This window comes from Enterobacter sp. EC_64 (genome assembly GCF_019584165.1).
GTDB classification, from domain to species: domain Bacteria; phylum Pseudomonadota; class Gammaproteobacteria; order Enterobacterales; family Enterobacteriaceae; genus Enterobacter; species Enterobacter roggenkampii.
This window is the reverse complement of sequence record NZ_VDAS01000023.1, coordinates 1-55,036: the sequence shown is the minus strand read 5'-3', so window position 1 is coordinate 55,036 and position 55,036 is coordinate 1. Positions and strand designations below refer to the sequence as shown.

At 56.5% G+C, this 55,036-nt stretch carries 59 protein-coding genes and 1 pseudogene (1 of these 60 cut by a window edge); 31 read left to right on the top strand and 29 right to left on the bottom strand.

From position 1 onward, the window contains the following. The 4 genes in view from hflD to rluE are tightly spaced (at most 40 nt apart) and all read right to left on the bottom strand, a layout consistent with a single transcriptional unit that may run on beyond the window. A protein-coding gene (gene hflD / locus FHC52_RS17400; RefSeq protein ID WP_008500756.1) for a high frequency lysogenization protein HflD crosses the window boundary here: on the bottom strand, positions 1–336 show its 5' portion. 294 nt of this gene lie to the left of the window's left edge; 336 of the gene's 630 nt are visible here — the first part of the coding sequence; its start codon is at positions 334–336; its stop codon lies off the left edge, out of view. 28 nt (positions 337–364) lie between these two features. Continuing rightward, a complete protein-coding gene (gene mnmA, locus FHC52_RS17395) occupies positions 365–1,477 on the bottom strand; it encodes a tRNA 2-thiouridine(34) synthase MnmA (RefSeq protein WP_021241033.1) in 1,113 nt (370 codons plus the stop codon). A 40-nt stretch (positions 1,478–1,517) separates the two neighbouring features. Next, a complete protein-coding gene (locus FHC52_RS17390) occupies positions 1,518–1,991 on the bottom strand; it encodes an NUDIX hydrolase (protein ID WP_126288003.1) in 474 nt (157 codons plus the stop codon). A gap of 9 nt (positions 1,992–2,000) precedes the next feature. After that, positions 2,001–2,654, bottom strand: a complete 654-nt coding sequence (gene rluE, locus FHC52_RS17385; RefSeq protein WP_008500753.1) for a 23S rRNA pseudouridine(2457) synthase RluE — start codon at positions 2,652–2,654, stop codon at positions 2,001–2,003. Between the two features lie 117 nt (positions 2,655–2,771). On the opposite strand from rluE, the gene icd reads away from it, so the two are divergent. From icd to FHC52_RS17370, 3 genes are all read left to right on the top strand, one after another. After that, positions 2,772–4,022 carry an NADP-dependent isocitrate dehydrogenase gene (gene icd, locus FHC52_RS17380; protein ID WP_023292761.1) on the top strand — a complete coding sequence of 417 codons (1,251 nt, stop codon included), beginning with the start codon at positions 2,772–2,774 and terminating at the stop codon, positions 4,020–4,022. Between the two features lie 77 nt (positions 4,023–4,099). Beyond that, positions 4,100–4,447, top strand: coding sequence for a DUF1304 domain-containing protein (locus FHC52_RS17375; protein WP_047748259.1), 348 nt, complete (start codon positions 4,100–4,102; stop codon positions 4,445–4,447). Positions 4,448–4,521: 74 nt separating this feature from the next. Next, complete coding sequence (locus FHC52_RS17370) at positions 4,522–4,767, top strand: DUF2543 family protein (RefSeq protein ID WP_126288005.1); 246 nt, start codon at positions 4,522–4,524, stop codon at positions 4,765–4,767. Between the two features lie 290 nt (positions 4,768–5,057). On the opposite strand, the gene FHC52_RS17365 is transcribed toward FHC52_RS17370, so the two are convergent. Then, entirely contained in the window at positions 5,058–6,557 is a 1,500-nt protein-coding gene (locus FHC52_RS17365) for a cyclic diguanylate phosphodiesterase (protein ID WP_126288007.1), read from the bottom strand. 236 nt (positions 6,558–6,793) lie between these two features. Here FHC52_RS17365 and FHC52_RS17360 point away from each other — a divergent pair, with 236 nt between their 5' ends. The 3 genes from FHC52_RS17360 to FHC52_RS17350 all read left to right on the top strand — a co-directional run bounded on the left by FHC52_RS17360 (position 6,794) and on the right by FHC52_RS17350 (position 10,497). Further along, positions 6,794–8,314 carry an EAL domain-containing protein gene (locus FHC52_RS17360; protein ID WP_126288009.1) on the top strand — a complete coding sequence of 507 codons (1,521 nt, stop codon included), beginning with the start codon at positions 6,794–6,796 and terminating at the stop codon, positions 8,312–8,314. A 165-nt stretch (positions 8,315–8,479) separates the two neighbouring features. Continuing rightward, on the top strand, positions 8,480–9,964 hold the full coding sequence (locus FHC52_RS17355) for a diguanylate cyclase (RefSeq protein WP_374758943.1): 1,485 nt from the start codon (positions 8,480–8,482) through the stop codon (positions 9,962–9,964). Positions 9,965–10,248: 284 nt separating this feature from the next. Next, positions 10,249–10,497, top strand: coding sequence for a GlsB/YeaQ/YmgE family stress response membrane protein (locus tag FHC52_RS17350; protein ID WP_008500746.1), 249 nt, complete (start codon positions 10,249–10,251; stop codon positions 10,495–10,497). Positions 10,498–10,626: 129 nt separating this feature from the next. On the opposite strand, the gene FHC52_RS17345 is transcribed toward FHC52_RS17350, so the two are convergent. Together FHC52_RS17345 and FHC52_RS17340 are read right to left on the bottom strand one after the other, a co-directional pair. Then, positions 10,627–10,725, bottom strand: a complete 99-nt coding sequence (locus FHC52_RS17345; protein ID WP_014883431.1) for a YoaK family small membrane protein — start codon at positions 10,723–10,725, stop codon at positions 10,627–10,629. Between the two features lie 45 nt (positions 10,726–10,770). After that, the gene (locus tag FHC52_RS17340) at positions 10,771–11,799 is read right to left on the bottom strand and encodes a sensor domain-containing diguanylate cyclase (RefSeq protein ID WP_032675998.1); all 1,029 of its coding nucleotides are present in this window, start codon (positions 11,797–11,799) and stop codon (positions 10,771–10,773) included. Between the two features lie 309 nt (positions 11,800–12,108). On the opposite strand from FHC52_RS17340, the gene FHC52_RS17335 reads away from it, so the two are divergent. Continuing rightward, positions 12,109–12,363 (top strand): DUF333 domain-containing protein, encoded by a 255-nt coding sequence (locus FHC52_RS17335; RefSeq protein ID WP_220420159.1) that lies wholly within the window; start codon positions 12,109–12,111, stop codon positions 12,361–12,363. Between the two features lie 80 nt (positions 12,364–12,443). Beyond that, positions 12,444–12,749, top strand: coding sequence for a hypothetical protein (locus FHC52_RS17330; protein WP_021241042.1), 306 nt, complete (start codon positions 12,444–12,446; stop codon positions 12,747–12,749). On the opposite strand, the gene FHC52_RS17325 is transcribed toward FHC52_RS17330, so the two are convergent. Continuing rightward, on the bottom strand, positions 12,750–13,094 hold the full coding sequence (locus FHC52_RS17325; RefSeq protein WP_023292705.1) for a DUF488 domain-containing protein: 345 nt from the start codon (positions 13,092–13,094) through the stop codon (positions 12,750–12,752). A gap of 101 nt (positions 13,095–13,195) precedes the next feature. Between FHC52_RS17325 and FHC52_RS17320 the strand changes: the two genes are divergently transcribed. Further along, positions 13,196–13,903, top strand: a complete 708-nt coding sequence (locus FHC52_RS17320; protein WP_023292704.1) for a CTP synthase — start codon at positions 13,196–13,198, stop codon at positions 13,901–13,903. Between the two features lie 31 nt (positions 13,904–13,934). Here the strand turns inward: FHC52_RS17320 and FHC52_RS17315 are convergent, their stop codons facing one another. Then, a complete protein-coding gene (locus FHC52_RS17315) occupies positions 13,935–15,122 on the bottom strand; it encodes a CynX/NimT family MFS transporter (RefSeq protein WP_021241045.1) in 1,188 nt (395 codons plus the stop codon). Positions 15,123–15,221: 99 nt separating this feature from the next. On the opposite strand from FHC52_RS17315, the gene FHC52_RS17310 reads away from it, so the two are divergent. Next, positions 15,222–16,013: a helix-turn-helix domain-containing protein gene (locus FHC52_RS17310; protein ID WP_008500738.1), complete on the top strand. Its 792-nt coding sequence runs from the start codon at positions 15,222–15,224 to the stop codon at positions 16,011–16,013. Here the strand turns inward: FHC52_RS17310 and FHC52_RS17305 are convergent. Then, a complete protein-coding gene (locus tag FHC52_RS17305) occupies positions 15,997–16,443 on the bottom strand; it encodes a DUF441 domain-containing protein (protein WP_008500737.1) in 447 nt (148 codons plus the stop codon). The two genes, FHC52_RS17310 and FHC52_RS17305, sit on opposite strands and share 17 nt — an antisense overlap. A gap of 144 nt (positions 16,444–16,587) precedes the next feature. Here FHC52_RS17305 and yoaI point away from each other — a divergent pair, with 144 nt between their 5' ends. Then, complete coding sequence (gene yoaI, locus FHC52_RS17300; RefSeq protein ID WP_220420158.1) at positions 16,588–16,692, top strand: small membrane protein YoaI; 105 nt, start codon at positions 16,588–16,590, stop codon at positions 16,690–16,692. A 20-nt stretch (positions 16,693–16,712) separates the two neighbouring features. Here yoaI and FHC52_RS17295 read toward each other — a convergent pair whose 3' ends face one another. From FHC52_RS17295 to yeaG, 3 genes are all read right to left on the bottom strand, one after another. After that, positions 16,713–17,213 (bottom strand): YbaK/prolyl-tRNA synthetase associated domain-containing protein, encoded by a 501-nt coding sequence (locus tag FHC52_RS17295; RefSeq protein WP_008500735.1) that lies wholly within the window; start codon positions 17,211–17,213, stop codon positions 16,713–16,715. Between the two features lie 99 nt (positions 17,214–17,312). Then, positions 17,313–18,596 (bottom strand): YeaH/YhbH family protein, encoded by a 1,284-nt coding sequence (locus FHC52_RS17290; RefSeq protein ID WP_220420157.1) that lies wholly within the window; start codon positions 18,594–18,596, stop codon positions 17,313–17,315. Positions 18,597–18,670: 74 nt separating this feature from the next. Then, positions 18,671–20,605 (bottom strand): protein kinase YeaG, encoded by a 1,935-nt coding sequence (gene yeaG, locus FHC52_RS17285; protein WP_008500713.1) that lies wholly within the window; start codon positions 20,603–20,605, stop codon positions 18,671–18,673. 431 nt (positions 20,606–21,036) lie between these two features. Between yeaG and FHC52_RS17280 the strand changes: the two genes are divergently transcribed. Beyond that, the gene (locus FHC52_RS17280; RefSeq protein ID WP_021241048.1) at positions 21,037–21,783 is read left to right on the top strand and encodes a MipA/OmpV family protein; all 747 of its coding nucleotides are present in this window, start codon (positions 21,037–21,039) and stop codon (positions 21,781–21,783) included. Positions 21,784–21,861: 78 nt separating this feature from the next. Here the strand turns inward: FHC52_RS17280 and FHC52_RS17275 are convergent, their stop codons facing one another. Both FHC52_RS17275 and gapA read right to left on the bottom strand, forming a co-directional pair. After that, positions 21,862–22,746: a D-hexose-6-phosphate mutarotase gene (locus tag FHC52_RS17275; protein WP_059360927.1), complete on the bottom strand. Its 885-nt coding sequence runs from the start codon at positions 22,744–22,746 to the stop codon at positions 21,862–21,864. 72 nt (positions 22,747–22,818) lie between these two features. Next, positions 22,819–23,814, bottom strand: coding sequence for a glyceraldehyde-3-phosphate dehydrogenase (gene gapA, locus FHC52_RS17270; protein WP_006809136.1), 996 nt, complete (start codon positions 23,812–23,814; stop codon positions 22,819–22,821). 341 nt (positions 23,815–24,155) lie between these two features. Between gapA and msrB the strand changes: the two genes are divergently transcribed. Beyond that, on the top strand, positions 24,156–24,569 hold the full coding sequence (gene msrB / locus FHC52_RS17265) for a peptide-methionine (R)-S-oxide reductase MsrB (RefSeq protein ID WP_008500710.1): 414 nt from the start codon (positions 24,156–24,158) through the stop codon (positions 24,567–24,569). Between the two features lie 41 nt (positions 24,570–24,610). Continuing rightward, on the top strand, positions 24,611–24,883 hold the full coding sequence (locus FHC52_RS17260) for a YeaC family protein (RefSeq protein ID WP_021241050.1): 273 nt from the start codon (positions 24,611–24,613) through the stop codon (positions 24,881–24,883). A 50-nt stretch (positions 24,884–24,933) separates the two neighbouring features. On the opposite strand, the gene FHC52_RS17255 is transcribed toward FHC52_RS17260, so the two are convergent. The 4 genes from FHC52_RS17255 to sppA form a co-directional block, all read right to left on the bottom strand. Then, on the bottom strand, positions 24,934–26,187 hold the full coding sequence (locus FHC52_RS17255; RefSeq protein WP_220420156.1) for a glycoside hydrolase family 18 protein: 1,254 nt from the start codon (positions 26,185–26,187) through the stop codon (positions 24,934–24,936). Positions 26,188–26,408: 221 nt separating this feature from the next. Then, entirely contained in the window at positions 26,409–27,050 is a 642-nt protein-coding gene (pncA, locus tag FHC52_RS17250; RefSeq protein WP_021241052.1) for a bifunctional nicotinamidase/pyrazinamidase, read from the bottom strand. Between the two features lie 9 nt (positions 27,051–27,059). Then, positions 27,060–28,076 (bottom strand): asparaginase, encoded by a 1,017-nt coding sequence (ansA, locus tag FHC52_RS17245; RefSeq protein WP_008500705.1) that lies wholly within the window; start codon positions 28,074–28,076, stop codon positions 27,060–27,062. 63 nt (positions 28,077–28,139) lie between these two features. Further along, positions 28,140–29,996, bottom strand: a complete 1,857-nt coding sequence (gene sppA / locus FHC52_RS17240; RefSeq protein WP_126288013.1) for a signal peptide peptidase SppA — start codon at positions 29,994–29,996, stop codon at positions 28,140–28,142. 167 nt (positions 29,997–30,163) lie between these two features. On the opposite strand from sppA, the gene FHC52_RS17235 reads away from it, so the two are divergent. The 3 genes from FHC52_RS17235 (at position 30,164) to FHC52_RS17225 (ending at position 33,793) form a co-directional block, all read left to right on the top strand. After that, positions 30,164–30,715 (top strand): NAD(P)H nitroreductase, encoded by a 552-nt coding sequence (locus tag FHC52_RS17235; protein ID WP_008500703.1) that lies wholly within the window; start codon positions 30,164–30,166, stop codon positions 30,713–30,715. A gap of 116 nt (positions 30,716–30,831) precedes the next feature. Next, complete coding sequence (selD, locus tag FHC52_RS17230) at positions 30,832–31,875, top strand: selenide, water dikinase SelD (RefSeq protein WP_023292697.1); 1,044 nt, start codon at positions 30,832–30,834, stop codon at positions 31,873–31,875. Positions 31,876–31,879: 4 nt separating this feature from the next. Then, a complete protein-coding gene (locus FHC52_RS17225; RefSeq protein ID WP_126288015.1) occupies positions 31,880–33,793 on the top strand; it encodes a DNA topoisomerase III in 1,914 nt (637 codons plus the stop codon). Between the two features lie 116 nt (positions 33,794–33,909). Here FHC52_RS17225 and gdhA read toward each other — a convergent pair whose 3' ends face one another. After that, the gene (gene gdhA / locus FHC52_RS17220) at positions 33,910–35,253 is read right to left on the bottom strand and encodes an NADP-specific glutamate dehydrogenase (RefSeq protein ID WP_008500700.1); all 1,344 of its coding nucleotides are present in this window, start codon (positions 35,251–35,253) and stop codon (positions 33,910–33,912) included. 229 nt (positions 35,254–35,482) lie between these two features. On the opposite strand from gdhA, the gene FHC52_RS17215 reads away from it, so the two are divergent. Then, positions 35,483–35,755 carry a YnjH family protein gene (locus FHC52_RS17215; protein WP_008500699.1) on the top strand — a complete coding sequence of 91 codons (273 nt, stop codon included), beginning with the start codon at positions 35,483–35,485 and terminating at the stop codon, positions 35,753–35,755. Here FHC52_RS17215 and FHC52_RS17210 read toward each other — a convergent pair. Then, positions 35,715–36,131, bottom strand: coding sequence for a pyrimidine (deoxy)nucleoside triphosphate diphosphatase (locus tag FHC52_RS17210; protein WP_023292696.1), 417 nt, complete (start codon positions 36,129–36,131; stop codon positions 35,715–35,717). The two genes, FHC52_RS17215 and FHC52_RS17210, sit on opposite strands and share 41 nt — an antisense overlap. Before the next feature lie 75 nt (positions 36,132–36,206). Between FHC52_RS17210 and FHC52_RS17205 the strand changes: the two genes are divergently transcribed. Together FHC52_RS17205 and FHC52_RS17200 are read left to right on the top strand one after the other, a co-directional pair. Further along, entirely contained in the window at positions 36,207–36,776 is a 570-nt protein-coding gene (locus FHC52_RS17205; RefSeq protein WP_023292695.1) for a carboxymuconolactone decarboxylase family protein, read from the top strand. Beyond that, positions 36,769–37,386 (top strand): CDP-alcohol phosphatidyltransferase family protein, encoded by a 618-nt coding sequence (locus FHC52_RS17200; RefSeq protein ID WP_220420155.1) that lies wholly within the window; start codon positions 36,769–36,771, stop codon positions 37,384–37,386. Before FHC52_RS17205 ends, FHC52_RS17200 begins: the two co-directional genes overlap by 8 nt. On the opposite strand, the gene FHC52_RS17195 is transcribed toward FHC52_RS17200, so the two are convergent. The 6 genes from FHC52_RS17195 to xthA form a co-directional block, all read right to left on the bottom strand. Beyond that, complete coding sequence (locus tag FHC52_RS17195; RefSeq protein ID WP_063417447.1) at positions 37,383–38,690, bottom strand: sulfurtransferase; 1,308 nt, start codon at positions 38,688–38,690, stop codon at positions 37,383–37,385. The two genes, FHC52_RS17200 and FHC52_RS17195, sit on opposite strands and share 4 nt — an antisense overlap. A gap of 73 nt (positions 38,691–38,763) precedes the next feature. After that, positions 38,764–39,384 carry an ATP-binding cassette domain-containing protein gene (locus FHC52_RS17190; RefSeq protein WP_008500693.1) on the bottom strand — a complete coding sequence of 207 codons (621 nt, stop codon included), beginning with the start codon at positions 39,382–39,384 and terminating at the stop codon, positions 38,764–38,766. Then, complete coding sequence (locus FHC52_RS17185) at positions 39,384–40,913, bottom strand: thiamine ABC transporter permease (protein WP_126288017.1); 1,530 nt, start codon at positions 40,911–40,913, stop codon at positions 39,384–39,386. Before FHC52_RS17185 ends, FHC52_RS17190 begins: the two co-directional genes overlap by 1 nt. Next, on the bottom strand, positions 40,886–42,046 hold the full coding sequence (locus FHC52_RS17180) for an ABC transporter substrate-binding protein (RefSeq protein WP_374758944.1): 1,161 nt from the start codon (positions 42,044–42,046) through the stop codon (positions 40,886–40,888). Before FHC52_RS17180 ends, FHC52_RS17185 begins: the two co-directional genes overlap by 28 nt. A gap of 15 nt (positions 42,047–42,061) precedes the next feature. Beyond that, positions 42,062–42,682, bottom strand: a complete 621-nt coding sequence (locus FHC52_RS17175; RefSeq protein ID WP_259279871.1) for a TVP38/TMEM64 family protein — start codon at positions 42,680–42,682, stop codon at positions 42,062–42,064. A 69-nt stretch (positions 42,683–42,751) separates the two neighbouring features. Beyond that, positions 42,752–43,558, bottom strand: coding sequence for an exodeoxyribonuclease III (gene xthA / locus FHC52_RS17170; RefSeq protein ID WP_008500688.1), 807 nt, complete (start codon positions 43,556–43,558; stop codon positions 42,752–42,754). A 433-nt stretch (positions 43,559–43,991) separates the two neighbouring features. Between xthA and FHC52_RS17165 the strand changes: the two genes are divergently transcribed. From FHC52_RS17165 to ves, 7 genes are all read left to right on the top strand, one after another. After that, on the top strand, positions 43,992–45,212 hold the full coding sequence (locus FHC52_RS17165) for an aspartate aminotransferase family protein (protein ID WP_032674580.1): 1,221 nt from the start codon (positions 43,992–43,994) through the stop codon (positions 45,210–45,212). After that, positions 45,209–46,243 (top strand): arginine N-succinyltransferase, encoded by a 1,035-nt coding sequence (gene astA / locus FHC52_RS17160; protein WP_032674582.1) that lies wholly within the window; start codon positions 45,209–45,211, stop codon positions 46,241–46,243. The genes FHC52_RS17165 and astA overlap by 4 nt, the downstream gene beginning before the upstream one ends. Next, complete coding sequence (gene astD, locus FHC52_RS17155) at positions 46,240–47,727, top strand: succinylglutamate-semialdehyde dehydrogenase (protein ID WP_032674584.1); 1,488 nt, start codon at positions 46,240–46,242, stop codon at positions 47,725–47,727. Before astA ends, astD begins: the two co-directional genes overlap by 4 nt. Then, complete coding sequence (gene astB, locus FHC52_RS17150) at positions 47,714–49,039, top strand: N-succinylarginine dihydrolase (protein WP_021241067.1); 1,326 nt, start codon at positions 47,714–47,716, stop codon at positions 49,037–49,039. Before astD ends, astB begins: the two co-directional genes overlap by 14 nt. Before the next feature lie 10 nt (positions 49,040–49,049). Further along, a complete protein-coding gene (astE, locus tag FHC52_RS17145) occupies positions 49,050–50,015 on the top strand; it encodes a succinylglutamate desuccinylase (protein WP_032674585.1) in 966 nt (321 codons plus the stop codon). 338 nt (positions 50,016–50,353) lie between these two features. Further along, a complete protein-coding gene (gene spy / locus FHC52_RS17140) occupies positions 50,354–50,848 on the top strand; it encodes an ATP-independent periplasmic protein-refolding chaperone Spy (RefSeq protein ID WP_032674586.1) in 495 nt (164 codons plus the stop codon). 296 nt (positions 50,849–51,144) lie between these two features. Beyond that, positions 51,145–51,702, top strand: a complete 558-nt coding sequence (ves, locus tag FHC52_RS17135; protein WP_032674587.1) for an environmental stress-induced protein Ves — start codon at positions 51,145–51,147, stop codon at positions 51,700–51,702. Here the strand turns inward: ves and cho are convergent. Then, positions 51,680–52,570, bottom strand: coding sequence for an excinuclease Cho (cho, locus tag FHC52_RS17130; protein WP_172955643.1), 891 nt, complete (start codon positions 52,568–52,570; stop codon positions 51,680–51,682). The genes ves and cho overlap by 23 nt on opposite strands. 103 nt (positions 52,571–52,673) lie before the next feature. Next, on the bottom strand, positions 52,674–53,498 hold the full coding sequence (nadE, locus tag FHC52_RS17125) for an ammonia-dependent NAD(+) synthetase (RefSeq protein ID WP_008500678.1): 825 nt from the start codon (positions 53,496–53,498) through the stop codon (positions 52,674–52,676). A 221-nt stretch (positions 53,499–53,719) separates the two neighbouring features. Here nadE and osmE point away from each other — a divergent pair, with 221 nt between their 5' ends. The 4 genes and pseudogenes from osmE to FHC52_RS23060 form a co-directional block, all read left to right on the top strand. After that, on the top strand, positions 53,720–54,061 hold the full coding sequence (gene osmE / locus FHC52_RS17120) for an osmotically-inducible lipoprotein OsmE (RefSeq protein WP_008500677.1): 342 nt from the start codon (positions 53,720–53,722) through the stop codon (positions 54,059–54,061). A 284-nt stretch (positions 54,062–54,345) separates the two neighbouring features. Next, complete coding sequence (chbB, locus tag FHC52_RS17115) at positions 54,346–54,663, top strand: PTS N,N'-diacetylchitobiose transporter subunit IIB (RefSeq protein WP_008500676.1); 318 nt, start codon at positions 54,346–54,348, stop codon at positions 54,661–54,663. A 79-nt stretch (positions 54,664–54,742) separates the two neighbouring features. Next, positions 54,743–54,922, top strand: a pseudogene (locus FHC52_RS17110) (PTS N,N'-diacetylchitobiose transporter subunit IIC); the annotation flags it as partial. A gap of 55 nt (positions 54,923–54,977) precedes the next feature. After that, on the top strand, positions 54,978–55,036 hold a 59-nt coding region (locus tag FHC52_RS23060), incomplete at its 3' end, for an IS1 family transposase (RefSeq protein ID WP_136697432.1).

The window sequence follows — 55,036 nt, the reverse complement described above, 5'->3', positions numbered from 1 at the left end:
GCGATCGCCCAGGGTATTAAGCGCGCCTTTTGCTGCGCTCAGCTTACGCTCCAGCACCATCAGGCTCAACGTGTAGCGGGTCAGCTCTGCGTTTAACCCCTGACGGCTGCTGGCGTTAAGCACGCCAAGCAGGGTTTCAAGACCGAGACGAAGATTGGTTTCACTGCCACCGAACACGCCCAGGGTCGAACCGGGGTTGAGGTCGATAACGCTATTGAGTGAAACGTGCAGGGCATCAGCGTCGCAATGACCCTGATGCGCCAGCTGTTGCACCAGACGGGCTGACTGGCAAATTCCCGCCAGCGCCAGGGTGATGTCATAGTAGTTCTTCGCCACACGGTCTCCTTTATGTGTGCAAACGCTGTTAAACAGCGGGCAGCGGCAGGCGCTGTTCAATGATCCCGCCGCCCAGGCAGATTTCGCCGCTGTAGAAGACAGCGGACTGACCCGGGGTGACGGCGGCGACCGGCTCGTCGAAGCGCACGTCAATACGGTCGTCATCAAGCGCGGTAACGGTGCAAGGAATATCGGTCTGACGGTAGCGTGTTTTCACCGTGCAGCGCAGCGTGCCTTTCAGCGGCTCACGATCGACCCAGTGCAGCTGCTGCGCGATCAGGCCAACGGACATCAGACGCGGATGGTCGTGACCCTGAGCAACAACCAGAATATTGTTTTCGACATCTTTGTCGACCACGTACCACGGATCTTCGCTACCTTCTTTCGTCCCGCCGATACCCAGGCCTTTACGCTGGCCTAAGGTGTGGTACATCAGCCCCTGATGCTGGCCAATCTCTTCCCCGTCGACGGTGACAATTTTACCCGGCTGTGCGGGCAGGTAACGTCCGAGGAAATCGCGGAATTTGCGCTCGCCGATGAAGCAGATGCCGGTGGAGTCTTTTTTCTTCGCGGTGATCAGGTCCAGCTCTTCGGCGATTTTACGCACCTGAGGCTTTTCCAGCTCGCCAACCGGGAACAGGCTCTGGGCGATTTGCTCGTGGCTCAGCGTATAGAGGAAGTAGCTTTGATCTTTGTTGCCGTCCAGACCGCGCAGCAGCTGGCTTTTGCCATTCACGTCAGCGCGACGCACGTAGTGACCGGTCGCAATGTAGTCTGCGCCCAGATCTTCCGCGGCGAATTCCAGGAAGGCCTTAAATTTGATCTCTTTGTTGCACAGAATATCCGGGTTCGGCGTACGGCCCGCTTTGTACTCTTCGAGGAAGAGTTCAAAAACGTTGTCCCAGTATTCTGCGGCAAAGTTAACGGTGTGCAGTTCAATGCCGAGCTTATCGCACACGGCCTGCGCATCGGCGAGATCCGCTGCGGCAGTGCAGTATTCCTCGCCGTCATCTTCCTCCCAGTTCTTCATGAACAGGCCCTCCACCTTATAGCCCTGTTGCTGTAACAGGTAGGCGGAAACGGAGGAATCGACACCGCCGGACATGCCGACGATCACTTTTTTCTGGCTGTTATCTGACATGGAATACTCACGACATTGAACTTCAAGGCGGCGTATTCTATCACGCCCCCCCACCATTGGCACCCTCTGTAAACGGCCAGTTAAATGCGCCGATGACATCCAGCGACAAGCGTGCGCCTGACTGCCAGCAGCGGATGCTTTCCGCAACCAGCGGCGAGCGCAGGTTTGGCGCGTTCAGGATCTCGTCGGCGGTGACCCACAGACAGCGGTCGATATCGTTATCCTGCGGTTCAGTGGCGCACGTTTCGCTAAGCTCAACGGCAAATAAAAAACGCAGGAACGGCGTGTGGTCGGGGGCAATCCACTGGTGCATACGAATGAAGTGCTGGGGCTCGGCGTGAATACCGGTCTCTTCCCACAGCTCGCGTTTTGCCGCCTGCAGGAGGGTCTCATTGGCTTCAAGGTGCCCGGCAGGCTGATTCCACAGCGCTTTGCCGTTAATGCTCTCTTCGACAACAAGGAATTTCCCCCGGGCGTGGACCACGCAGGCAACCGTGACATGAGGTTTAAACATAGTGACTCCTTAAGAGGTAACGTCCCGCCATTCACCGTTTGCCAGCGTTTCCAGGGTGTAGTTGCCCATGGCGTAACGAATCAGGCGCAGGGTGGGGAAGCCGACGTGTGCGGTCATGCGCCGAACCTGGCGGTTGCGGCCTTCATAAAGGGTGATTTTGAGCCAGCTTGTCGGAATCGATTTGCGTTCGCGGATAGGCGGGTTACGCGGCCACAGCCACTCCGGTTCATTCACGCGTTCAATACCTGCCGGCAGGGTGGGACCGTCGTTGAGCGTGACGCCTTTGCGCAATTTTTCCAGCGTCTCGTCATCCGGCTCGCCTTCTACCTGGACGAAGTAAATTTTGCCGGTGCGTTTCCCCGGCTGCGTGAGTTTCGCCTGCAGCGCGCCGTCGTTGGTCAAGACCAGCAGGCCTTCGCTGTCGCGGTCCAGACGCCCGGCCGCGTAGACCCCCTGAACCGGGATGTAGTCCTTAAGCGTGCTGCGTCCGGCTTCATCGGTGAACTGCGGCAAAACATCGTAGGGTTTATTGAACAGAATCACCCGCTTTGGCTGGGTTTCTTGCGGTCGTCTGGCGGCTTGTCGCGAGCTGAATCGCTCAACCCGGTGTTTTGTAAAAGAAGTTTTCTTCATGGTATTTTCAGGCGTTATCAATTGCCGCATTATAGCCTAATAACGAAGACCTTTCATGGCGTCGGACAATCAGGTACTATCGAAGGGCTCATTACAATTTATTAACATAAGATCAGTAACAACCAGAAGCGCTCGAAGGAGAGGTTAATGGAAAGCAAAGTAGTTGTTCCGGCGGAAGGTAAAAAGATCACCCTGCAAAACGGCAAGATTAACGTTCCTCACAATCCGATCATTCCATTCATCGAAGGTGATGGTATCGGTGTAGACGTTACCCCGGCAATGCTGAAAGTGGTTGATGCCGCTGTTGAGAAAGCCTACAAAGGCGAGCGTAAAATTTCCTGGATGGAAATTTACACCGGTGAGAAATCGACGCAAGTTTATGGCCAGGACGTCTGGCTGCCAGCCGAAACGCTGGACCTGATCCGCGACTACCGCGTTGCTATCAAAGGCCCACTGACGACGCCAGTTGGCGGCGGTATCCGTTCCCTGAACGTGGCACTGCGTCAGGAGCTGGACCTGTACGTCTGTCTGCGTCCGGTTCGTTACTATCAGGGCACCCCAAGCCCGGTTAAGCACCCGGAACTGACCGACATGGTCATCTTCCGCGAAAACTCAGAAGACATCTACGCGGGTATCGAATGGAAAGCGGACTCTGCTGATGCAGAGAAAGTGATTAAATTCCTGCGCGAAGAGATGGGCGTGAAGAAAATTCGCTTCCCTGAGCATTGCGGTATCGGCATTAAGCCGTGCTCCGAAGAAGGGACCAAGCGTCTGGTGCGCGCGGCCATCGAATATGCGATCACCAACGACCGTGACTCTGTGACCCTGGTTCACAAAGGCAACATCATGAAGTTCACCGAAGGCGCGTTCAAAGACTGGGGCTACCAGTTGGCGAAAGAAGAGTTCGGCGGTGAGCTGATCGACGGCGGCCCATGGCAGAAGATCAAAAACCCGAACACCGGCAAAGAGATCGTCATTAAAGATGTAATCGCCGATGCGTTCCTGCAGCAGATCCTGCTGCGTCCTGCGGAATACGACGTGATTGCCTGTATGAACCTGAACGGTGACTACATCTCTGACGCCCTGGCAGCTCAGGTTGGCGGTATCGGTATCGCCCCTGGCGCGAACATCGGTGACGAGTGCGCCCTGTTCGAAGCAACCCACGGTACTGCACCAAAATACGCAGGCCAGGACAAAGTGAACCCGGGCTCTATCATCCTCTCCGCAGAGATGATGCTGCGTCATATGGAATGGTTCGAAGCCGCAGACCTGATCGTTAAAGGTATGGAAGGCGCAATCAACGCGAAAACCGTAACTTACGATTTCGAACGTCTGATGGAAGGCGCTAAGCTGCTGAAATGTTCAGAGTTTGGCGACGCGATTATCGCGAACATGTAATCCAGATTCTGGGTTAAACAAGAGCGGGGGCCTGAGGGTTCCCGTTTTTTTTGCCTCTGCCCGCGGGAGACAACCCGATGTTAGCCACTGTCCTTATCACTGTCGTTGCACTTATTCATCTCTACATTCTTGTGCTGGAAATGTTCCTGTGGAATACCAAAACAGGGCACAAGGCCTTTAATCTGCGTCCTGATTTTGCACGCGACACCCGCGTGCTGGCGGCGAATCAGGGGCTGTATAATGGTTTTCTGGCGGCCGGTCTGCTCTGGAGCCTCTGGCTCGGCGAAAACGGGATTCAGGTGGCCATCTTCTTCCTGATCTGCGTGCTGATCGCCGGGCTTTTTGGCGCAGCCACCGCCAGCCGTAAAATTTTGTACGTGCAGGCCATTCCCGCGCTCGCTGCGCTGCTTGCGTTACTCATCTGAAGCAATGCTTTGGTTGAGATAATGCGTCCGATATACTCGTGACGTTACCTTTATTGACCAGAGACGAGACTGTTATGAACAACGATATCCCCCTGAAATATTATGATATTGCCGATGAGTACGCGACGGAGGCTTCAGAGCAAGTCGCGGAATCAGAGCGCGACGCGCTGGCACACTATTTCCAGCTGCTGCTCACCCGCTTAGCGAATAATGAGGAGATCAGCGAGGAAGCCCAGCAGGAGATGGCCGCAGAAGCCGGGATCCGTGCGGGTCGCATTGATGATGTTGCGAACTTCCTCAATCAGTGGGGAAATGAATAGCCTGCCTTAGAAACCGTTATGCTGATGCTTTGCGATACAGCTCAGCATCACGCTATCGGACCACATGCATTTTTTCCGCAGAATAGGCGAAGCGGGTTTATCGACAAGCAGCGCGAAAATAACGATCAGAAAAAAGAGTACTGCTGGAAAAACTAAGGATAATTTCACGTTTTTAACCAAAATAAGAATGTGCTTCAGGGTAATCTACCGTCTGAATATGACGACTATATGTTTTGGCGGAAAAAATGGAAACGTCCGAGTGTAAAAAAACGAGCAGGACAGGCTTCAGGTTAGGGGGCGACGCCGGTGAGTCGCTTCGCCAGCTCGCTCCGGGTGAGTGCTTTTGAAAAATACCATCCCTGGATCAGCGCGTCGGGATATCTGTCCGCAATAAAGCGATACTGAGTTTCATTTTCCACGCCCTCGAACACAAGGGTTTTATTCAACTTCGCGAGGGCATCGCTGAAGATAACAAAGATGTTTTGCTTATAATCTTCGCTGATGCCATCCACCAGCGATTTGTCAATTTTGATTTCATCATATTCAAGCTGCGACAGCCGCGCCAGATTTGAATTTTGCACGCCGAAATCATCGATTGAAATTTTAACGCCAAGCGATTTTAGTTCCTGGCAGAATCCCTCAAGGATATCCGCCGCGGAAACGGCTTTCTCAGAAAGCTCGACCTTCATCAGGGAAAGGGGAAGGTTGTTGACTAAGCACTCGCGACGCAAAATGTTAATAAACTGTCCGTCTTCAATTTCTTTCCGCCCAACGTTGATTGAAACGATCAGCTGATGCTTAATCGCCAGCGGGGCAATTTCTGAGAGCGATTTACCGATAACATTGCCATAATATCTTTTATACAGCCCGATTTTCTTAATTAATGGGATAAACAGCTCCGGCGAGACGTCTCCGTGTTTTTGATCGCGCCATCGCGACAGAACTTCCACACCCACGATTTTTTGATCGCGAATGCGAATAATGGGCTGATAGTTAACGCTGAAGGTATTTGTTATCACGGCTTTGATTAGCGTACGTTCCAGCGAAAAACGGTCTTCATGGATACGGAAGACAAATAATGTTATCGCGACCCAGATAAAGTAGAGAATGATCGCGAGAAGCGTCAAGATAAACGGGGGTAACGAGGCCAGTCCCGCATCGTGATGTTTTACAATCACGCATAAATCCCAGACGGCGCTGCACTGTGTAATGGTCAGGGTGAACAACGTGGAGTGCAGCCAGCTCCGCGCTCGCAGGTCGGGGGCAGCCGAAAAAAAGATCCGGCCAAAGTCCTTTGTGGTGGCACTCAGAGAATAGCTTGCGGTCACCGGGGTGAATTTATCGTAAGCATAGCGGGAGGTGAAGATAATAATATTATTATAAATGGCCGCATTGCCCGTGAAAAAATCTTTTCTAGAAAACTGCGCGAGGAGAAAACCTCTCGGCGTTTTATGCAGTTCCGCAGGAAGTGGAACGGGCGTCGCGAGTTTACCCCAAAAAGCGGTACAGACAATTTTTCCCTTTTCGATAAAACCGATATCGCTGAAATAGAGGTTATTAAGCTTTATTTGCCTGTAGCTATCAAGGCTGTCTTTATCACATCCTTGCGTCGTTATGCTTTTGAGGCCCAGCGCCACGCTTTGGGACAGATCTTCTGAATAATGTAAAAGGGTTTGGGATATTTCAAGCTGTTTGGTTTTTTGCTGGCCGATGATAACCACGTTGACCGCATAAAGAGACAGGATGACCAGAAGCGTTGAAACGATCGCAACGGCAATGCGCTTTTTCATTTTCCAGTTATCCTGTCCGCTCCCTGATTTCACAAAGCTTAACACAGCCAGGGCAAGGCACAAGCCTGATAGTCACGTCGGGTGAGCAAATTTGAGCGGGTGAACTCATACGAAAGCATCAGTTTTTTAAGATAATTCTCAGCTAAGCTATTTTTATTGTGATAAGTAACGCCGGTTAAACCACGGGTTCTTCTTTCCGATCCTCCATGCTTGTTTATTCTATTAAGGAAAACATCGTGCGTAACGTGATGATCCCTGTTCTCAGTGCCTTGTTTCTTTTTCTGATCGGCATACTGATTATTAACTGGCAGTTATGGCAGATGACGAAAATGAATAACGTTCATACCGCCACGGCAAGCACCCAGAAAATAGAAAACATTCTGTCGGAAGCCGTCAGTGCGGCCAGCACGGCGAAGCGCGTTGCGGAGCAGGGGTGTACCAGCAGCGGGCAGCTGGCGCTGGGGACAGAAGCCGCGCTAAAACCGCATCTGCGCGCCATCATGATCCAGCAGCAGGGAAAAATCATCTGTACTTCCCTTCCCGGGAATGGCGTTTTGATTGTGCATCCGGAGACGTTACCTGAACAAAAATTAATGCTGCTGCCCGGTAACCGACTGGTGAACGGCATCCCGGTGCTTGTCTTCCAGATGCCCATTGCGGGAGGGCGCGTCATCGTCAGCGTCAGCGATGCGCATTTGCAGGACGTCATCGCGAACGCATCAAACAGCGTTAACCTGGGGTTGGTTGTCGGCGACAGGATGTTTACGCGCAACGGTGAGGTGACCGGCTGGAAAGCGGCCTCGTGGGCGGGGTCACTGACGACCTCTTCGCACTTCCCCTTCAGTCTGGCCTGGCAACCGCCCGCCTTTTTTAGCCTGACGCGGCTACTGCAACAGGGATGGAGCCTGATTCTGCTGATTCTCGCGCTATCCGTGGCGGTGGGCATTTTGATCCGCCGCTACAAGGGGAAAAGTACCACCTTTGAAGACGATTTGCGTAAGGCCATTTTGCAGGGAGAGATCGTGCCTTATTACCAGCCGATCGTGAACGGCGATACCGGCGGGTTATACGGTGTTGAAGTCCTGGCAAGGTGGAAGCATCCTAAGTCAGGCTTTATCCCGCCGGACGTCTTTATCCCGATAGCTGAACGTAGCGGGTTGATTATTCCACTGACCAAAGGCTTGATGGCGAAAGTGGTCACACAGCTTAAGCCGCTCCTGCCTAAGCTGCCGGACGGGTTCCATATCGGGGTGAACATCAGCGCCAGACACATCAATGCCCCTTCTTTCATCGGTGACTGCCGAATCTTCGGCAAGGGGTTTCAGGGTAAAGCCGTGAAGCTGGTGCTTGAGGTGACCGAACGTGAACCGTTGATCGATAATCCTCATCTGGTGGAAAACCTCAACGCGCTGCATAACGCCGGTTTTGTCATAGCACTGGATGATTTTGGTACAGGGTATTCTGGGCTGTCATGTCTCAATGCGCTTGCCATAGATTATATTAAAATTGATAAAAGCTTTGTTAACCGGGTATCAGAGGAGAAGGATTCAACGATCCTGCTGGACTGCGTTATTGACCTGGCGAAAAAACTTTCATTGCGGATCGTGGCCGAAGGCGTAGAAACGAAAGAGCAGCTGGAGTATCTCAACCGTAATGAGATTACCCTGCTGCAGGGTTATTATTTTGGTAAACCCGTCTCCTATATCGATTTTATTAAAGTCATTTTATCTAAGCCCAGGGAGACCGTGATGGTGTAAAACGCGGGCGTTGCTGAACGTCAGGAATAGCGCTGGTTACCAGGCGGTGAAAAACAAAATAAAGACGAGCTTCTGTTGTATGCTTAAGTGCAATTCATTTTCCTCTTATCCTGAGCTTTGTTACAGTGACAAGAGTTGTCAGCCAGGGATATCAGGCGTGATAAGGTGGAAAAGCTCGTGCATGTGAAAAATACTTTTTACACAACAACCATTACCGTCATCATTGTCTCATTGATCATCTCGCTGGCGCTTGCTGTCCAAATTGCCACGTCCAGACAGCAGTCAATCCAGCAAATTAATACCAGCGTCGCTAACCTGAGCCATACCCTTGATGTCTATACTGAAGGGATCATGCGCCAGAGTGAAATGTTAATTACTACCGTTTCCGACATAATCGAAATTTATGGCATGACCCCGCAGCAGGCGACCAATATTCAGCACATGATCAATAATCAGGATAACCTTCTTACCCAGATTAATAATGTGGTTGTTTACAATGCTCAGGGCGATATCTTTACCGCGCTGCATGAAAGTTTTACGGGGCCACGCAAAGGCTCGGACAGAGAGTTTTTTATCTATCACAAAGAAAATAAAAATCAGGCGATTTTTATTGGGGAGCCGGTGGTAAGCAGAACCAATGGCAAATGGGTTATCACCATCAGCCGGCGCCTTGAAACCCAGACCGGGGCATTTAACGGTGTGGTGGTGGTGACGCTGGGTATCGAAAATTTTCTGGCGCTCTATGGGCAGATTAATATCGGTCACTCGGGCGTCATCGGCTTAACGACGCAATCAGGCGTGCTGCTGGTCCGGTATCCCTTTAAAAATACCTATATCGGCACGATTGTTTCTGATTCACCGCTCTTCAGGAAATATCTCAAGGTACAAAATACGGGGATAGCCAGCTCTATCTCGCGGTTTGATAAAATCGAACGCATTTATGCCTATGAGAAAAACAGACGCTACGGACTGGTCACCACCGTGGCGGTTAGCATTGATGAAGCTCTTGCCCCCTGGCGCAAGCAGGCGATTCAGCTGGCGGTACTCATTTTTGTGTTCACGGCGATACTCATCGTCGCGTCTTACTTCCTGTATTCCGACCTGTCCCGTAAAACACGGGATAACAAAGCGCTGAAGATTATTGCCTCAGAAGATGCGTTGACCGGGCTGTACAATCGCCGCGTCTTTGATGAAAAAATCCTCTCGGACATCGCTCTGTGTGCCGCGCATGACGCCCCGATTTCGATACTGATCGTGGACGTGGACTACTTCAAAAAATACAACGATAACTACGGCCATCCGGAAGGGGATCGGTGTCTGGCTATGCTTGGAAACAGCCTCAGGGAGAGCCTTACCCGTGATAATCAGCTTGTGGCGCGATACGGCGGAGAGGAGTTTGCGCTGATATTGCCGGATACGGATATTCAGGAGGCGCTTCGTCTGGCCCAGACGATTATTCGCAATGTGTTCTCGCTGCAAATCGCCCATGCCTTTAGCCCCTTCGGCCGGGTGACGGTAAGCGTCGGGATTTCTACCGCCCGTGCCGTCGACATCGCGGGCAGCCAGCAAAATATCATTATTGCCGCAGACCAGGCCCTCTATCAGGCGAAACGCGCGGGACGTAACCGGTACGCGTTTGTTGGGGTATGAGCTAAAAAAAAGCCCACTCAGGAGTGGGCAAAAAATACTGGAAGCAATGTGAGCAATGTCGTACTGAATACCTGAGTGTTTCTCTCAACTATTCAGTATTGAGAAAGATAATCTTTCTCAACAAAAGATGCAACCCCACAGTTTATGTGGCCCGTTCTTTTTGTTGATGAAAAATGACGCACTCTCTCACTGTGATGCTTATCACAAATTTCCTTTCTGGAATCCTGTGCTATTCTTTTTTGTGTCGTTGATTTAATGACAAAAACCATACAGAGAGGAAAGTTATGGGAATTTTATCCTGGATTATCTTTGGGCTTATTGCGGGTATTCTGGCGAAGTGGATCATGCCGGGCAAAGATGGCGGTGGGTTTATCGTCACCGTAATACTGGGTATTGTCGGCGCGGTAGTCGGCGGCTGGATCAGTACGCTGTTCGGTTTTGGCAAGGTCGATGGCTTTAACTTCGGCAGTTTCGCCGTCGCGGTGATCGGTGCGCTGGTTGTTCTGTTTATCTACAGAAAGATCAAAAGCTAAGTTCTGAAAGCGTTGAAAAAGGCTGCCGGATGGCGGCCTTTTTACGTATTGGGTTTACCACCAGCCAAACTGCGTGCCGGCAAACGCTGCAATGGCAACGATCAGCATAATGACGGTTGTCTTCCGCATTTATGCCCCCGGCGCCGCGTAGCCGCCAACAAAAAACCACGCTAAAAAAACCACTGCCGTTATAAATATAACGACCGGGAAGAGGATCCCTATTCTCATACCATCACCTGTTTCGGTTTCTGTAACGCCGTAGAGTGTACGGGGTTAATCCATAGTGAGAAAGCGTGATTTGCTTTTTCCTTTCTTATCCTGATACATCGCGACATCCGCAGCGCGTAACGCGCTGTCAGGATCGGTTGCGGCAGGGTCCACTTCGATCACGCCGAAGCTGGCGCCCGGATAAATAATATGAACGCTGCCCAGCCAGTATTCGCCAGCGATGCAGGCGCTGAGGCGCGTTTTGAGCAGCGTAAGCTGCGCGTTATCCCCGTCCTGGTGGGGCTGGCTTAGCGACGCCACCAGAAATTCATCCCCGCCCAGACGACCGATAATATCGTCCTGCTGTTTCTCTTCCGTCAAACGCTTACCCACTTCTATCAGGAACTGGTCGCCAGCCTCGTGGCCGTAACGATCGTTAATCAGTTTGAAATCATCCAGATCGATGAACGCGATGATGGCGTTACGCTTAAGATGCCGGGCCAGAGAAAAGAGGGTGGTCAGATCTTCAAAAATGGCGCGACGGTTGGGTAAACCGGTAAGGGCATCCGTATAGGAGTGCGCGATGAGGGCTGCATTGGCTTCGCGAAGCTGGGTGACCAGCGACTCTTTCTGAATGGACTGGGCGATCAGCCCGGCGAAGAGCTTCAGGACCTGTTCGCCGCGCTCGCTCAGCGGCTTTCTGGCCGTGCTGGTGGCACAGAGCGTTCCGTAAAGTGAACCATCCGCAAGATGGACAGGAATACTCATGTAGGTGGTAATGCCAAGTGCTTTCGCTGCTTCACACTCGGGCCAACGCTCGGGCACGTCATTGCTGAATATCGTGTCACTATCCAGCGCGCGCTTGCACAGCGTCTCATCCCATGGGACGCTCAGCCCCTCCGGGATCGTCATCTGCTTGCTGTTGCGGGCGTAGAGAATGTGCTGCAGCCGCGCTTCGATATCCACCTTCGTCAGGTAGGTCGACTCCATGTCGGTGACAATCTCCAGCATCTCCAGCAGCTGGCGAACAAGGCTTTCAAGGGATTGCTCGGTGGCAAGGGTTTCTGAAACGCGAGCGAGGATAAGATCCGACATGACGTAGAATGACTCCCAGGCAGAAGACGTCTGCATCTGCATGTTATGCTGATTTTTTAGGCTTCAGACATAGTAAAACATGAATACAGAAAATTTAATATATGCAGGGGGCGGGCAGCAGGCGAGAAAAAAAGCCCCGTTGTTGAGACCGGGGCAAAGACATCTTGATTACGGAATGATGTTCTCTGGTCATATCGAGAACATGCCACACTATAGTGCTGAAAAGTGCAGTTAAAATGGAGAAATCATGGAGAACGTGGCGATGACCCGTTACCCTTAGACTCTGATGACGTCAAAAGGATCAATGAGATGAGATTTCTGCTTCTGGCGCTGGCGCTTCCCCTGGCCGCCTGCACCGCCACAACCACGCCACCTGATGCACCGAAACCGCCGCACGTTATCGGTATGGCGAACCCAGCTTCCGTCTACTGTCTGGAGAAAGGCGGGGAACAGGTCCCGGTTCAAAGCCCGCAGGGCGTGCGTACCGAGTGCAAATTACCGGGCGGCGAAGTGATTGATGAATGGACGCTCTATCGTCGCGAACATCCGCAACCCGCCAGGTGACAAAGTAATATTGCCTGCGATACACTTCTCTTTAAGATTATTCTTAGCCAGTTCCTGGCTTTTGCTATCGTGAGAGAAGTATGTTTCAGCTAAAACCGGGCAGCATGGCGATGATCGTTGGCGCCCGCACGGCGTCAGGCCGTCGCAATATTGGTAAATCCGTTGAGCTGTTTGGCCTTTGCCAGCCTGGCCTGCGTTTTGTTAACCCGGTCAACGGCGTGATGACGCAATTACCGGTCACCGCAGATCGCGCGCTTTGGCTGGTGACGGGTGATGTCTACGCCTTTGACAACCAGCACGGCTTTGCGTTTGTCCGCGCCGAACATCTGATGCCGCTCACCCCGGATGAAGCGCCGCAAATTCTGGATGAACTGGCGATCGGCTGATCACAGATGGCGCAGCCAGTCGGCTAAGACCAGAGCGTGATTTTGCTCCGTGTTTTTGGCAGCAAAGAGCAGGGTGACGGTCTGCCTGCGCGCCAGCGTCGCCAGACGCACGCCCTCGTCAGCCTGCTGCGCCAGCTCTTCCCGATAGGCCTGACTGAAGGCGGTGAAATCAATCGTGTCGCTGTGAAAGGCCTTTCGTAGTTCATTCGAAGGCGTGAGCGCTTTACACCATTCGTCATACGCGAGATCCGTTTTCTTCAGCCCGCGCGGCCACAGCCTGTCCACCAGTATCCTATAGCCGTCGTCAGGGCTTGCCTGTTCGTATACCCGTTTGCACTGAATCATGATTCCACCCTCCCAATTTAAGGTATTGTGATAATTGCAAAAGATCGGTAGTCTGAGGTTCCTTATGTTATCTGATAATACTCTGGCATAAGGAACCTTTCATGGAACACCTCCCGGTTAAAACAACGCTGCGCATTGCGCTGGTTGGCGATTACAATCCCAATGTTATTGCGCATCAGGCTATCCCGCTGGCCATTGACGACGCCGCTGCAGTGCTTGACCTCACCGCCGATTACGACTGGCTGGCCACGACGGAGCTAACAAGCGCTGAAGATCTGGTGGGCTACGATGCCATCTGGCTGGTTCCTGCCAGCCCCTATAAAAACACGGCGGCCGCTTTTATTGCCGCGCGCTACGCCCGTGAGAACGGCATCCCGTTCCTGGGCACCTGCGGCGGGTTCCAGCATGCGCTGATTGAGTATGCCCGAAACGTGCTGGGCTGGGCTGATGCGGCACACGCTGAGACGGATACCGAAGGCACCATGGTGATTGCGCCGCTGACCTGCTCGCTGGTGGAAAAAACGGATGCCATTGAGCTGCGCAATAATACGCTGATCGCCAAAGCGTACGGCAAGCCCGAAATTGAAGAGGGGTATCACTGTAACTATGGCGTGTCGCCGGCGTTTGCGCAGGCGCTGGAAAGCGGTGATATGCATGTGACGGGCTGGGACGATCGGGGTGAAATTCGTGCCGCGGAGCTGGTGACGCACCCGTTCTTCGTGATCACCTTATTCCAGCATGAACGTGCCGCGCTGGAAGGACGCCCGGTCGTGCTGGTGCAGGCGATGCTGCGCGCAGCGCGCGGGTAAAAAAGGCAGACCCGTTGGTCTGCCTCAGGATTTAACGGGGCGCGATCTCCCGGTCTCGCCCGGCTAACACACCGCAGATAGCCATTATCACAGCGGCCAGCGCACAGCCCAGAAGCGGGATTTGCCAGTCTCCTGCGGTATCGTGAATTTTCCCCATCAGCGGCGGGCCGCAGGCGGCAAGCAGGTAGCCAATCGACTGTGCCATTCCGGAGAGCGCCGCCGCCTGGTGCGCAGAGCTGGCGCGCAGGCCGATGAACGTCAGGCCGAGGATCATTGTTGCCCCTGTGCCAAAGCCAAACATCAGCGTCCACATCACCGCCATTCCGGGCATAAACCATAATCCTGCCGCGCTTATCGCGCACATCAGTGCCACTAAGCCTGCGATCGCTCGCTGATCTTTCAGGCGGTGGAGGATCAGCGGAACGGCGAGTCCCGGCACGGCCGTGGCCAGCTGCAACAGACCGTGCACCGAACCGGCCTGTGCTTCGCTGTAGCCGTGGCTCAGCAATATCGCCGGCAGCCAGCCGATGATGACGTAGTAGATCAGCGAGTTAATTCCTAAAAAGAGCGTCACCTGCCAGGCGAGGGCCGAGCGCCAGAGCGCGCGGTTTTGCAGCGCGCCTGCGCCCGTTACCGTTGCGACGTGTTTCTGACGCCACTGCGGCAGCCAGAGCAGCAGTGCGACCAGCGGAAACGCCATCAGCATCAGCAGCGCGCCATGCCAGCCCGCGCTCCCCTGTGCAAGGGGAACGATCATCGCTGAGCCAAACGCCGCCGAGACGCCCATCGTCAGGGAATAGGCGCCGGTGAGCTTCGCCACCTGGCCCGGAAAATCACGCTTAATTAATCCCGGTAACAGCACGTTCCCGAGCGCAATACCGCAGCCGACGATCGCCGTTCCGATGAAAAGCAAAGCGGCGGAAGGCAGCGAGCGAACGGCAATCCCGGCGCAAATGAGCAGCAGGGCGATAAACAGGCTGCGCTCCATGCCGATACGCCGGGCAACGCCTGCGGCGAGCGGCGAGACAAGGGCGAAAGCCAGCAGGGGCAGGGTGGTCAGCAGACCGGTTTGCGCCGTGCTTAAGCCATAATCAAGACGAATGGTATCGAGCAGCGGCGCTGCGCCAGTAAAGGTGACGCGAAGCGTAGTGGCAATCATCAGGATGCCTGCAATCAACAGCGCGCCGTGTTTTCCTGAGGTGCGAATAGCAGTAGTCATTATGTTCTCATACGTTCAAGCGAGCGCACACAATACCGATTTTCTCAGCGGTTGAAATCAGGCTAAAATGACAGTTTATCGCTCATATCGGACAAACTGATGATTGGTCTGGGACTGGAAGGCTACGATCCGGATAGCCAGTACGATGCGGCCGTCGCATTTCGCATTCAGGTAGTGGCGGAGGAACAATATATTCCGCTTCATCATCACCGTAAGGGGCAGCTGATTCTGGCCCTCGGCGGCGCAATCACCTGTGAAGTGGAAAATGCCATGCTGATGGTGCCGCCCCAGTATGCCGTCTGGATCCCTGGCCAGATGCCGCACAGTAACAGGGCCACGCCGGGCGCGCAGCTCTGCTTTTTGTTCATTGAGCCGGGGGCTGCCAGCCTGCCCGAGCGCTGCTGTACCCTGAAAATCTCCCCCCTGGTGCGGGAGCTGATTTTATCGCTCGCGGAAAAATCACGTGAACAGCTGCAGCTCGCGGCCACCTCGCGTCTGGTGGACGTCCTGTTTGACGAGCTGCCGCTCCAGCGTCAGGAGCATCTGCAGCTCCCCGTGTCACCCCATCCCAAAATCCGGCTGATGAGCGAGAAGATGGCGGAAGAGCCCGCCGCCTGGCAGACGCTGGCGCAGTGGGCGAGCCACTTCGCCATGAGCGAGCGCAACCTGGCGCGGCTGGTAGTGAAGGAGACCGGTCTGAGCTTCCGCCGCTGGCGTCACCAGCTGCAGCTGATTGTGGCGTTACAGCATTTAATAAGCGGCAAATCGGTGCAGCAGGTGGCCCAGTCACTGGGCTATGACTCGACCACCGCGTTTATCACCATGTTCAGGAAGGGACTGGGCCAGACGCCGGCGCGTTATATGGCCAGCCTGACTACGACTTCCCAATAAACAGCGAGACAAGGCCTGCCGCAATCAGCGGGCCGACCGGCACGCCGCGAAAGAGCGCCACGCCCAGCACGGTGCCCACCAGCAGACCCGCCACCAGCGAGGGCTGGCTGCTCATCAGCGTGACGCCGCGTCCGCCCAGCCATGACACAAAAATCCCCACCGCGATCGCCACCAGCGATTTCCAGTTTACAAACGAGTGCAGCAGCGTGGAGGCGGGAAGCGTGCCGCTGGCGATGGGCGCCATTACCCCGATGGTTAAGATGATGATCCCGATGGTGAGGCCTTGTTTTTCTATCCACGGGAAAAAGGTATTTAACGGAGTCACGCGCACAATAATCAGCACCAGAATCGAGATGGCAACGGTGGTGTTATGGCTGATAAAGCCGAGCGCGGCGAGTGCCAGAAGAATGAGCAGAGTAGGGTCAAACATTGGGAATCCTTGCCAGAATAATGGTCCTGTTTACTGTACGCGCAAACGCGGCAGAGAACAGTGTTAAAAAGATTTTATCGTTGTCATAACCTTGTCATTTACGCGGATTAAAACGAAAGCAGATATCGCTAAAGGGTCGCCATCATGAACGATCACATGTTTGTGGAAACGCTGATCATCTCCTCATCGTTTTTCGCTATTGCCGTTATTCTTGTTGCCTCCGTGCTGTTCCTGGGAAGAAAAGGCTGACAGGGCGTCAGCCGTTGCAGTTAGGCTTTATGGAAGGTGACGAGCTCAGGACGGGCGATGCGCAGGTAATCCTGGGTATCCATAATCACGGATTTCTCCAGCAGGCCAGCGTTAAACGCGATTTCGTCAAAGCGCTCGAACAGCAGCGGGTCGGCAACCAGCGCCAGGTCAGGATGGAAGCTAAAGGGCGGGATAGCGCCGAAAACGCAGGCGGTCAGGGCATCGACTTCGGCCGGGCTGGCGAGGGAGGCCTTTAGCCCGCCAAAATGGCTGGCAAGCTGGCTCAGGTCAGCCTGCAGGTCGGCGGCAAGGATCGCCAGAACATGTTTCTTTACGCCGTTTCCCTTCACCTTGCAGACCAGGGCTTTAGCGCCTTGCCGCAGGTCGGTTCCGCGAATTTCACTTACCGCTTCACATTTCCCGACCGCCTCGTGCTCCATGACGCGAAAACGCGCGCCCTGCTCGGTGAGTAAGGTAATGAGCTGCTGGTGGGTTCCTGTTCCAATAACGTCGTCAGTCATAACGATTTTCCCGGTGATAATCCAGTATGCAGGGGTCTACATTAGCACGGGATGAACGGGGTCGAAAGAAAACAGCCAGCGGGTTCGCTGGCTGTGGGATTATGCGTTGCTGGTAGCAGACTGCTTGTGGAACAGCTCCCTGAACACCGGATAAATGTCATCCTGGTCACGGATATGCTGCATGGCAAAATTATCGAACATCGACTGCAGATGCTCATACTCCCGCCACAGGGTCTGGTGCGCACGACGGGTGATTTCGATATAGCTGTAGTAACGCACGACCGGCAGAATTTTCTTCGCCAGAATCTCGTGACACAGCGGCGAGTCGTCGGCCCAGTTATCGCCATCCGACGCCTGCGCGGCATAAATGTTCCACTGTGCCGGGTCGTAGCGCTCTTTGACCACTTCATCCATCAGCTTCAGCGCGCTCGAGACGATGGTGCCCCCGGTTTCCTGCGAGTAGAAGAACTCATGTTCATCCACTTCTTTTGCCTGGGTATGGTGACGGATATAGACCACCTCGACGTTCTTATAGGTTCTGCTCAGGAACAGATAGAGCAGAATATAGAAGCGCTTCGCCATATCCTTCGTGGCCTGGTCCATCGAGCCGGACACGTCCATCAGACAGAACATCACCGCCTGGCTGGAGGGCTCAGGGCGTTTTTCGTAGTTCTTGTAGCGCAGGTCAAAGGTGTCGATAAACGGGACCCGTTCGATCTTCGCCCTCAGCTCTGCAATCTCTTTACGCAGGCGCTCCTCTTCCAGCAGTTGCGCCGGTTCCGTATTTTCCACCACCTTCAGGCTGCTCTCCAGCTCGCGCAGTTCGCGACGTTTGCCTGCCGTCATGGCCGTGCGTCGCGCCAGCGAGTTCTGCAGCGAACGCACGACGCTGATGTTGGCGGGCACGCCGTTGGCGGTATAGCCCGCGCGGTGGGTTTTATATTCATTAAGCTGACGATGCTGATTCTTTTTCAGATTCGGCAGCGCCAGGTCTTCGAACAGCAGGTCGAGATATTCATCTTTTGAGATCTGGAAGATAAATTCGTCCTGACCTTCACCGTCCTGGCTGGCCTGTCCCTGACCGCTTCCTGAACCACCGCCGCCGCCCTGAGGGCGCTCAATTCTGTCGTTCTGAACGAAGTGGTCATTACCTGGGTGTACGCGATGGCGCAGGCCGCCTCGCCCCTGATGAAACATCGGTTCGCTGATGTCATCGGTGGGGATGGAGACAGACTCGCCGCTGTCGACGTCGGTCACCGAGCGTTTGTTGATGGCCTCGGAGATAGACTGTTTAATTTGCGCTTTATAACGACGCAAGAAGCGCTGGCGGTTCACCGTGCTCTTGTTTTTGCCGTTAAGACGCCGGTCAATAAACCAGGTCATATACCCCCCGTACTGCATTTGCCAACTTGCATTTTGTAGGCCCGGCAGGCGCTAACCGCCGCCGGGCACTTGTTTTAAGACGATTTACGCACGCGCAGGTACCATTCGCAGAGCAGGCGGACCTGTTTGCGGGTGTAGCCTTTTTCCATCATACGGTCGACAAAATCGTCGTGTTTTTTCTGTTCATCGGTTGAGGTTTTGGCGTTAAACGAGATCACCGGCAGCAGCTCTTCGGTATTGGAGAACATTTTCTTCTCAATGACCGTGCGCAGCTTCTCGTAGCTGGTCCAGTTCGGATTGCGCCCGTTGTTATGCGCTCTGGCGCGCAGGACGAAGTTAACAATCTCATTACGGAAGTCTTTCGGGTTGCTGATCCCGGCAGGCTTCTCGATTTTTTCCAGCTCCGCGTTCAGGGATTCACGGTCAAACAGCTGGCCGGTATCCGGGTCGCGGTACTCCTGATCCTGGATCCAGAAGTCAGCGTAGGTGACATAACGGTCAAAAATGTTCTGCCCGTATTCTGAATAGGATTCCAGGTAGGCCGTCTGGATCTCTTTGCCAATGAACTCGGCGTATTTCGGGATCAGATAACCTTTCAGGAACTCAAGGTAGCGTTCAGCCTGCTCCTGCGGGAACTGCTCGCGCTCGATTTGCTGCTCCAGCACGTAGAACAGATGCACCGGGTTGGCCGCCACTTCCGCATGGTCGAAGTTAAAGACGCGCGAGAGGATCTTAAACGCGAAGCGCGTGGACAGACCGTTCATCCCTTCATCAACCCCGGCGTAGTCGCGATACTCCTGATACGACTTCGCTTTCGGATCGGTATCCTTCAGGCTCTCACCGTCATAGACGCGCATTTTCGAGTAGATGCTGGAGTTTTCCGGCTCTTTCAGGCGCGACAGGATGGAGAAGCGAGACAGCGTTTCCAGCGTGCCCGGCGCGCACGGCGCATGCACCAGCTCACTGTGGTTAAGCAGTTTCTCGTAAATTTTGATCTCTTCGGAGATCCGCAGGCAGTAAGGCACCTTAACGATGTACACGCGGTCAAGGAAAGCCTCGTTGTTTTTGTTGTTACGGAAGGTCACCCATTCAGATTCGTTCGAGTGGGCAAGAATGATCCCGTTAAACGGCAGGGCGGAGATACCTTCCGTCCCGTTGTAGTTTCCTTCCTGAGTGGCCGTCAGCAGCGGATGCAGCACCTTGATGGGCGCTTTAAACATCTCGACGAATTCCATAATCCCCTGGTTAGCCCGGCACAGCGCGCCAGAGTAACCGTAGGCATCCGGGTCGTTTTGCGCGAAGTTTTCCAGCTTGCGGATGTCGACCTTACCGACCAGCGCCGAAATATCCTGGTTGTTCTCATCACCGGGTTCCGTTTTAGCGATGGCGATCTGTTCCAGGATCGACGGCCAGACTTTCACCACGCGGAATTTGGTGATGTCGCCACCAAACTCATGCAGGCGTTTTGCCGCCCACGGCGACATGATGGTGCCGAGGTAGCGACGCGGGATGCCGTACTCTTTATCCAGAATCTGCGCATCTTCCTGCGGATTGAACAAGCACAGCGGATGGTCGTTCACCGGGCTGCGCTCGCCATTGGCGCTCAGGACATAGATAGGCACGCGCTGCATCAGCGACTTCAGGCGTTCCGCCAGCGAGGATTTACCGCCGCCCACGGGGCCGAGTAAATAGAGGATCTGTTTCTTCTCTTCCAGACCCTGAGCGGCATGCTTCAGGTAGGAGACAATCTGCTCTATGGCATCTTCCATGCCATAGAACTCTTCAAACGCCGGGTATCGGGCGACCACCCGATTCGAAAAGAGACGGGAAAGCCGGGGTTCCAGGGCAGTGTCAACCATGTTTGGCTCACCAATAGCCATCAATAGCCGTTCTGCCGCATTGGCATAGGCACTGCGATCTTGCCGACAGATGGTAAGAAACTCCTGCAGTGTGAACTCTTCGTCCTTGGCAGCTTCATAGCGCTGGCGATAGTGATCGAATATATTCATGGCATGCCGTCCTTTCGTTTTTTAGCACAGGATAAGAGCCGTTCGTATGAGTAGTGGAGGCTCCCGGAAGAGAATCTCTCGCACCTCACTGCCAGAGCAGCAACCTGTGTGCCAGGTCAGACGCTAAGAACCGCAGGGTGTTCAGGAAAACTCTTCTTAAATTAAAGCGTAGATGGCATTTGCAAAACTTGCATGCCCATAAAATCTACTTTCAATGACATATCAATAACTCATCCAAAAATTTCCACTCTGGTAATAAGGCAAAAGCACATTTTTCATTCAGCGGTCATGTAAATGAAAGCCGGTTGTCATCTGATAAGTTAAAAATAATGGGTTAATCAGACTGATTAGCAGGCAAAAAATTTTGGGATGTACGGGAATGGCGGTTACACTTCACCCGCTGATTATTTGACTACAGGAAAGAATGGATTGTGACCAAACTCAAACTTCTGGCATTAGGCATCCTTGCCGCGACCGCAGTAAGCACCGCACAGGCGGAAAGTCAGTGGACGGTTGGCGCGGGTGTTGGCGTCATTAACAGCCCGTACAAACAGTATGACCGTGATGTTTATCCTGTGCCGGTTATCACCTATGAAGGCGATAACGTCTGGTTCCGTGGGCTCGGCGGCGGCTACTATCTGTGGAACGATACGGCCGATAAGCTCTCCATCATGGCGTACTACGATCCTACGCACTTCAAGCCGGGTGACAGCGACAGCCACGCGCTTCGCCAGCTCGACAAGCGTAAAAGCTCGATGATGGCCGGCCTCTCTTATGTGCATAACACCCAGTATGGCTTCCTGCGTACGGCCCTGGCAGGCGATACGCTGGATAACAGCAACGGCTTTATCTGGGATCTGGCGTGGCTGTACCGTTACACCAACGGTGGTCTGACCCTGACGCCGGGTATCGGTGTGCAGTACAACAGCGAGAACTACAATGACTACTATTATGGCGTCTCTAAAAACGAGTCCCGTCGTAGCGGTCTGAAGAGCTACAGCGCAGATGACGGCTGGGATCCGTACCTGGAGCTGACCGCGAGCTATAACTTCCTTGGCGACTGGAGCGTGTACGGTACTGGCCGTTATGAGCGTCTGAGCGATGAAGTGAAAGACAGCCCGATGGTCGATAAGTCCTGGGCAGGCATCTTCTCTGTCGGTGTGACCTACAAGTTCTGATTGCGCACTTATATTGTGCAATTGGTGCATCAAAACGGGGCGCTTGCGCCCCGTTTGCTTTAGTGTGGTGCAGCGAGATTATCGCTTAATAATGCGGATCGTCTGACCTAAACGAGATGGCTTTTCTTCACTCGCTTTCTGCGGGGTAGTCACGCAGGCCGTTTCCACGCAGACAAACGTTTTATAACCGTCGTCAGGCACGTCGGCCATGCTGACAGACAGTGCAGGGCCCGGGTTCCAGCCCACCACGTTGCTGTGATGGTGATGTACTACCTCAATGCCGCGGTTCAGGGCACCGTCGTGGATCATGCTGCATGCTTCCGGATGCAGATAGACGCGGTCGGTACGGTCAGGAAACGCCTGAACGCCGTCGCTGAGTTTGCCCTCTTTCGCGTTGTCGACTTTATCGATAAAGGTATCGCCAAGGCCACTCACCTTCACAGCGCTGATGTCACCCACGTTGAAATAGGTGTGCAGGGCGGAGGTGGTTTCGAACTCGCCGTGGGCTTCCAGTTCGATTTCACAGGTTTTACCCAGCTTAAAGCGGGCGTACAGGGTGAAATCGTGCGGCCACAGAGCGCGGGTTTCGTCATTTGCCTGCAGCTCAAAGGTCAGCACGGCGCCGTTGTCGTCTTCGTTATGCGCTTTAAGGGTCCACTGCTGGTTACGGGCAAAACCGTGAGAAGGCAAACCCGGCTGTGCGGACGGGCCGAACCACGGCCAGCAGATCGGTACGCCACCACGGATTGCAGCCCCTTTTTTGAAGGAGGTCGCATCACTGAGCCACAATCCCTCAACTTCACCTTCCGGCTTCCAGGAGAGCAGGTGGGCGCCGTTCAGCGCCACGGAGGCCTTAACGCGCGGATGGTCAACGACGATAACGTCAGCACCGTCAATCTGGCGGCGGGAGAGCACAGGGGTAAGTTGTTCGACTACCGGAAGTGCAAAAATTTTATTAATCATTAAGCAATCCTCTGTCTTATAAATAAAAAAGGCGACCGAAGTCGCCTTTTTGGATCAAACACTCATCTCAACTTATTTGGAGATGTGAGCGATCAGGTCCAGTACTTTGTTAGAGTAGCCGGTTTCGTTGTCGTACCAGGATACCAGTTTAACGAAGTTGTCGTTCAGTGCGATACCTGCTTTAGCATCGAACACGGAAGTGCACACTTCGCCGTTGAAATCGGTAGATACAACGTCGTCTTCGGTGTAACCCAGAACGCCTTTCATTGGGCCTTCGGAAGCAGCTTTGATTGCTTTCTTAATTTCTTCATAAGAAGCAGCTTTTTCCAGACGAACGGTCAGGTCAACAACGGATACGTTAGGAGTTGGAACGCGGAACGCCATACCAGTCAGTTTGCCATTCAGTTCTGGCAGTACTTTACCTACAGCTTTAGCCGCACCGGTAGAGGATGGGATGATGTTCTGAGCCGCGCCACGGCCGCCGCGCCAGTCTTTGTGAGACGGGCCATCAACGGTTTTCTGAGTAGCGGTGGTTGCGTGAACGGTGGTCATCAGACCTTCGATGATGCCGAAGTTGTCGTTGATAACTTTAGCCAGCGGTGCCAGGCAGTTGGTGGTGCAGGATGCGTTGGAAACGATGTCCTGGCCAGCGTAAGTTTCGAAGTTTGCACCACGAACGAACATTGGGGTGTTGTCTTTGGAAGGACCCGTCAGAACAACTTTCTTCGCACCCGCAGTGATGTGTTTACGTGCAGTTTCGTCGGTCAGGAAGATACCGGTTGCTTCAGCAACAACGTCAACACCAATTTCGTTCCATTTCAGGTTAGCTGGGTCTTTCTCAGCAGTAACGCGGATGGTTTTGCCATTTACAACCAGGTGGCCGTCTTTCACTTCAACGGTGCCGTCGAAACGACCGTGAGTTGAGTCGTACTTCAGCATGTACGCCATGTATTCAGCGTCCAGGAGATCGTTGATACCAACGATTTCGATGTCAGAACGTTTCTGAGCAGCACGGAAAACAATACGGCCGATACGGCCAAAACCGTTGATACCTACTTTGATAGTCATATATTCCACCAGCTATTTGTTAGTGAATAAAAGGTTGCCTGTAAAATTACAAAAACCTTACGCAGCGTCAAGCGGAATCGTGTCAATCATTGCGACAAATCAATCCTGTGACTAACGTTTGTGCGACTGACTCGCCTCACTTTCCCTTTGAGCTTGCAACCACATGGGGGCTGCGCCCGGAATTTTAAAGTCCTCGCAGGATAAAAATGTGAATATGATCACAATTGCCTGACCGCCTTTTCGCGACACATAAGTTTAGATCAAAAGTGCACGCAAGGGTGTTAATGTTTTGTTAGAATGCGGGGTAAAAGATGTCTGTTTCTACAGCGAGATGTAAGCATATGTCGAACCAACGTAACCCCGACGATTTGAAAAAAAACCTCACAGAAATGCAGTTTTACGTGACGCAAAACCACGGGACGGAACCGCCGTTCACCGGGCGTTTACTGCACAACAAGCGAGACGGCGTCTACCACTGCCTGGTCTGTGATGCTCCGCTGTTCAATTCCCAAACGAAATTTGATTCGGGCTGCGGCTGGCCGAGCTTTTACGAGCCGGTGAGCGATGAGGCTATCCGCTATCTGACCGACTCGTCGCACGGTATGGTGCGCACCGAAATTCGCTGCGGCAACTGCGATGCGCACCTTGGACACGTCTTCCCGGATGGCCCTCAGCCAACGGGCGAGCGTTTCTGCGTGAATTCAGCCTCAATGAGCTTCACTGACGACGAAAACGGCGACCAGATCAAGGGTTGAAAAAACGATTCAGCAAATTATTCCTTCGAAAGGGCGGGATTGTGAATATTGAAGATATGATTAGCGGGATGACGCCGGAAATTTATCAGCGTCTGGTCACCGCCGTAGAGTTGGGAAAATGGCCCGATGGCGTCGCGCTGACCCCGGAGCAGAAAGAGAACAGCCTGCAACTGGTGATGCTGTGGCAGGCGCGCAACAACACCGACGCGCAGCACATGACGATCGACACCCATGGTCAAATGGTGATGAAGAGCAAGCGTGAGCTGAAAGAGGACTTTGGTATCACCCCGAAGCCGATTGCGACTTTCAAATAATGCTCTCATGTAGGCCGGGTAAGCGCTAGCGCCACCCGGCACGCTACACTTTAGTGCGGGATCCCGAGCGACGCCGCCAGCTGCTTCGCTAACTGGTTTTCATCATCCGCGCCGTACTCCCAGAACATCGCCCCGGCGAGACCTTTCTCTTTGATGTAGTCCGCTTTGATCGCCACGGATCGCGGGTTCTCATACGAAATCGCAAACAGCGCGTTGCCATCGGCACCCTTCACCGAAAGCCACGGCACTTTCGCCTGGTCGTCCCAGTGCTCGGTAAAGCGTTTCTGCGGATCGTTCAGCAGCGTTTTGACGATATCGTTGTACTTCACGTAGGTATCTTTGGTCAGGTCGTAGCCGAGCGACTTGAACAATCCGATTTCCTGCGGCCCGAAGTAGGGCTGGGTGGCCGGATTTTTTTGCGCATCGGGTTTCGTCCAGTCAATGCCCGGCTCCACGGCGCGTTTCGGTACGCGGCCATAGAAACCAATCCCGAGATTCATCTGCTGCGGCTTCAGCCCGGCGGCCAGATAGTTGTTCACCACAAAATCGACGCTGTATTTGTCCGCGGCGGCCACCGTCGGCCAGGCGCTGGAGTCGTACAGGTTGGCATTGAAATACTGCGTGCCGTACGCCATGTCGTAGGTCATCAGGTTGATGTAATCGAGCAGGGGGGCAATGGCTTTCACATCCACCCAGCTTTTCGGACTTTCCGCATTCGCGCCTACCGCAATGGTCACCAGCTTTTTATGCCCTAACGCGTCGCGCATCTCCTTCAGCAGGGCGGTAAAGTTATCCCGGTCGGCAGGCTGGCTTGCCACCAGGCCCCAGGCGCCGTTGACCGGATACTCCCAGTCGAGGTCGATCCCGTCCAGACCATATTTTTCAACAATCTCCTGCGCGGAGCGGATGAACACCGCGCGACTCTCTTGGGTTGCCGCTGCGCCAGAGAAACCACGCGCGCCCCAGCCGCCGACGGAGAGCAGGACCTTAAGATTTGGGTTTTGCTTACGCAGGGTGGGGATCAAGGCCAGGTCGGACGCCACTTTTGGCGATAGCCAGATTTGATGCAGCTTCGCCGGATCTTTCAGCGCGGCGTTGGTTTCGTCTTTTTCGTCGTTATAGACCAGACCAAACGAGTAGTTCAGGTGGGTGATCTGGCGAACGTCCAGCTTATTGATATCGCCACCCGGTCCGGCGGTGACGTCGCCACCCCCGTTAAAGTAGCCCACGGACATCAGGGAACTGGCGGAGGCAACTGACGCGCAAAGCAAGGATAAGGCTGCCAGCAAGGGCAAACGTTTCATACAAGTTCCTCTTTGACTTAATAAAATTAACCACGCCACGGAAAAGGCGTGGCGAAAAAACAGCCTGAAGAGAATAGCATTGCCGCTTCGCTGAGGTTGCGAGGGAGTTCACTTTATGGGGATCGGAGGGGGAGTTTTGCCGGGTGGCGCTGACGCTTACCCGGCCTACAAAACCAAAGAAGTCGGCCGGGTAAGGCGCAGCCGCCACCCGGCTTAAAAGACTACGCCTGCGTTTCCAGCCAGTCTTCGAGCGTATACAGCGTCGCGCCTTCCGCAGCCATATCCATAAACGCCTGAGCGCTGTCCTGCGGATGAATGTTCACCCCGCGGCAGCCGTCGGTGATGACGCTGACGGTGTAGCCAAGCTGAAGCGCATCCAGCACGGTGAACTTCACGCAGTAGTCCGTTGCCAGCCCCAGTACAATCAGCTCGGTGATTTCATGGTGACGTAACCAGGCGTCCAGCGCCGTTTTCTGGCGATGCCCGTTATCAAAAAACGCGCTATAGCTGTCGATAGCCGGGTTTTCACCTTTATGGAACACCGCGTCGATGGCTTTCTGGTTCAGGAGCGGATGTAACTCCGCGCCTTCCGTCTGCTGTACGCAGTGATCCGGCCAGAAAGTTTGCGCCAGCCCGTCGAGTTCACCCTGGGTGAAGGGCTCGACATTGTGCTGGCTGGCAAAGCTGCCGTGATTTGCCGGGTGCCAGTCCTGGCTTGCGACAACTGCTTCACCACGGGCTTTGCACCAGTCAATCAGCGTGTTGGCCACGTCAACGGTGCTGTCACCTTCGGCGACGGCCAGCGCACCGCCCGCGCAGAAATCATTTTGCAAATCGACCAGGAGCAGGGCGCGTTGCTTCATGAGACCTCCTTATTCGTCAGGCGTCAGTTCGCCGCGCAGGTTTTGCATCATCGCGCTGCGAATGGACTGAATGTCCAGATCCTGACTCAGTAAATAGTGAAGTTTAGTCAGCGTTGCCTCAACGGTCATATCGAAGCCGCTGATCACCCCCGCATGCGCCAGCGCGTTGCCGGTGGCATAGCCGCCCATATTGACTTTACCGGACATACACTGGGTCAGGTTTACCACCACAATTCCGCGCTCGCTGGCCTCCTGAAGCTCTTTCAGGAATTCACCGTTCTGCGGGGCGTTACCCACGCCGTAGGAGCGCAGGATAAGCGCTTTCACCGGCTGGCGCAGGAAGTTACGCACCACGTCCGCAGAGATACCCGGATAAATGGTCACCACGCCAATCGGTTGCGGAGTAATCGGATGCACAATCAGCTCGCCCGCGGTGTTCGGCGCAGGCGGCGTGCCCAGACGACGGATATGAATCCCGGCCTCCAGCAGCGGCTGCAGGTTGGGTGAGGCAAAGGCGTCAAAGCCGTCGGCGTGGGCTTTAGTGGTGCGGTTCCCGCGATAAAGACGGTTGTTAAAGAACAAAGACACTTCGTTAATCGGGTAATTCGCCGCCACGTACAGGGAGTTCAGCAGGTTGATCTGCCCGTCAGAGCGCAGCTCCGCCAGCGGAATTTGCGATCCGGTGACGATAACCGGCTTGCTCAGGTTCTCCAGCATGAAGGAGAGCGCCGAGGCGGTAAATGCCATGGTGTCGGTACCGTGCAGGATCACGAAGCCGTCGTACTGGTCGTAATGGGCTTTAATATCATCCGCGATGTGCTGCCAGTCTTCCGGCGTCATGTCGGAGGAGTCCATCAGCGGCTCGTATTCGTGGATGGTGAAGTCAGGCATTTCCGGACGGTGGAATTCGGGCATCAGCGCAAGCTGACGCTGCAGGTGGCCGGAGACGGGGATATAGCCGTTTTCAGAGCGCTGCATACCGATGGTACCGCCAGTGTAGGCTACATAAATCGATTTCTTCTGCATGGTAGTGAGTTCTTGTTCTTCAAAAGAAAAAAATCCCCTCTTCGTAGGAAGAGGGGACGGTTTTTAACGGACGTTCGCGCAGGTCAGGCAAAACGCGTAACGACTCTGTGGATCGTTAAAGGCCGCAAGCTTATCGCTTTCTGCCTTCATCGCTTTTGCCGCCGTGGCGACCGGCGCAGGCAGGTAAGCCTGCAGCGCCTCCGGCAGCATGGCGCGTACCGAGCCGGACATGCTGTCCATGACCATATCGAAGAACGACGGTTCGTCCTGGTAATACTCGATATGCCACTGCTTCAGCTTCGCCAGTTCGGCGGCTTTCTTCACCGCGTCATCGAAGTCGCCCAGGCTGTCCACCAGTCCGTTGCTCTTAGCATCCTGACCGGTCCAGACGTGGCCCTGCGCAATCTGGTCGATCTGCTCAGGCGTCTTTTTGCGCGAGTCGGCGACCAGGGTGATAAAGCGTTTATAGCCGTTCTCAATGCTGAGCTGCATCATCTCAGAGACTTCCGGCGGCAGGGATTTGGTCACCGCGACATCCGCGAGCGGAGAAGTCGCTACGCCGTCAGTATGCACGCCCAGAGAATCCAGGCTGTTTTCTACGGTGTTGATCACCCCGAAGATGCCAATCGAGCCGGTGAGCGTGCTTGGGTTCGCCACGATGTAGTTGGCTGGCGTGGAGATCCAGTAACCCCCGGAGGCGGCCATTCCGCCCATTGAGACGACGACCGGCTTACCGGCGGCGCGGGACGCGGCCAGTTCAGCGCGGATCACTTCGGAGGCGCTGACGCTACCGCCAGGGCTGTTGACCCGCAGGACAATCGCCTTCACTTTCGGATCGAGGCGCGCATCGCGGATTTGTGACGCGGTGGTATCGCCGCCCACGTTCCCCGGAGTCTCCTGACCGTCCATGATCGCACCGTTAGCAAAGACCACCGCGACGCTGTCCCCGTTCTCATCCGGTTTCTTCGTCGAGTAATCATACATGCTGATGGCGCTGTAATTTTTGTCCTCTTTGCTCCAGCCAAACTGTTTGCTCAGGGATTTTTCAATCTCGGCGCTGGTGCCCAGGGCATCAACCAGTTTGTTATCGAGCGCGTATTTCGCGGTATCGCCGTCAACCTTACGCAGGCCTTCGAGCACGCCCTGCGCGCCAGGGAACACCTGCTCAGGCGTAATCTGACGGTTCGCGGCAACGGTGCCGAGATAGTTCTGCCACAGCTCGCCAATCCAGCGGCTGTCCGCTTCGCGGGCGGCAGGTGACATATCGTCGCGGATAAACGGCTCCACGGCGGATTTGTACGTGCCGACGCGGAAGACGTGGGTGGTAACCTTCAGCTTGTCGAGCAGCGATTTGTAGTACAGGCCGTTGGTGGCAAAGCCGTGCAGATCGACCGTACCCTGTGGGGAGAGCCAGATTTTATTGGCGAAGCTCGCCAGATAATATTGCCCCTGGCTGTAGCTGTCGCCCACGGCAATGACCGGCTTGCCGCTGTCGCGGAATTCGCGCAGCGCTTTACCGATGTACTGCATAGAGGGCTGGTCGCCGCCGGCAAAATCTTTCAGATCCAGCACGATGCCGGTGATGTTGCGGTCATCTTTGGCCTGACGGATGGCATCGACGATATCGAACAGGGAGTTTTCCTGCAGGCGGTCGGACGTGGCGCCAAACAGCTGGCGACTGATCACACCCAGACGGTTGCTGGCTGACGGTTTATCAACGATGACGCCGGTGATATCGAGTAACAGGGCCCCGCGCGTTGAATGCTGCGCCTGATTCGCGTTACTGATGTGCATCCAGATGCCCGCGCAAACCAGAACCAGGAAGATGAAGAAGATGTTCATCACCAGGTTGCGGACGAAGTTGAGCAGTCGCCACGTCCATTTAAAGAAACCGGCAATAATTCGCCAAAGGGTTCGCATGTATTCTCCCTAACCAGAAAATGACTGTTTCCGTCGCCACTGGACGGTAATGTTGGGTTATCGTAATGACCCAACCGCCACTTGTCAGCAGGAATCGCCTGCCAGGCTGTAACAAAATCTGCCGTCGTGTTAATTTTGTGAGTAAATTTCAAGAAAGGAGTTAACCAATGGACGCACTCGAACTGCTTGTTAACCGCCGTAGCGCTTCCCGTCTGGCCGAACCTGCCCCGGCAGGCGAGCAGCTGGAGAACATTCTGCGTGCCGGCATGCGTGCCCCCGATCATGGCACGCTGCAGCCGTGGCACTTCTTTGTGATTGAAGGCGAAGGTCGCGATCGTTTCAGTAAACTGCTGGAGCAGGGGGCGGTGGCCGCAGGGCAGGATGAGAAAGGAATCGATAAGGCGCGTAATGCCCCGTTCCGCGCCCCGATGATCATCGCTGTCGTGGCAAAATGCCAGGCGGATCATAAAGTCCCGGTCTGGGAACAGGAAATGTCTGCGGGCTGTGCGGTGATGGCGATGCAGATGGCCGCCGTCGCGCAAGGCTTTAACGGTATCTGGCGCACCGGTGCGCTGACCGAAAGCCCGGCGGTCCGGGACGGTTTTGCCTGCGGTGAGCATGACAAAATTGTCGGTTTCCTCTATCTCGGTACTCCGCAGCTTAAAGCCTCCAGCACCATCAGCGTGCCGGACACCACGCCTTTCGTCAGCCGTTTCTGATAGCGCGCGCTAAACTGTCTGGATTCTGAGCATCTGCCGCAGAATTCAGACAGTCATACTTACCTCTTTATGGAATGAGCGCTACCATAGCGCGATTGAGATGACAGGAGACGTCCATGAGCGAGCAAACCATTCGTTTAACGCAGTACAGCCACGGAGCCGGTTGCGGTTGTAAAATTTCCCCGAAAGTGCTGGAGACCATCCTGCACAGCGAACAGGCGAAGTTTGTCGACCCGAACCTGCTTGTCGGCAACGAAACGCGTGACGATGCAGCGGTTTATGACCTGGGTAACGGCACCAGCATTATCAGCACCACCGACTTCTTTATGCCGATTGTCGACAACCCGTTCGATTTCGGGCGTATTGCGGCCACCAACGCCATCAGCGATATCTTCGCCATGGGCGGCAAACCGATTATGGCGATCGCTATTCTGGGCTGGCCGATCAACACCATCCCGCCGGAAGTGGCCCGTGAAGTGATTGATGGCGGCCGTTTCGCCTGCCAGCAGGCGGGGATTGCGCTGGCCGGTGGTCACTCTATCGATGCGCCGGAGCCTATCTTCGGCCTGGCCGTTACCGGCGTGGTCCCGACCGAGCGCGTGAAGCGCAACAGCACCGCGCAGGCGGGCTGCAAGCTGTTCCTCACCAAGCCGCTGGGCATTGGTGTGCTGACCACCGCCGAGAAAAAATCCCTGCTGAAGCCTGAGCACATAGGGCTGGCAACCGAAGTCATGTGCCAGATGAACCTCGCGGGTGCGGCGTTCGCCAATATCGACGGCGTGAAGGCGATGACCGACGTGACCGGTTTTGGTCTGCTGGGGCACCTCTCCGAAGTGTGTCAGGGCGCGGGCGTGCAGGCGCAGGTCTGGTATCAGGACGTGCCGAAGCTACCGGGCGTGGAAGAGTATATTGCTCAGGGCGCGGTCCCGGGCGGTACCCAGCGTAACTTCGCCAGCTATGGTCACCTGATGGGCGAAATGCCAGAAGAATGGCGCAACCTGCTGTGCGATCCGCAAACCTCCGGCGGCCTGCTGCTGGCGGTCACGCCGGAATCCGAAGCCGAGGTTCAGGCCACGGCCGCCGAGTTCGGCATTACCCTGACGGCGATCGGCGAGCTGGTAACCGCGCGCGGTGGCCGACCGATGATTGAGATCCGTTAATTCGATGCGGTTGTTTATTGCCGAAAAGCCGAGCCTGGCCCGTGCCATTGCCGATGTGCTGCCCAAGCCGCATCGCAAAGGCGACGGCTTTATCGAATGCGGTAACGGGCAGGTGGTCACCTGGTGTATCGGTCACCTGCTTGAGCAGGCGCAGCCGGATGTCTATGACAGCCGCTACGCCCGCTGGAATTTAAACGATCTGCCCATCGTGCCGGAAAAATGGCGCCTGCAGCCCCGACCTTCGGTGACCAAACAGCTCAACGTGATCAAGCGCTTCCTGCATGAAGCCGATGAAATCGTGCACGCGGGTGACCCGGACAGGGAAGGACAGCTGCTGGTGGATGAGGTGCTGGACTATCTTGAACTGGCGCCGGAAAAGCGTCAGCAGGTGCAGCGCTGCCTGATCAACGACCTCAACCCGCAGGCGGTGGAGCGTGCGATCTCGCGCCTGCGCGCCAACAGTGAGTTTATTCCGCTGTGCGTATCCGCGCTGGCCCGCGCGCGCGCCGACTGGCTGTACGGCATAAACATGACCCGCGCCTACACCATCCTCGGGCGCAACGCGGGCTATCAGGGCGTGCTCTCCGTGGGGCGCGTGCAGACGCCGGTGCTGGGGCTGGTCGTGCGTCGTGATGAAGAGATTGAGAACTTCGTCGCCAAAGATTTCTTTGAAGTGAAAGCGCATATCGTCACGCCTAAAGACGAACGCTTTACCGCCGTCTGGCAGCCGAGCGATGCCTGCGAGTCATATCAGGATGAAGAGGGGCGTTTGCTGCACCGTCCGCTGGCGGATCATGTGGTTAACCGCATTACCGGACAGCCCGCTATCGTCACCAGCTATAACGATAAACGGGAATCAGAACCCGCGCCGCTGCCGTTCTCGCTGTCGGCCCTGCAGATTGAGGCCGCGAAACGCTTTGGCCTCAGCGCGCAGAACGTGCTGGATATCTGCCAGAAGCTCTATGAAACCCACAAGCTGATCACCTATCCGCGTTCGGATAGCCGCTACCTGCCGGAAGAGCATTTTGCCGGTCGTCATTCGGTGATGAACGCCATAGGCGTGCACGCGCCGGATCTGCTGCCGCGGCCGGTGGTGAACCCGGACACCCATAACCGCTGCTGGGATGATAAAAAGGTGGACGCCCACCACGCGATTATCCCGACGGCGCGCGCCAGCAGCGTCAACCTGACCGACAACGAAGCGAAGGTCTATAACCTGATCGCCCGCCAGTACCTGATGCAGTTCTGCCCGGACGCGGTGTTCCGCAAATGCGTGATCGAGCTGGAAATCGCAAAAGGGAAGTTTATCGCCAAAGCCCGTTTCCTCGCGGAAGCAGGCTGGCGCACGCTGCTCGGCAACAAAGAGCGTGACGAGGAGAACGACGGCACGCCGCTGCCCGTGGTGGCCAAAGACGACGAGCTGCTGTGCGAGAAAGGGGAAGTGGTGGAACGCCAGACCCAGCCGCCGCGCCATTTTACCGATGCGACGCTGCTGTCGGCGATGACCGGCATCGCCCGGTTCGTGCAGGATAAAAATCTGAAGAAGATCCTGCGCGCCACCGACGGTCTGGGCACGGAGGCGACCCGCGCGGGGATTATCGAGCTGCTCTTTAAGCGCGGTTTTCTTGAGAAAAAGGGGCGCTATATCCATTCGACCGAGCCGGGCCGCGCGCTGATTCACTCCCTGCCGGAGCTGGCCGCCAGGCCGGACATGACCGCGCACTGGGAATCGGTGCTGACGCAGATCAGCGAGAAGCAGTGCCGCTATCAGGACTTTATGCAGCCGCTGGTGGGGACGCTTTACCAGCTGATCGATCAGGCGCGCAGCACGCCGGTGAAAACGTTCAGAGGGATGGTTGCACCCGGTGGTGGCGCGAAGAAACCGTTTAAAAAGAAAAAGAGCGCGGCAGCCTCTTAACCCGTAGGCCGGGTAAGGCGAAGCCGCCACCCGGCGAAAGACAGCTCTGCGGCCTGAAAAAAGCCCGGTGGCGGCTACGCCTTACCGGGCCTACAGGGCGAGAACGCCGCGAAAACTTAAATCACACCCTGCCCAATCATCGCATCCGCTACCTTGACGAATCCGGCGATATTCGCCCCGCGCACGTAGTTGGTTTGCGATGCTTCACCGCCGTACTCCACGCAGGCGTGGTGAATATCCAGCATGATATGGTGCAGTCGCGCATCCACTTTCTCCGCCTTCCAGCCGAGACGCGCGGCGTTTTGCGCCATCTCGAGGCCGGAGGTTGCCACGCCGCCCGCGTTGGCGGCCTTGCCCGGTGCAAACAGCACGCCTGCCTCCAGGAACAGGTCCGTCGCGTCGATCGTGGTCGGCATGTTTGCCCCTTCGGCGACCGCTTTTACGCCGTTGCTAATCAACGTGCGCGCGGCTTCAGCATCCAGCTCGTTCTGCGTGGCGCACGGCAGGGCGATATCCACCGGCACGCCCCACGGCTGTTTACCTTCGAGGTAGGTCAGGCCAAACTCCCGGGCGTAATCCGCTACGCGTCCATCGCGGCTGGCTTTGATTTCACACAGGCGCGCCAGCTTCTCTGCCGTGAAGCCCGCTTCATCCACCACCGTTCCGCTGGAGTCAGAGGCGGTCACCACGCGAGCGCCAAACTGCATCGCTTTTTCAATCGCGTACTGCGCCACGTTACCGGAGCCGGAAACGGCTACGCGCATGCCTTCGAAGCCTAAGCCGTGACGCTTGAGCATGGCCTCTGTGAAGTATACCAGGCCGTACCCGGTCGCTTCCGGGCGGATCAGGCTCCCGCCAAACGACAGCCCTTTGCCGGTAAAGACGCAGGCGCTGTTGTTGGAAAGCTTTTTCATCATCCCGGCCATAAAGCCCACTTCACGTCCGCCCACGCCGATATCACCGGCAGGCACGTCGGTGTCCGGGCCGAGGTGACGGTAGAGTTCGGTCATCAGCGCCTGGCAGAAACGCATCACTTCACCTTCGCTTTTGCCTTTCGGGTCGAAATCGCTGCCGCCTTTTCCGCCGCCCATGGGCAGCGTGGTCAGCGCGTTTTTAAAGGTCTGCTCGAAGCCGAGGAATTTCAGAATCGACAGGTTCACGGACGGATGGAAGCGCATGCCGCCCTTAAACGGGCCGATGGCGGAGTTAAACTGGACGCGCCACGCGCGGTTAACCTGCACCTGATTGCGATCGTCCACCCAGGTCACGCGGAACTGGATCACGCGCTCTGGCTCGACCAGGCGTTCGAGCAACGACATCTGGCGATAGCGCGGGTTTTGTTCAAGGAAGGGCCACAGGGTGGTCATCACTTCACGCACGGCCTGGGCGAACTCGCTTTGGTGCGGGTCGCGCTGCTGAACATGGGCAAGGAAACTTTCCAGAGAGCGTGTCTGATCCATAGATATAAGAACCTCTTATAATAATGTTTGTATATGACTTATGCGTTTTGTGTTGTTTTTTTGACTATACCACCCGTACCGCTTTGTGTGGCAAGCAGAAATTCAGGACGAAAGGGAAATTAATGACAGGTGCTGCGTCATAACCAAAAGCGATGACGAGATAAATTAAAGGTTCCGCGCCGGTTTACCGTTATAGTCATTATCAAGGGAACAACAGGAAGATGTGTCTATGAACCGTTATGTACTTACCGCGTTATGTGCGATCTTTACCGCAGGCGCGCAGGCTGACCGCATTCGCCCGGATGTAGAAGTGAACGTGCCGCCGGAGGTGTTTAGCTCCAGCGGCCAGCGCGCGCAGCCGTGTAACCAGTGCTGCATCTACCAGGATCAAAACTATTCTGAAGGGGCCGTCGTGAAGGCGGAGGGCGTGCTGTTGCAGTGCCAGCGCGACGAGCGCGCCATCAGCACGAACCCGCTGGTCTGGCGTCGCGTAAAACAATAAACGCCTCCAGCAGGGGAATATCCGCGGGGGCTAAGGCGTAGCCAAACGCCTCTTCCGGCGTGCACCATGCCAGCGCGCTGTGGTAGTGCGCCGTGAGCGCACCGCTAAACGCAGGAACGTGCCAGGCGTGCAGGTTGATTAAGCGCTGCGAGACTACACGCTGGTGGCTTGCCACGTATTGCGCGGGCAGCGCTTCAATACCCAACTCTTCGCGCAGCTCGCGGATAAGCGCCTCGGGCTGGGTTTCACCCGCCTCGACTTTGCCGCCTGCAAATTCCCACATGCCCGGCTGGTCGGCGTGGGCAGGGCGCTGCGCCAGTAAAATTTTGTCGTCTTTTTCGATGATGGCGGCAACGACATCGAGTGTTTTCAGCATGGTCGTCAATAATTGATAGCGAAAAAAGACATATTATCGTGCCCTTTCTCAGAGTCCAGTAATCAGGAGAATCAGGTGAAAGAGACTACCGCCTGGGTTGCCCCTATCGAATCCCTTCCCGCCAGCCTTAGACCGATTGCCGTGATGCAGAAAAAGCATTTTGGCGCCGTGCTGAATCCCACGCGCTGGTGGGGGCGCATGCCGCGTCTGTTCTGGCTGGTGGCGCTGTTCGTCGGTTTTCTGGAGCGTCGTCGCGCGCGCCTGTCACCCGTGCTGCGTTCGCTGCTCATGACGCGGGTGTCCCAGCTTTGCCACTGCGCTTTCTGTATTGATGCCAACAGCCTGCGGCTGGCCGAGCGCTGCGGGGCGCTGGAAAAGGTGCAGGCCGTTAGCGACTGGCAGGCATCCGCCTTGTTCACGCAGCAGGAGCGCGCGGCGCTGGCCTACGCCGAGGCGGTGACCGCCACGCCGCCCCGGGCGGATGAGGCCATCAGAACGGCGCTGAAGCGCCACTTTACGGAAGATGCCATCACCGAGATGACGGCGCTCATTGCCTTTCAGAATCTCTCTGCCCGCTTTAACGCCGCGCTGGATATTCCGGCGCAGGGGCTATGCGCCACCTTTAACGAGACGCCCCATGCTTGATCGCCATCTTCACCCGCGGATAAAACCGGCGCTGGATCGTCTGGTCTCCGTGCTGGACAGGCCGGGCATCACGCCCGACGGATTGACCCTGACCGGGTTTGCCATCGGCGTGCTGGCGCTGCCGTTTCTGGTCCTTGGCTGGTATCCGGCGGCGCTGGTCGCCATCGTGCTTAACCGCCTGCTGGACGGTCTGGACGGGGCGCTGGCGCGCCGCAGAGGCCTGACCGATGCGGGGGGATTTCTCGATATCGCGCTCGACTTTCTGTTCTACGCCCTGGTGCCGTTTGGCTTTGCGCTGGCAGCACCGGCAGAAAATGCGCTGGCGGCCGCCTGGCTGCTGTTTGCGTTTATCGGGACCGGCAGCAGTTTTCTGGCGTTTGCGGCCCTGGCCGCGAAGCACGACATCGACAACCCCGGCTATGCGCACAAGTCGTTTTATTACATCGGCGGGTTAACGGAAGGGACGGAGACCATCATGCTGTTTGTGCTGTGCTCCCTTTTTCCTGCGCACTTTACGCTCTTCGCGTGGGTATTCGGCGCGCTGTGCTGGCTGACCACCACAACGCGCATCTGGAGCGGCTACGTGACGCTGAAGTCACTTAATCCTTAGCGCGCGCTTTCAGGCCCGCGCTCACCGGTCGTCACCGGGTTCTGCGGATGACTGCTCCATTCGTACCAGCCGCCGTCATAGACGGCGATATTCTTCCAGCCCATCGCCCGGGCGTACATAAAGGTTTCAGACGCCCGCCAGCCGGTGCCGCAGTAAAACGCGACGTGCTGTTCCGGCAGAATATTCCAGCGCTTCCACTGGGCGGCGATGTCGTCAGCGCTGCGCATGGTGCCATCCGGGTTATGGAAATCCTCCATGTGGGTGGCATCGCTGCCCGCGTGACCCCAGCGGGCACCGGCAATTTCACCTTTTGGCTTGATGTAGCTGTAGCCGCTGGTTTCGCCGATGAACTCCGGCCACGAGCGTATGCTGACCAGAGAGGCATCCTGACGGTGCAGCATGCCGCGCGCCTGTTCCATATCCACCATCAGCTGCGGCTGACCGGGGATCGGCGCGCCGAAATCGGGGGCGGGCGTCACTTTACCGGGCGTACCGCGCTCAACCGGCAGGCCTGCATCCGACCACGCCTTCCAGCCGCCGTCGAGAATACGCACATCCTTCACGCCCGCATACAGCATAATCTGCGCCACGCGCGCGGCGGCGTAGACGTCGCGGCCATACAAGATGACGGTGGTGTCGTGACGGATCCCGTGCTTCGCCAGCATCGCTTTCAGCTTGTCGTCGGAGACTTTATTCCACAGCGGTTCGCTTTCCACCTCGTTGGTGTCGATATAGCCCGCGCCGGGAATGTGGTTCAGCAGGTAAAACTTCGGTGCACCCCAGGCGGCCTCAATCACTTTCCAGTCGCCCGCCGGTGCGGCAGCCACGGGTTTACCCTGCTGGAGCCGGTGGATCCACTGCGGGTAAACAAGCTGTTCAAAGTGAGGCAGGCGCTGAAGGCGCTCGGGCGTCTGCAGAGCATCGCTGAGCAGCGAAACGTGGCGGTACCCGGCTTTCTCCAGGCGGGCTTTCACCGCCTGGTTATCGTTCTCGTCGCCGTACAGGGCGATGGTCGTCGCAGGGGTGAGCTGATGCTGTTTTGCCCACAGCGCAATCTGCTCGTCGCTCATGGCGCTGAGCCAGGCGGCAGCAAGGTTGAGCGCGGCGGGTTCATGCCCGGAGGGGCCGCTAAGCGTCTGCGGCCAGCCGTTATAGAAGGCGCTGGCGCGGGTGTCGACAGGCGTGCCGTGCTGTGCCTGAAGCTGAGACAGCGTGATGGCGTTGGGCATATCAGCCGCCAGCGAGGAAAAGGAAGCGAGGCCGCAGAGCAGGGCCAGCGCGGTCAGTTGAGAAACACGTTTCATCGAATAACCTGACGTCAGTAAAAGAGGGGGGCATTGTCGTCTCTCCCGAATCGGAAAACATTGCGTTAGCACATTATTGCCAGCGAGAAATCTCAATCAGCTCGCCGCCGGGTGGAATATCGTCCTCATCGTGCGTGACCAGCACCGCCGGAATATTGCGCGCGCGGACGGCGTCAAACACCCATGCCCGAAACGTGGCCCGTAACGCTTTATCGAGGCGGCTGAACGGCTCATCCAGCAGCAGCGCCTGCGGCTCCGCGAGCAGGGCCCGCAGCAGGCTGACCCGGGCGCGCTCCCCGCCGGAGAGGGTGGCTGGATCGCTGGCGTAATGGCCGCTCAGCCCGGCGGAATCCAGCGCCTGCGCGACCGCCTCCCGCCGCGCGCGCCCGGCGATGCGCTCGGGCAGCGCCAGCAGCAAATTCTGCCCGACGCTGAACTGGTCGAACAGCAGCGCGTCCTGAAAGAGAATACCCAGCCCGCGGGACTCCACGGGAAGCGCGTCGCAGCGACGCGCGTCGAGCCACAGTTCGCCCCGCGCCTGGAAATCGTCTGACAGCGCGCCGACCATCCAGGCAAAAAGGGTCGACTTTCCGCTGCCGGACGGCCCCATCAGAGTGACGATCTCCCCGCGGGGCACGCAAAAACTGACCTCGCGGAAAAGCGGTTCGATGGTGAGATTTTTTACCTTCAGCATTAACGTAACCCTTGTCGGTAGCGGCCCGCGAGCCGGGATAGCAGGGCAGCAGCACCAAACACCGAGCCCGTGACCAGCAGTAATCCCAGCGCCCGGTTAGCGAGAATCGGGATGCTGCCTCCGCTGCTGAGCGCCACGGTTTCGGTGGTCAGCGTGGCGAAACGCCCCGCGCCCAGCCACAGCGTCGGCATGTATTGCGCCATGCTGACGGAAAAGCCGGTGGCAAAGGCCAGTAGCGCAGGGCGCACCAGCAGCGGGCATTTCAGCAGTAAAAAGATTTTTGTCCGCCGCCAGCCGAGAGTTCTGGCGGTGAGGATAAGCCGGGGATCGATCCGTCGCCAGGCGGGTTGCAGTACCAGCAGCATCCACGGCAATACCCACAGAAGGTGGCTCCAGAGCACGGCGGCGTAGTGCCCGTCGATGCCCAGGTGCAACGCAATGGCATACTGGCCGGTGACGAGCGGGAGGGCCGGAAGGGCGAGCGGTAACCATACCCACAGCGTGCCGCGCTGCGGGCCCCATTCCAGCCAGAGTAACCCGACGACCAGGGCAATCAGGGCTGAAAGCAGACCGAAGGAAAGGCTGGTTCCCACCGGGCCAACGTCATCCCGTTGCGCCAGCATCAGCAGTACCGCGGCGCACAGGACGCCGCAGGCGGGCAGAAACCCGCTCAGTGCCCGCTCAGGCAGGACGCGCTGCGACCGGGGACGCGTTCCGGTGAGGTCCGCAAGTGTGCGAACCCATGCCTTCCAGAGTCCGTATCCCAGAGCGGCAAGCGCGGCCAGCAGCAGAAGGAGAAGCAGGCACAGCAGCGTCCCTTTTGCCTGCTGTTGCGCGTCGCCCTGGCTTAACCACTGCCAGGCCAGCACGGCCAGGGTAGGCGGGTTGCCGGGCCCGAGAACGATCGCCACGTCCACGACCGACAGCGACCATGCCAGCACCGCCAGCATGACTGCCCCGAGGACGGGCGCGATAGCCGGCAGGATGAGCCAGCTGAGCGTCTGAAAACGGCCGTAGCCGAATGTCTGCAGGACGATCTTCTGCTGCGCGAGCCGTTTTTCCGGCAGTACGGCATAAATCGCCCACAGGACAAACGCGCTCTCTTTGACCGCGAGCGTCAGCCCCAGCCCGACGCCGTAGCGGTCAAACGGCGGCGAACAGACGGTGCAGACCTGATAAAACAGTCCGCCCTCGGCAAACAGCAGCAACGCGCCGGTGGCGAACGCCACATGGGGGATCGCCAGCAGCCACGGCAGGCGGGTTGTGAGACGTCGCCAGCGTTTACCGGGCCAGAGAAGGCTGACGAGGAGAAGAGCAATGAACAACGCCCCCAGCGTGGCGATGAGCGTTGAGACCAGCGTGGCGACGGCCGCCTGCGGGAGCTGCGGATCGTTCAGCAGCTGCTGCCAGTTTGTCAGCGAAAACGCCGGGGCAAGCAGCATGGCGCCGGCGGGCAGGATCGGCAGATAAATCACCGCCATCGCCAGCCGGACGAGCCCGCTCAGCGGGTGCCGTAACGACGCAGCCATTCCTGCTCCAGCGCGTTCACCCAGGCGGACTGCGGCTCGGCAAGCACCTCCGGCAGCCCCTGAGTCGTGTGGGCCAGCAGCTGTCTGGCTTCTTCTTCGGGCAGCGTTTTCGCATCCAGCACGCTCGGATCGCCCCAGATGGCCGGGTCAGCTTTACGGATCTGCGCCTGCGGCGACAGCAGGAAATTGGCGACTATTTTCGCTCCCGCGCTCGCGCTGGCGTTGGCCGGAATCGCCACAAAATGGACGTTGCCGAGCATCCCGCTCTGAAAACCAAAGCTATAGCTGTCGGCGGGCAGTTCGCCGCTCGCCACTTTCTGCTGCGCATGGGCCGGGTTAAAGGTCAGCGACAGATTCAGGCTGCCGCGGGCAAGCAGGGCATCCATCCGAGCAGGAGAAGGGGGAAAATCTTTCCCTTCGCGCCACAGCAGCGGGTGGAGCGTGTCCAGATAATCCCAGAGCGGGGCCGTGACCTCGGCAAAGGTGCTATCGGGGGCCTTTTGCAGCGCCTCCGGGTGAGCGGTTAGCGTCATCAGCAGCTGCTCAAGAAATGCCGTGCCGGTAAAATCGGGCGGGCGAGGATAGCTGATCTTGCCCGGATGCTGCTGCGCGTACGCCAGCAGCGCCTGAGGATCGGTCGGCGGCGTCGGCATGCTGGCTTTGCGGGCGATAAAGGTCAGCTGCGCGCCGCCCCACGGCGATTCCGCGCCGTCTGTGGGGATAGCAAAATCCTCCGTAACGGGCTTGCGGGTATCAACATAGCGCCAGTTGGGCAACGTCTGCGCCCATCCGGTCTCCAGCAGGTTTGCCTCTTTCAGCGTGCGGAAGTTCTCGCCGTTAACCCACAGCAGGTCGACGGAGCCGTTGGTCTTACGCCCCGCGGCGGCTTCGGTCTGAATACGTTTTACCGCGTCGTCAGCATCCGCCAGCGGGACAATTTTAAGGGTAATGGCATAGTGCGTTTGCATCTCGCCGCTGACCCACTCCAGATAGCGGTTGACCGCCGGATCGCCGCCCCAGGCGTTAAACCAGACGGTCTGGCCTTTGGCGTGTTGCTGAATAGACTGCCAGCCGTCGGCGGCATACAGAGGGGCCGCCAGCAGCAGACCGGTCAGAAACGCGCAAAAACGCACACGGCGCATAATGCCTCACTTTTTAGCAGACGGGAGAAAACGGGAAAACAGCCGGCGGGTGACCAGCGGCAATACCCCCAGTAGTGTAAAGGCGAATAGCATGCCCGGCGACAAAATATCGCGCAGCGAGGTCACTTTTCCCAGCTCGCGCCCGGCGTTCAGAAAGATAATCGTGGCGGGCAGCATGGCGAGCTGGCTGACCCACCAGTAGCGAAATACTCCCATGCGGGTCAGCCCCATCAGCAAATTCACCAGGAAAAACGGGAACAGCGGCATCAGGCGCAGGGCAAAAAGAAAGTTCGCGCCGTCGCGCGCCATGCCGGTATTCACCGTACTCATCTGCCGGGCAAACCGCCGTTGCACCCAGTCGCGCAAAAGATAGCGGCTGGCGAGCATCGCCAGCGTGGCCCCAAGCGTGGAGGCAAACGAGACCAGCACAGTGCCTTCCCACAGGCTAAACAACGTCCCGCCCAGCAGGGTCAGGATCGCCGCGCCGGGGATCGAGAGGGCGGAGACCGCCACATAGACCGCAAAGAAGATCAGCGCGCTGCGCAGCGGCGCGTGGTCGACATAGGAGAGTAATGCCTGCTGGTGCGTTTTAATCCCTTCCAGGGAGAGGGTTCCCGGCGGAAGCATGATAAACGCCAGAATAAAGGCGCCCAGAAGGGCGCACAGGAAGAGTGTTTTTGAAAGGTTCACGCGTCATTACAGCTTGAATTTAGCCCACACTGGCGCGTGGTCAGACGGTTTTTCCATGCTGCGGATGTCGTAGTCGATCCCGGTTTCGATGCAGCGCTCGGCCAGCGGGGAACTGGCCAGCAGCAGATCGATACGCAGGCCGCGGTTGTCGTCAAAGCCTTTGGAGCGGTAGTCAAACCAGGAGAAGCGATCCTGCGTTTCCGGGTTGGCATTGCGGAACGTATCCACCAGGCCCCAGCCCAGCAGGCGCTCCATCCACTCACGCTCTTCCGGCAGGAAGGAGCATTTGCCGGTGCGCAGCCAGCGTTTGCGGTTCTCTTCGCCAATACCGATATCGAGATCCGTCGGGCTGATATTCATGTCGCCCATGATCAGCACCGGATTCTCTTTTTTGAGTTCGGTGGTCAGGTAGTCCTGCAGATCCTGATAAAACTTCGCTTTCGCCGGGAATTTGGTCTCATGGTCACGGCTCTCACCCTGCGGGAAATAGCCGTTGATGACCGTGATATTGCCGATCGCAGAAGGGACTTCCGCCATGATAATACGACGCTGTGCTTCTTCACCGTCGCCCGGGAAGCCGCGACGCACGGAAACCGGCGGCGCTTTGGTCAGCAGCGCGACGCCATAGTGACCTTTCTGACCGTGATAAAAGACGTTGTAGCCGAGTTTCGCCACCTCTTCGAGGGGGAACATGTCGTCGTGAACCTTTGTCTCCTGCAGGCCGATCACATCTGGCTGATGTTGCTCAACGATAGCTTCAAGCTGATGAGGGCGGGCACGCAGGCCGTTGATATTAAAAGAGACAAATTTCATAGTCGCTGCCAGTGCAAGGTGAATAGTGCAAGGATGGTAGCAGAATTTGCGTCAACTGTTACCGGCTTCGACCAATAACTGCAACAGATAATGCCGGTGGTGCAATATTTGCACCATTCTGACGCGCTTCGCCCCCAAAGAGGGCGTAAATGGCCGATAAATTTCGCGAGCGATCACAATTCCAGAATTATATTTGGCCTGTGCATACTCTTTCTGATTTTCATGCGGCAAAGCGCCGCTTGTCGTAAAAATATTCACTTTTTATGCACTAACAGTGAATAACTCCATGTTGTAACTTATTGATATTCTGTCCTCTCAACCCGTTTATGCATTTTTATCGCTGGCTGGCACGAAGGCTGCAATCTACATTCACAGTGCAAACACTCAATTATTTAACATTCAAATAACTTTTTATTTACCGGATGAGGTCGCTATGTCTCTGTCAATTACGCGTGAAAATTTCGATGAATGGATGATGCCGGTTTACGCTCCGGCGGCTTTTATTCCGGTTCGTGGGGAAGGCTCGCGCCTGTGGGATCAGCAGGGTAAAGAGTATATCGACTTTGCCGGTGGGATTGCGGTGAACGCGCTGGGGCATGCGCACCCGGCGCTGCGTCAGGCGCTCAATGACCAGGCGGCGAAGTTCTGGCATACCGGCAACGGCTTTACCAACGAGCCTGCGCTGCGCCTGGCCAAAAAACTGATCGACGCGACGTTTGCCGAAAAAGTCTTTTTCTGTAACTCGGGGGCGGAAGCCAACGAAGCGGCGCTGAAGCTGGCGCGCAAATATGCGCACGATAAGTTTGGAACCCACAAGAGCGGTATCGTGGCGTTTAAAAATGCCTTCCACGGACGGACGCTCTTTACCGTCAGCGCGGGTGGCCAGCCTTCCTACTCGCAGGATTTCGCACCGCTGCCGCCGGATATCCGTCACGGTATTTATAACGATCTGCAGTCTGCCAGCGAGCTGATTAACGACACCACCTGTGCGGTGATCGTCGAGCCGATGCAGGGTGAGGGTGGCGTGCTTCCGGCGAAAAAGGAATTCCTGCAGGGGCTGCGCGAGCTGTGCGATCGTCATAACGCGGTGCTGATTTTCGACGAAGTGCAGACCGGCGTGGGCCGCACCGGCGAGCTGTATGCCTATATGCACTACGGCGTCACGCCGGACGTGCTGTCGACCGCCAAAGCGCTGGGCGGCGGCTTCCCGATTGGCGCAACGCTGACCACCGATAAATTCGCCAGCGTGATGACCGTCGGCACCCACGGCACCACCTACGGCGGCAACCCGCTGGCCACCGCTGTTGCCGGTCAGGTGCTCGACATCATTAACACCCCTGAGGTGCTGAAGGGCGTTAAGCAGCGCCACGACTGGTTTGTTGAGCGCCTGAATGCCATCAACAGCAAGGTTGGCCTGTTTAAAGAAATTCGTGGTCTGGGGCTGTTAATCGGCTGCGAGCTCACCGCTGAGTTTGCCGGAAAAGCTAAACTTATTTCACAGGAAGCGGCGAAAGTGGGCGTGATGGTGCTGATTGCCGGTGCCAACGTCGTGCGTTTTGCTCCCGCGCTGATTGTCAGCGAGGAAGAGGTGCAAACCGGTCTGGACCGCTTTGCGCTGGCGTGTGAAAAGGTGAAATCCGGGGTGTCATCATGATGGTCATCCGTCCCGTTGAGCGCGGCGATCTCGCCGGGCTCATGCAGCTTGCCGGTAAGACGGGAGGCGGGCTGACCTCGCTTCCTGCCGATGAAAAAACGCTGTCGGCGCGCATTGAGCGCGCCCTTCAAACCTGGCAGGGGACGTTGCCAAAAAGCGAACAGGGGTATGTGTTCGTGCTGGAAGACACCGACACGGGGACCGTGGCCGGGATCTGCGCCATCGAAGTGGCCGTCGGGCTTAACGACCCGTGGTACAACTACCGCGTCGGCACCATGGTTCATGCCTCGAAAGAGCTGAACGTCTATAACGCGCTGCCGACGCTGTTCCTCTGCAATGACCACACGGGCGCCAGCGAGCTTTGCACGCTGTTCCTCGACCCGGCGTGGCGCAAGGAGGGCAACGGCTACCTGCTTTCCAAATCGCGCTTTATGTTTATGGCCGCCTTCCGCGATCGCTTTAACGAAAAGGTGGTTGCGGAGATGCGCGGCGTGATCGACGACACCGGCTATTCACCGTTCTGGGAGAGCCTGGGCGAGCGCTTCTTCTCGATGGAGTTCAGCCGGGCGGACTATCTCTGCGGCACGGGTCAGAAAGCCTTTATTGCCGAACTGATGCCGAAGCATCCTATCTATACCCATTTCCTCAGCCCGGAAGCGCAGGCGGTGATCGGCGAAGTGCATCCGCAAACCGCGCCTGCCCGCGCGGTGCTGGAGAAAGAGGGCTTCCGCTACCGTAACTATGTCGACATCTTTGACGGCGGGCCTACGCTTGAGTGCGATATCGACCGCGTACGCGCGATCCGTAAGAGCCGGCTGGTTGAGGTCTCTGAAGGCCAGCCCGCGCCGGGCGACTGGCCGGCATGCCTGGTGGCAAACGAAAATTACGCCAACTTCCGTGCGATGCTGGTGCGGACCAACCCGAAATGTGAACGTCTGGTGCTGACGGCTGCAGAACTGGATGCCCTGAAATGTAACGCCGGCGATACGGTTCGCCTGGTGCGTCTCTGCCCTGAGGAGAAAACAGCATGACATTATGGATTAACGGTGACTGGGTCACGGGCGAAGGCGAACAGCGCGTAAAGACCAATCCGGTAGGAAAAGAGGTGCTCTGGAAGGGGAACGACGCCAGCGCCACGCAGGTGGAACAAGCCTGCCATGCCGCTCGCCGCGCGTTCCCGGCGTGGGCAAAACAGCCTTTCGCCGTGCGCCAGGCGCTTGTTGAAAAGTTTGCCGGGCTGCTGGAGGCCAATAAGGCCGAACTGACGCGCATCATCGCGTCTGAAACCAGCAAACCGCGCTGGGAAGCGGCAACCGAAGTGACAGCGATGATCAACAAAGTCGCCATTTCGGTGAAGGCGTACCACACCCGCACCGGCGAACAGCACACCGAGATGCCGGACGGCGCGGCCACGCTGCGCCACCGTCCGCACGGCGTGCTGGCGGTGTTTGGTCCGTACAACTTCCCGGGGCATCTGCCGAATGGCCACATTGTGCCCGCGCTGCTGGCGGGCAATACCGTGATTTTCAAGCCGAGCGAGCTCACCCCATTAACCGGCGAGGCGGTGGTTAAGCTGTGGGAACAGGCTGGCCTGCCGCCGGGCGTGCTGAATCTGGTGCAGGGCGGACGCGAAACCGGCCAGGCGCTGAGCGCGCTGAGCGATATCGACGGCCTGCTGTTTACCGGCAGCGCCGGGACGGGCTATCAGCTGCATCGCCAGCTGGCGGGGCAGCCGGAAAAAATCCTTGCTCTCGAGATGGGCGGCAACAACCCGCTGATTGTGGAAGACCCTGACGATATCGACGCCGCGGTGCACCTGACGATTCAGTCCGCCTTTATTACCGCCGGACAGCGCTGCACCTGCGCCCGCCGCCTGCTGGTGAAACGGAGCGCGCAGGGGGATGCGTTCCTCAAACGTCTGGTTGAGGTGAGCGCGCGTCTGGTGCCAGCCGCGTGGGATGCCGATCCGCAGCCGTTTATCGGCGGGCTGATTTCCGAGCAGGCCGCGCTGAACGTGCTGAAGGCCTGGCAGGACCACGTCGCGCGCGGCGCGAAAACCCTGCTCGAGCCGAAGCAGGTTCAGCCGGGTGCCTCGCTGCTGACGCCGGGCATCGTTGAGATGAGCGGCGCGAGCAACGTGCCGGATGAAGAGGTCTTTGGTCCGCTGCTGTGCGTCTGGCGCTATGACGATTTTGACGACGCCATCGCAATGGCCAATAACACCCGCTACGGTCTGTCGAGCGGGCTGATTTCGCCGCATCGCGAGAAGTTTGACCAACTGCTGCTGGAAGCGCGCGCCGGGATTGTGAACTGGAATAAACCGCTGACCGGGGCCGCGAGCACCGCGCCGTTCGGCGGCGTGGGCGCGTCGGGGAACCATCGCGCCAGCGCGTGGTATGCCGCTGATTACTGTGCCTGGCCGATGGCGAGCCTGGAAACCCCGGCGCTGACGCTGCCGGAGACGCTTAATCCGGGGCTGGACTTTACCGGAGGGGACCGTCATGAAAGCGCGTGAAGTCAACTTTGACGGGCTGGTGGGGCTGACGCACCACTACGCCGGTCTCTCTTTTGGAAATGAAGCCTCCACGAAGCACCGTTTTCAGGTTTCCAACCCGAAGCTGGCGGCGAAGCAGGGGCTGCTTAAGATGAAAGCGCTGGCGGATGCCGGTTTCCCGCAGGCGGTGATCCCGCCGCAGGAGCGTCCGAACGTGGCGGTACTGCGTCAGCTCGGCTTTAGCGGTACCGATGAGCAGGTGGTCGAAAAAGCGGGGACGCAGACGCCGCATCTGCTCTCGGCGGCAAGCTCCGCCTCTTCGATGTGGGTCGCCAACGCGGCCACCGTCGCGCCGTCAGCCGATACGCTGGATGGCAAAGTCCACCTGACGGTGGCGAACCTGAATAACAAGTTTCACCGCGCCACCGAAGCGGAAACCACCGAGCGCGTGCTGCGCGCCATTTTCAACCAGGACGCCCATTTCGCGGTGCATCAGGCCCTGCCGCAGGTGGCGATGTTTGGCGACGAAGGCGCGGCCAACCATAACCGCCTGGGGGGCGATTATGGCGAGCCGGGTGTGCAGCTGTTTATTTACGGGCGAGAAGAGGGGGGCCACGTCGCGCCAACCCGTTATCCTGCCCGTCAGACGCTGGCGGCCAGCCAGGCGGTTGCCCGCCTGAACCAGGTGAATCCTTCCCAAGTGATTTTTGCCCAGCAGAACCCGCATGTGATCGACCAGGGCGTGTTCCACAACGACGTGATTGCCGTTTCTAACCGCCAGGTGCTGTTCTGCCACGAGCAGGCGTTTGCCCATCAGGAAAAGCTGCTCGCCACGCTGCATGAGCGCGTGCGCGGCTTCACGCCTGTCCAGGTGCCAACGGAGGCGGTGAGCGTGCAGGACGCGGTTGAAACGTATCTGTTCAATAGCCAGCTGCTCAGCCGCGATGACGGCAGCATGATGCTGGTCCTGCCGCAGGAGTCCCGGGATCATCAGGGCGTATGGCGCTACCTGACCGAGCTGGTGAAGGCGGATAACCCGATTGACGAACTGCGCGTGTTTGACCTGCGTGAAAGCATGGCCAACGGCGGTGGTCCAGCCTGTTTACGTCTGCGCGTGGTCTTGACTCAGGACGAAATGCAGGCGGTTAACCCGGCGGTCATGATGAACGATACGCTCTTTACGCGCCTGAATGACTGGGTCGATCGCTACTATCGCGACCGTCTAACGCAGGCCGATCTGGTTGACCCGCAGCTTCTGCGCGAAGGTCGCGAGGCGCTGGACGCGTTGTCGACAATCCTGCAGCTGGGATCGGTTTATCCGTTCCAGCGCTAAAGGAGTGGGTATGGAAAATTTACTGGCGCTGACCCTGGCCGATGAAACGCCGGAACAGAAAGAGGGGGATGGCCCCTCATTTCGCTGGCGGTGGCTGGGGCGCGGGGTGCTTGAGCTGACGCCGACCGCAAAGAGCGATCTCTCGCTGCTGCTTTCAACGGGCATTCACGGGAATGAAACGGCGCCCGTTGAGATTGTCGATCTGCTGCTGCGCGCGCTGTATCGCAATGAAATTGCCCTGAAGTGCCGCGTGCTGGTGGTGCTCGGCAATCCCCCTGCGCTGGCGCAAAATAAACGGTATCTGGTGAGCGACATTAACCGCATGTTCGGCGGGCGCTGGTCGCAGTTTCCGCAGAGTGACGAAACGGCGCGGGCGGCGTGGCTGGAGAATGTGGTGACCGCGTTCTTTGCCGCGGCGGGTCCCGTGCGCTGGCATCTGGATCTGCATACGGCCATCCGCGCGTCCTACCATGTCCGCTTCGGCGTGCTGCCGCAGCGCAATCAGCCGTGGGAGGAAGATTTCCTGAGCTGGCTGGGAGATGCCGGGCTGGAGGCGCTGGTGTTTCACCAGTCGCCGGGCGGAACCTTTACGCACTTCACCTGTGAGCACTTTGGTGCGTTGTCCTGTACGCTGGAGCTGGGGAAAGCGCTGCCGTTTGGGGAAAACGATCTCACCCGCTTTGCGCCAACGCATCTCGCCCTGCGGGCGCTGCTGGGCGGGTCGGCTCCCGAGCCTACGCACCAGACCGTTGAGCGTTACCGGGTCGTACAGCAGATCACGCGCCGCAGCGACGCCTTCCTGCTCCACATGGCCGCACACACCCTCAACTTCACCCCGTTCCGCAAAGGGGCGCTGCTGGCCGAGGACGGTGAGGAACGTTACGAGGTGCAGAAAACCACCGAGTATGTTTTATTCCCTAACCCAACCGTCGCGTTTGGCCTGCGTGCCGGGCTGATGCTGGAAAAAATATCCTGAACCTTTCCCCTCTCATCATCCGGGAGGGGAAGTTAAATACCGTTTCTTAGCAATTAAAGCGCGTGAACGTGTTTTGCAGAATATTCCTGGTGAATTGCTTTATTATTCACCTTTACTCCGTTATACTTCTGCTAAATCGCTTTAAAATCATCGCATTGAATATTTTTGGTTGCAACTCTCCACGCTTTATCCTTATTTCCTCCACATTTGGCGAAAATTTGTTTTTTACACTTTCATTGTTTTACCGTTGCTCTGACTAATTGACGATAAACCCCTTAAAGTTAATCTCGTCAACACGGCATAGCGCCGAAGAATAACTGAAAGAAAGGAAATAAATTATGCGTAAGTTTACTGCACTGTTTGTTGCTTCTACCCTGGCTCTGGGCGCTACCAGCATGGCGTTCGCCGCAGATACTGCGACCACCACCGCTGCCGCGCCTGTTGAAGGCAAAATGATGATGCATCATAAAGGCCCGGGTATGCACAACGAGATGATGATGTTTAAGGATCTCAACCTGACGGATGCACAGAAACAGCAGATCCGCGATATCCGGAAGAGCGAACGTGAGCAGATGAAGCGTCCGCCGCTGGAAGAGCGTCGTGCCATGCATGACATCATCGCCAGCGACAGCTTCGACAAGGCGAAAGCCGAAGCGCAGATCGACAAAATGGCCGAGCAGCACAAAGCCCGTATGCTGGCTCACCTGGAAACCCAGAACAAGATCTACAACATTCTGACCCCGGAACAGAAAAAACAATTTAATGCGAATTTTGAGAAGCGTCTGACAGAACGTCCGGCGATGGAAGGTAAAATGCCAGCACCAACCGAATAATCGGTTCACTCTCTTAAGACCGCCGGGATCCTGTCCACAAAAGCGCAATCGCTGTGGACAGGACCGGCGGTTTTTCTTTCCTGCCCTCTTGTCTGCCGTCGCCAGCGCGGTATGCTCCTGTAGTCGCATCAGAGAATGTTTGTAGAGTCATGGCGTTAGAATTTTTATTAACGTTCCGCTAAGGCCTGCCCGCTCTGCTGCCGATACTGTGTTGTGAATACCTAACGATAACAAACAAGACAGCAACGATAGCAATATCCTTGCCCTGGCACGGGTTGTGCCATTCAGGAGTGGTGATGGAGTTCTTTGATATCCGTAAGATGCCGGTCAGCCTCTGGCGCAATGGTGCGGGTGAAACGCGTGAGATTTGTTGTTTCCCTCCCGCGACGCGTGATTTTCACTGGCGCGCCAGTATCGCGACTATCGCCAGCAACGGCGAATTTTCCTCTTTTCCCGGCGTCGATCGGGTTATTACCTTGCTGGAAGGCGGGGAGGTGACGCTGGATGCGGGCCAGGCGTTCTTCCATACCCTGAAGCACCATCAGCCCTACAGCTTTGCCGGCGACCTGCCGGTGAAAGCGCTGCTGGCCGATGGGCGGATGGCGATGGACTTCAACATCATGACCCGTCGCGACTGCTGCCGGGCGAAGGTGCGCGTGGCTGACCGTACCTTTACCACCTTTGGCACACGCGGGGGCGTGGTGTTTGTGTTAAGCGGGGCGTGGCAGCTGGGTGATAAATTGCTGACGGCCGATCAGGGCGCCAGCTGGGAGGAGGGTACCCACACGCTGCGTCTGCTGGAGGCTCAGGGTACCTTATTGTTCAGCGAAATCACGTGGCTGCCAGGCCATTGAGCTCAATGATTTCAAACTTACCGGCCAGCACAGGTTTACAGAGAATTTTGTAGCCATCGTGGTCAAATCCGGCGGGCGTGCGCAGCAGGGTTGCCGCGTCGTTGATATCGTCGACAGCGCCCAGCCAGAGCCAGTTATTGACGATGTGATATTGGGTCATCGCGTCACCCACTTCTTTTAGCGCAACGGCGCTTTCCCAGGGCCAGCACTTCACGCTGATGGCCGCCAGACCGGCGAGGAGCCGGGCGTGGTGCGCCTCAACGCTCTCTTTCCCACAGCAGGCACCGGCACAGCGCTTCAGCGCGGATCGGAAACAGGCGCGTCCGCGCGTGGTCGCCTCCAGGCCCAAAAGGCTGTAGCAAAGCTGGAGCTCGTCCGCGAGCGTCTGCAGCGCCTGGAGTGCGGCTCTTTTATTGGCGAACAGCCCATAGAGATTCGGGGCATGAGAAAAATCGACGTCGCGCGCGTAGACGACCTGCGGCTTGCCCTCGTTGATCTGCAGGGAGCAGAGCTGACGGTTGCGGCGCAGGCGCTTGTTGAACAGCGGCTGTTGTTCTTTTATCAACCGCGCCTCCAGCAACAGCGCGCCCATTTCTCCCGCCGTCTGGAACCAGGTAATGCGTCGCGACTGGCGCAGCATGGCGGCCTCGTCCGGGGTACGCAGATGGGATAACACCCGACTGCGAATGTTAACGCTCTTGCCGATGTAAAGCGGCAGCGTGTCGCTTTCACCGTGAAAGATGTACACACCCGGCTGTTTAGGCAGTGCCTCAAGCCAGGGACGAAGGTGCTCGGGATATTCGTAGATAGCCGCCGCTTCAAACTCAAGACGCGGGGCGGATTGACGCCTGCTCACATACTGCTCCATATACTGTTCAGGCATACAGTGTAGCAGAGAGGGTTTGGTTAAAAAAGAGCCGGGTGGCGGCTACGCCTTACCCGGCCTACAAAACGGGGTTACCGTTTTGCGTTTATTTCCAGAAGTCGTCAAACACCGTAATTGGCGTGTGGCGCTTGTGCTCGGTTTTCAGATACCAGCCTTCGATGATCTTTGCGGTGCCTTCATCCAGCTTTTTGCCTTCCAGATAATCATCAATGTTGTCGTAGGTGACGCCAAGAGCCGCTTCATCCGGCAGGGAAGGGCGATCGTCCTCCAGATCGGCCGTCGGCGCTTTCTTATACAGATGCTCAGGACAGCCCAGCGCGGCAAGCAGCTGCTTACCCTGACGCTTGTTCAGGCGGAAGATCGGGTTGATGTCGGTGCCGCCGTCGCCGTACTTGGTGAAGAAACCGGTGATCGCTTCTGCCGCATGGTCGGTGCCGACCACGACGCCTTTGGTCATCCCGGCAATGCTGTACTGCGCTTTCATGCGCTCGCGGGCTTTCTCGTTGCCGCGAACAAAATCGCTTAACTCAATGCCCGCTTCGCGAAGCGCCTGCTCGCTTGCCAGCACGGAGCCTTTAATATTTACGGTCAGCACGCGGTCAGGCTGAATGAAGGCGATTGCATCCTGGCAATCCTGCTCGTCCGCCTGTACGCCATATGGAAGACGCACGGCGATAAATTGCAGGGTTTCATCTCCCGTCTCCTCGCGCAGCTCTGAAATTGCCATCTGGCAGAGCTTACCGGTCAGCGTTGAATCCTGGCCGCCGCTGATGCCCAGCACCAGAGATTTCAGGAAAGAGTTCTTCTTTAAATACGCTTTTAAAAAATCCACGCTGCGGCGGATCTCTTCATTTGCATCTACCGCAGGCTTCGCGCCCAGCGCCTGGATAATCTCTTGTTGCAGAGTCATCACGCTCTCCATAAACAGAATGTGTTAACTGTTAAAACTAACCCTTTGGACGTAAAACGACAAGGATCACAGTTTCGAGTGCGCTAATTTACGCCGTTTTAGCAGGTTATCGTTGTTTTATTAGAATTTTCCGAAATTCGTCTGGCGTAACGCACAAAGTTGAACAATAGTACTTTTTATCCCATGCTTAGATAACACGCTGATAAACAAGAGGACGGAATATGAACAAGAACGTAGCAGGAATTCTTAGCGCAGCGGCGGTACTGACTATGCTGGCAGGGTGTACGGCTTACGATCGCACCAAGGATCAGTTTACGCAGCCCGTAGTAAAAGATGTCAAAAAAGGGATGACCCGTTCGCAGGTCGCTGCGATTGCCGGTAAACCTTCTTCCGAAGTCACCATGATTCATGCGAAAGGGACCTGCCAGACCTACATCCTGGGTCAACGTGATGGTAAGGCAGAAACCTACTTTGTCGCCCTGGATGATACCGGTCATGTGATCAACTCCGGCTATCAGACCTGTGCTGAATACGATACTGACCCGCAGGCACCTAAGGCGTAGTCACCCTGCTCGCCTGAGGATGTTAACAAACCGGCCCTGAGGCCGGTTTTTTTATGCATCGGAAAATCTTATTTCATTTCGCGAATTATTTGCCCGAAATGTGAGGGTAGTCAACAAGCCAGGTCAATGAGAGACAATTTGAGTCTGTTCAGAATTATCCCCTGCCTGTACCATTGCGTATACTCACTCCAACGATAAACAACAGTACGCAAACTACCTGTCTGCCGGGACAGCGAGTCGAGTGAGAACGCGACGGCAGGTAGTCATACAAGAGGGAAATTACGATGGAAAAGAAACATATCTACCTGTTCTGCTCAGCGGGCATGTCAACCTCGCTTCTGGTGTCAAAGATGCGTGCGCAGGCTGAAAAGTATGAAGTCCCTGTGGTGATCGAAGCGTTCCCGGAAACGCTGGCGGGCGAAAAAGGTCAGACAGCCGATGTTGTTTTACTGGGACCGCAAATTGCCTATATGTTGCCCGAAATTCAACGATTGTTACCCAATAAACCGGTCGAAGTGATCGATTCGGGGCTGTACGGCAAGATTGATGGTTTAGGTGTTCTTAAAGCTGCTGTGGCAGCGATTAAAAAAGCTGCTAATTAATTTTTATTTTTCCCGTCAAAGAGTTATTTCACACACAATACGCCGTAACATGCGTTACGGCATTTAAGGGTATTTTCCTATGAGTAAAGTCATCGCTTCACTTGAAAAGGTACTCCTTCCTTTTGCTGTTAAAATAGGAAAGCAGCCTCACGTTAATGCCATCAAAAACGGCTTTATTAAATTAATGCCGTTGACGCTGGCCGGGGCCATGTTCGTTTTAATTAACAACGTTTTTCTGAGCTTTGGTGAAGGTTCCTTCGGTAATGGTGCCAACTTACTGATTTAGTGTATGATGGTGTTTTTGAGGTGCTCCAGTGGCTTCTGTTTCTATCAGCTGTCCCTCCTGTTCAGCTACTGAAGGCGTGGTGCGTAA

Bases quoted from the DNA above. Each gene is read 5' to 3' on its own strand.
- osmE (WP_008500677.1), top strand. From the start codon at position 53,720: ATGAACAAGAACGTAGCAGGAATTCTTAGCGCAGCGGCGGTACTGACT.
- FHC52_RS17370 (WP_126288005.1), top strand. From the start codon at position 4,522: ATGAACAACGATATCCCCCTGAAATATTATGATATTGCCGATGAGTAC.
- chbB (WP_008500676.1), top strand. From the start codon at position 54,346: ATGGAAAAGAAACATATCTACCTGTTCTGCTCAGCGGGCATGTCAACC.
- cho (WP_172955643.1), bottom strand. From the start codon at position 52,570: ATGGAGCAGTATGTGAGCAGGCGTCAATCCGCCCCGCGTCTTGAGTTT.
- astD (WP_032674584.1), top strand. From the start codon at position 46,240: ATGACATTATGGATTAACGGTGACTGGGTCACGGGCGAAGGCGAACAG.
- FHC52_RS17195 (WP_063417447.1), bottom strand. From the start codon at position 38,690: ATGAAACGTGTTTCTCAACTGACCGCGCTGGCCCTGCTCTGCGGCCTC.
- FHC52_RS17290 (WP_220420157.1), bottom strand. From the start codon at position 18,596: ATGACCTGGTTTATTGACCGGCGTCTTAACGGCAAAAACAAGAGCACG.
- FHC52_RS17320 (WP_023292704.1), top strand. From the start codon at position 13,196: ATGGAACACCTCCCGGTTAAAACAACGCTGCGCATTGCGCTGGTTGGC.
- FHC52_RS17345 (WP_014883431.1), bottom strand. From the start codon at position 10,725: ATGAGAATAGGGATCCTCTTCCCGGTCGTTATATTTATAACGGCAGTG.
- selD (WP_023292697.1), top strand. From the start codon at position 30,832: ATGAGCGAGCAAACCATTCGTTTAACGCAGTACAGCCACGGAGCCGGT.
- sppA (WP_126288013.1), bottom strand. From the start codon at position 29,996: ATGCGAACCCTTTGGCGAATTATTGCCGGTTTCTTTAAATGGACGTGG.
- pncA (WP_021241052.1), bottom strand. From the start codon at position 27,050: ATGAAGCAACGCGCCCTGCTCCTGGTCGATTTGCAAAATGATTTCTGC.
- FHC52_RS17175 (WP_259279871.1), bottom strand. From the start codon at position 42,682: ATGCTTCCGCCGGGAACCCTCTCCCTGGAAGGGATTAAAACGCACCAG.
- FHC52_RS17215 (WP_008500699.1), top strand. From the start codon at position 35,483: ATGAACCGTTATGTACTTACCGCGTTATGTGCGATCTTTACCGCAGGC.
- ves (WP_032674587.1), top strand. From the start codon at position 51,145: ATGGAGTTCTTTGATATCCGTAAGATGCCGGTCAGCCTCTGGCGCAAT.
- FHC52_RS17340 (WP_032675998.1), bottom strand. From the start codon at position 11,799: ATGTCGGATCTTATCCTCGCTCGCGTTTCAGAAACCCTTGCCACCGAG.
- icd (WP_023292761.1), top strand. From the start codon at position 2,772: ATGGAAAGCAAAGTAGTTGTTCCGGCGGAAGGTAAAAAGATCACCCTG.
- FHC52_RS17315 (WP_021241045.1), bottom strand. From the start codon at position 15,122: ATGACTACTGCTATTCGCACCTCAGGAAAACACGGCGCGCTGTTGATT.
- FHC52_RS17310 (WP_008500738.1), top strand. From the start codon at position 15,222: ATGATTGGTCTGGGACTGGAAGGCTACGATCCGGATAGCCAGTACGAT.
- FHC52_RS17365 (WP_126288007.1), bottom strand. From the start codon at position 6,557: ATGAAAAAGCGCATTGCCGTTGCGATCGTTTCAACGCTTCTGGTCATC.
- gapA (WP_006809136.1), bottom strand. From the start codon at position 23,814: ATGACTATCAAAGTAGGTATCAACGGTTTTGGCCGTATCGGCCGTATT.
- FHC52_RS17235 (WP_008500703.1), top strand. From the start codon at position 30,164: ATGGACGCACTCGAACTGCTTGTTAACCGCCGTAGCGCTTCCCGTCTG.
- rluE (WP_008500753.1), bottom strand. From the start codon at position 2,654: ATGCGGCAATTGATAACGCCTGAAAATACCATGAAGAAAACTTCTTTT.
- astE (WP_032674585.1), top strand. From the start codon at position 49,050: ATGGAAAATTTACTGGCGCTGACCCTGGCCGATGAAACGCCGGAACAG.
- astA (WP_032674582.1), top strand. From the start codon at position 45,209: ATGATGGTCATCCGTCCCGTTGAGCGCGGCGATCTCGCCGGGCTCATG.
- msrB (WP_008500710.1), top strand. From the start codon at position 24,156: ATGTCGAACCAACGTAACCCCGACGATTTGAAAAAAAACCTCACAGAA.
- yeaG (WP_008500713.1), bottom strand. From the start codon at position 20,605: ATGAATATATTCGATCACTATCGCCAGCGCTATGAAGCTGCCAAGGAC.
- FHC52_RS17185 (WP_126288017.1), bottom strand. From the start codon at position 40,913: ATGGCTGCGTCGTTACGGCACCCGCTGAGCGGGCTCGTCCGGCTGGCG.
- yoaI (WP_220420158.1), top strand. From the start codon at position 16,588: ATGAACGATCACATGTTTGTGGAAACGCTGATCATCTCCTCATCGTTT.
- spy (WP_032674586.1), top strand. From the start codon at position 50,354: ATGCGTAAGTTTACTGCACTGTTTGTTGCTTCTACCCTGGCTCTGGGC.
- mnmA (WP_021241033.1), bottom strand. From the start codon at position 1,477: ATGTCAGATAACAGCCAGAAAAAAGTGATCGTCGGCATGTCCGGCGGT.
- nadE (WP_008500678.1), bottom strand. From the start codon at position 53,498: ATGACTCTGCAACAAGAGATTATCCAGGCGCTGGGCGCGAAGCCTGCG.
- FHC52_RS17330 (WP_021241042.1), top strand. From the start codon at position 12,444: ATGTTTCAGCTAAAACCGGGCAGCATGGCGATGATCGTTGGCGCCCGC.
- FHC52_RS17350 (WP_008500746.1), top strand. From the start codon at position 10,249: ATGGGAATTTTATCCTGGATTATCTTTGGGCTTATTGCGGGTATTCTG.
- FHC52_RS17255 (WP_220420156.1), bottom strand. From the start codon at position 26,187: ATGAAACGTTTGCCCTTGCTGGCAGCCTTATCCTTGCTTTGCGCGTCA.
- FHC52_RS17305 (WP_008500737.1), bottom strand. From the start codon at position 16,443: ATGTTTGACCCTACTCTGCTCATTCTTCTGGCACTCGCCGCGCTCGGC.
- FHC52_RS17325 (WP_023292705.1), bottom strand. From the start codon at position 13,094: ATGATTCAGTGCAAACGGGTATACGAACAGGCAAGCCCTGACGACGGC.
- FHC52_RS17335 (WP_220420159.1), top strand. From the start codon at position 12,109: ATGAGATTTCTGCTTCTGGCGCTGGCGCTTCCCCTGGCCGCCTGCACC.
- FHC52_RS17225 (WP_126288015.1), top strand. From the start codon at position 31,880: ATGCGGTTGTTTATTGCCGAAAAGCCGAGCCTGGCCCGTGCCATTGCC.
- FHC52_RS17295 (WP_008500735.1), bottom strand. From the start codon at position 17,213: ATGACTGACGACGTTATTGGAACAGGAACCCACCAGCAGCTCATTACC.
- FHC52_RS17165 (WP_032674580.1), top strand. From the start codon at position 43,992: ATGTCTCTGTCAATTACGCGTGAAAATTTCGATGAATGGATGATGCCG.
- FHC52_RS17390 (WP_126288003.1), bottom strand. From the start codon at position 1,991: ATGTTTAAACCTCATGTCACGGTTGCCTGCGTGGTCCACGCCCGGGGG.
- ansA (WP_008500705.1), bottom strand. From the start codon at position 28,076: ATGCAGAAGAAATCGATTTATGTAGCCTACACTGGCGGTACCATCGGT.
- FHC52_RS17375 (WP_047748259.1), top strand. From the start codon at position 4,100: ATGTTAGCCACTGTCCTTATCACTGTCGTTGCACTTATTCATCTCTAC.
- FHC52_RS17210 (WP_023292696.1), bottom strand. From the start codon at position 36,131: ATGCTGAAAACACTCGATGTCGTTGCCGCCATCATCGAAAAAGACGAC.
- FHC52_RS17275 (WP_059360927.1), bottom strand. From the start codon at position 22,746: ATGATTAATAAAATTTTTGCACTTCCGGTAGTCGAACAACTTACCCCT.
- astB (WP_021241067.1), top strand. From the start codon at position 47,714: ATGAAAGCGCGTGAAGTCAACTTTGACGGGCTGGTGGGGCTGACGCAC.
- gdhA (WP_008500700.1), bottom strand. From the start codon at position 35,253: ATGGATCAGACACGCTCTCTGGAAAGTTTCCTTGCCCATGTTCAGCAG.
- FHC52_RS17200 (WP_220420155.1), top strand. From the start codon at position 36,769: ATGCTTGATCGCCATCTTCACCCGCGGATAAAACCGGCGCTGGATCGT.
- xthA (WP_008500688.1), bottom strand. From the start codon at position 43,558: ATGAAATTTGTCTCTTTTAATATCAACGGCCTGCGTGCCCGCCCTCAT.
- FHC52_RS17190 (WP_008500693.1), bottom strand. From the start codon at position 39,384: ATGCTGAAGGTAAAAAATCTCACCATCGAACCGCTTTTCCGCGAGGTC.